The sequence below is a fragment of the Lysinibacillus sp. EB271-A1-10B genome (assembly GCF_058791335.1).
This window is the reverse complement of the sequence record NZ_JBYTDL010000032.1, coordinates 1-44,456: the sequence shown is the minus strand read 5'-3', so window position 1 is coordinate 44,456 and position 44,456 is coordinate 1. Positions and strand designations below refer to the sequence as shown.

26 protein-coding genes, 2 pseudogenes and 1 riboswitch are annotated in these 44,456 nt (G+C 35.1%); of the genes and pseudogenes, 25 read left to right on the top strand and 3 right to left on the bottom strand.

Going from position 1 to position 44,456, the window contains the following annotated elements; translation table 11 throughout:
* The first annotated feature begins 164 nt into the window (after window positions 1-164).
* Both AC3WSK_RS24380 and AC3WSK_RS24375 read left to right on the top strand, forming a co-directional pair.
* Window positions 165-533 carry a phage holin family protein gene (locus AC3WSK_RS24380; protein ID WP_427484904.1) on the top strand — a complete coding sequence of 123 codons (369 nt, stop codon included), beginning with the start codon at window positions 165-167 and terminating at the stop codon, window positions 531-533.
* Window positions 530-1,247: pseudogene (locus AC3WSK_RS24375) on the top strand (peptidoglycan recognition protein family protein). The gene AC3WSK_RS24380 and the pseudogene AC3WSK_RS24375 overlap by 4 nt, the downstream one beginning before the upstream one ends.
* Window positions 1,248-1,295: 48 nt before the next feature.
* Here the strand turns inward: AC3WSK_RS24375 and AC3WSK_RS24370 are convergent.
* Window positions 1,296-1,547, bottom strand: coding sequence for a hypothetical protein (locus AC3WSK_RS24370; protein WP_492414869.1), 252 nt, complete (start codon window positions 1,545-1,547; stop codon window positions 1,296-1,298).
* Between the two features lie 195 nt (window positions 1,548-1,742).
* Here AC3WSK_RS24370 and AC3WSK_RS24365 point away from each other — a divergent pair, with 195 nt between their 5' ends.
* Window positions 1,743-2,099, top strand: coding sequence for a YhjD family protein (locus AC3WSK_RS24365; RefSeq protein WP_492414868.1), 357 nt, complete (start codon window positions 1,743-1,745; stop codon window positions 2,097-2,099).
* 25 nt (window positions 2,100-2,124) lie between these two features.
* On the opposite strand, the gene AC3WSK_RS24360 is transcribed toward AC3WSK_RS24365, so the two are convergent.
* Together AC3WSK_RS24360 and AC3WSK_RS24355 are read right to left on the bottom strand one after the other, a co-directional pair.
* Complete coding sequence (locus AC3WSK_RS24360; RefSeq protein WP_492414867.1) at window positions 2,125-3,168, bottom strand: Ig-like domain-containing protein; 1,044 nt, start codon at window positions 3,166-3,168, stop codon at window positions 2,125-2,127.
* 179 nt (window positions 3,169-3,347) lie between these two features.
* A pseudogene (locus AC3WSK_RS24355) lies at window positions 3,348-3,671 on the bottom strand (Ltp family lipoprotein); the annotation flags it as partial.
* 688 nt (window positions 3,672-4,359) lie between these two features.
* Here AC3WSK_RS24355 and comGA point away from each other — a divergent pair.
* The 22 genes from comGA (at window position 4,360) to AC3WSK_RS24245 (ending at window position 44,161) form a co-directional block, all read left to right on the top strand.
* On the top strand, window positions 4,360-5,379 hold the full coding sequence (comGA, locus tag AC3WSK_RS24350; RefSeq protein WP_079563905.1) for a competence type IV pilus ATPase ComGA: 1,020 nt from the start codon (window positions 4,360-4,362) through the stop codon (window positions 5,377-5,379).
* Complete coding sequence (gene comGB, locus AC3WSK_RS24345) at window positions 5,357-6,430, top strand: competence type IV pilus assembly protein ComGB (RefSeq protein WP_079563907.1); 1,074 nt, start codon at window positions 5,357-5,359, stop codon at window positions 6,428-6,430. The genes comGA and comGB overlap by 23 nt, the downstream gene beginning before the upstream one ends.
* A gap of 10 nt (window positions 6,431-6,440) precedes the next feature.
* Window positions 6,441-6,779 carry a competence type IV pilus major pilin ComGC gene (comGC, locus tag AC3WSK_RS24340; protein WP_492414866.1) on the top strand — a complete coding sequence of 113 codons (339 nt, stop codon included), beginning with the start codon at window positions 6,441-6,443 and terminating at the stop codon, window positions 6,777-6,779.
* Window positions 6,779-7,219, top strand: coding sequence for a competence type IV pilus minor pilin ComGD (gene comGD / locus AC3WSK_RS24335; RefSeq protein WP_492414865.1), 441 nt, complete (start codon window positions 6,779-6,781; stop codon window positions 7,217-7,219). Before comGC ends, comGD begins: the two co-directional genes overlap by 1 nt.
* On the top strand, window positions 7,212-7,529 hold the full coding sequence (locus AC3WSK_RS24330) for a hypothetical protein (protein WP_079563915.1): 318 nt from the start codon (window positions 7,212-7,214) through the stop codon (window positions 7,527-7,529). Before comGD ends, AC3WSK_RS24330 begins: the two co-directional genes overlap by 8 nt.
* Window positions 7,522-7,947 carry a competence type IV pilus minor pilin ComGF gene (gene comGF, locus AC3WSK_RS24325; RefSeq protein ID WP_079563918.1) on the top strand — a complete coding sequence of 142 codons (426 nt, stop codon included), beginning with the start codon at window positions 7,522-7,524 and terminating at the stop codon, window positions 7,945-7,947. Before AC3WSK_RS24330 ends, comGF begins: the two co-directional genes overlap by 8 nt.
* Window positions 7,925-8,125: a hypothetical protein gene (locus tag AC3WSK_RS24320; RefSeq protein WP_079563921.1), complete on the top strand. Its 201-nt coding sequence runs from the start codon at window positions 7,925-7,927 to the stop codon at window positions 8,123-8,125. The genes comGF and AC3WSK_RS24320 overlap by 23 nt, the downstream gene beginning before the upstream one ends.
* 19 nt (window positions 8,126-8,144) lie before the next feature.
* On the top strand, window positions 8,145-8,660 hold the full coding sequence (locus tag AC3WSK_RS24315) for a shikimate kinase (protein WP_079563924.1): 516 nt from the start codon (window positions 8,145-8,147) through the stop codon (window positions 8,658-8,660).
* A 142-nt stretch (window positions 8,661-8,802) separates the two neighbouring features.
* A riboswitch (glycine riboswitch) is annotated at window positions 8,803-8,895 on the top strand.
* 274 nt (window positions 8,896-9,169) lie between these two features.
* Window positions 9,170-10,270 (top strand): glycine cleavage system aminomethyltransferase GcvT, encoded by a 1,101-nt coding sequence (gene gcvT, locus AC3WSK_RS24310; protein WP_079563926.1) that lies wholly within the window; start codon window positions 9,170-9,172, stop codon window positions 10,268-10,270.
* 25 nt (window positions 10,271-10,295) lie between these two features.
* Window positions 10,296-11,642, top strand: coding sequence for an aminomethyl-transferring glycine dehydrogenase subunit GcvPA (gcvPA, locus tag AC3WSK_RS24305; protein WP_079563928.1), 1,347 nt, complete (start codon window positions 10,296-10,298; stop codon window positions 11,640-11,642).
* Entirely contained in the window at window positions 11,635-13,098 is a 1,464-nt protein-coding gene (gcvPB, locus tag AC3WSK_RS24300) for an aminomethyl-transferring glycine dehydrogenase subunit GcvPB (protein ID WP_427484894.1), read from the top strand. Before gcvPA ends, gcvPB begins: the two co-directional genes overlap by 8 nt.
* 972 nt (window positions 13,099-14,070) lie before the next feature.
* Window positions 14,071-14,778: a 4'-phosphopantetheinyl transferase family protein gene (locus tag AC3WSK_RS24295; protein WP_079563933.1), complete on the top strand. Its 708-nt coding sequence runs from the start codon at window positions 14,071-14,073 to the stop codon at window positions 14,776-14,778.
* Complete coding sequence (locus AC3WSK_RS24290; RefSeq protein WP_492414864.1) at window positions 14,775-15,479, top strand: thioesterase II family protein; 705 nt, start codon at window positions 14,775-14,777, stop codon at window positions 15,477-15,479. Before AC3WSK_RS24295 ends, AC3WSK_RS24290 begins: the two co-directional genes overlap by 4 nt.
* 316 nt (window positions 15,480-15,795) lie before the next feature.
* A complete protein-coding gene (locus tag AC3WSK_RS24285) occupies window positions 15,796-16,518 on the top strand; it encodes an ABC transporter ATP-binding protein (RefSeq protein WP_492414863.1) in 723 nt (240 codons plus the stop codon).
* An 87-nt stretch (window positions 16,519-16,605) separates the two neighbouring features.
* Window positions 16,606-17,187 (top strand): TetR/AcrR family transcriptional regulator, encoded by a 582-nt coding sequence (locus AC3WSK_RS24280; RefSeq protein WP_079563941.1) that lies wholly within the window; start codon window positions 16,606-16,608, stop codon window positions 17,185-17,187.
* A 24-nt stretch (window positions 17,188-17,211) separates the two neighbouring features.
* On the top strand, window positions 17,212-17,904 hold the full coding sequence (locus AC3WSK_RS24275; protein WP_492414862.1) for an ABC transporter permease: 693 nt from the start codon (window positions 17,212-17,214) through the stop codon (window positions 17,902-17,904).
* Window positions 17,905-17,942: 38 nt separating this feature from the next.
* The gene (locus AC3WSK_RS24270) at window positions 17,943-23,813 is read left to right on the top strand and encodes an amino acid adenylation domain-containing protein (protein ID WP_492414861.1); all 5,871 of its coding nucleotides are present in this window, start codon (window positions 17,943-17,945) and stop codon (window positions 23,811-23,813) included.
* Complete coding sequence (locus AC3WSK_RS24265) at window positions 23,791-30,561, top strand: amino acid adenylation domain-containing protein (RefSeq protein ID WP_492414860.1); 6,771 nt, start codon at window positions 23,791-23,793, stop codon at window positions 30,559-30,561. Before AC3WSK_RS24270 ends, AC3WSK_RS24265 begins: the two co-directional genes overlap by 23 nt.
* Window positions 30,562-41,313 (top strand): amino acid adenylation domain-containing protein, encoded by a 10,752-nt coding sequence (locus tag AC3WSK_RS24260; RefSeq protein ID WP_492414859.1) that lies wholly within the window; start codon window positions 30,562-30,564, stop codon window positions 41,311-41,313. It abuts the gene before it with no gap.
* Between the two features lie 81 nt (window positions 41,314-41,394).
* Window positions 41,395-43,095 carry an ABC transporter ATP-binding protein gene (locus tag AC3WSK_RS24255; protein ID WP_492414858.1) on the top strand — a complete coding sequence of 567 codons (1,701 nt, stop codon included), beginning with the start codon at window positions 41,395-41,397 and terminating at the stop codon, window positions 43,093-43,095.
* 2 nt (window positions 43,096-43,097) lie between these two features.
* Window positions 43,098-43,895, top strand: a complete 798-nt coding sequence (locus AC3WSK_RS24250) for a DUF4097 family beta strand repeat-containing protein (RefSeq protein ID WP_492414857.1) — start codon at window positions 43,098-43,100, stop codon at window positions 43,893-43,895.
* A 26-nt stretch (window positions 43,896-43,921) separates the two neighbouring features.
* Window positions 43,922-44,161 carry an LPXTG cell wall anchor domain-containing protein gene (locus AC3WSK_RS24245; RefSeq protein WP_079563958.1) on the top strand — a complete coding sequence of 80 codons (240 nt, stop codon included), beginning with the start codon at window positions 43,922-43,924 and terminating at the stop codon, window positions 44,159-44,161.
* Window positions 44,162-44,456: the final 295 nt, after the last annotated feature.

Here is a 44,456-nt window from a genome sequence, read left to right as displayed (position 1 = left end):
TTTTCTTTAAATTTAACCATACAAAAACTGCACCTCCAATTGTTAGATTGAGTGTCTAATAATTGGGGAGCAGTTCATTATCTGTGGAGGGCTTTTATTATGCAGAAAAGGAAGGTGTCAGATGAACAACAGACACATTATATACATCGTTTATTGGCGGTGCAATGGCATGGATAGGATACCTTATCGGAGGTATTGACCACTTAATTAAAGCGTTAGTTATATTCGTGACTATCGATTATGCACTAGGATTTATGGTTAGTTTAGTTTTCAAGAAAACTGAAAGTAAAAAGATGTTTAAGGGCTTAATCAAAAAGACGGCTATGGTATTGATGGTCATTGCAGCAGTACAACTCGATTCAGCAACAGCGAGTGGGAATTTTAATGCAATGATCTTGTTCTTAATCGGGATGGAAGGTATAAGTATGATTGAAAATCTAGGAAAGTTGGACATTAAAGTACCTAAATTCTTAGCAAATGCTTTTACACAATTACAAATGGATAACGTTGATAAAAAGGGTGATAAACAATGACTTATGCTATCGAAAAACGCTTAATGTCAGGATTGCCGAACATAGCTTTAACTGCTGTTAAATATGTTATAGCCCATGAATCAGGCAATCCAAACAATTGTAGCCCAAACGCTTTAGAAAATGAAATAGCATACATGAACCGCAATAAAGCCAATGCATTTACATCTCACTGGGTAGGCTGTGGCGGTAAAATTGTACAAGTTGCGCCAGTTAATCGTGTGCAATATGGTTGTGGCCCGAAAGGTAATCCACTTAGCTATGCACAAGTAGAGTTGGCTCGTATAAATGATATGGAGCAATTTAAGAAGGATTACGCTGCTTATATTTGAGTTGTTACGTGAACTTGCTAAAGAGGCTGGAATACCTGTTGTACTCGATGGCAGTGGTGACGGTATAAAATCACACCGTTGGATTACGGACAATTTAAAAGGTACAACACATAGAGATCCATTTTCGTATCTGCAGAGTATGGGGATTTCAGAGGAACAATTCAAATTAGACATTAAAAACGGCTTAGATAAACCAACGGAGAAGGATGATGATAAAATGCAATTCACAAACGCGACAACAAAAGCTGCAGTACGTGATTATATTAAACAAGCAGTAGATAAAAAGCTTATTGATAAAATGTGGTTAGATAAATTTGATAATGGAACTATGACAAATGGTGATTATGAAGGTTTAAAACTTATCATTGCACAGCGTAGTAACTAAAATGTAAAGACCAAGATAGCTCAAATTGCCGTCTTGGTCAATGTACATTTATAAGTATGGCAATAATGAAAATAAAACAAAAAACACTAGCAGAATACATGCGAATATAAAAATTTTAGTGATAAATGGATCTGAAGTAAATGGATCTGAATCATTTTTATTTTGTACTTGTTTTTTTGGATATTCCTCGCACTCTTCTTCCTTAATCGTATTACAATATTCACATATTTCAATCTCAGCCCCATCTCTATGTACTTTCTTAAATGGATTTATGGCTAAACAATTAGAGCAATTACTCAATTATATTCTCCTCACTAACCTTATCTACTAATTACCATTTTAGGAAATTTAGCATGAATTGTATATATAAAATTAGGCAATAGTAACGGAAATCACGCTATTTAAATTTTATTCCTGTAATTTTCACCTACCAAAAAGCGAACGTTCGTTCCGAAATGATACAAACGAATGTTCTTGTGTAGGGAGTGGAGTTGTATGTTGAATCCTGAACAACGGCGACTATTTCATAAATTTTTGATTCTTGGTATGGCTGTCCAATCATTGCAACGTGATTACTCTGTAATTGAAAATTTGAAAATGAGTAAAGTTTATTTACCAATCCTCGATAAGTTATTAAAAGACATAACCCAAGATTATTACAATAAGAAGAGGTTGTTGGCAAAAGAGAAAATAAGGTTATTTAAAGTAGAAAAGATAGATGAGTATTTTAGTGATGTGCATGTAGCAACGGCGGGGAATGATGTGGTTCTACGATATGCTAATATGGCACTAAAAACGCAGGTTGAAAATTTATTATTAAGTCACCAAAATAAAGACCAGGCGCTCAATTGAAAGTGAGTACCTGGTCATTTTTTGCTTAGTATTCTCTTACTTCGAATGAGGCGATTTTATCATGTACGATATATTCCGTTACTTTTTTATAAGGGGATATTGTTTTAGAAAATTTGAATGTTGATGTATCTTGTGCACTTTCAAACCATTTCAAATAGTCATTTAGTACTTTATTTGTAACGTCATACTCTTTTGTTATACCATTTACTAATGTAATGCTTAAAATAGCATTTGAAGATTCCTTGCTTGGTTTTTTAACAATTACTGCGCTAGTAGCCGCGATATCTGTGTTTTCTATCTTTGCTGTAATGATTGCTTCACCTTCACGAATGGCATTAACATTTCCATTCTGATCTACAGTAGCAATTGATTCATCGCTAGATGTCCATATTACTTTTGCAGTATCAGGAGTTACAGTTGCTATTAATTTATCTTGGTTACCTTCTAGAAGTTCTAATACATTTCTATTTAATGAGATTGATTCAGGTTTTGGTGATGTTGAAATTTTTTCCATCATTTGTAGTTCAGATATTGCTGTATTTACGGCATGATATGTGCTATTAGTAAGTGTAATGTTAACCCTGTACTTGTTATAATAACTAGAATTTTCAAAGGTGAAGCTTTGTTTTGGATTCTTTCTCCAATCGTCTACTGTAACGTTGCTATGAGAATCTAATACTATCCAATTTGAACCGTCCCACGCCTCAAATGTCCATGTATTTGGAAAAAGTTCTGGAAAACTTCCTTGATTATTCATTACATATTTACTAATTGCTTTTGGACTTGAGAATTCATATGCTAACCACCCTGTTTTTTCAGGCGTTCCCCAAGCATAGTTGGCGCCACCACTATCATAGTAGTCAATGCCATCAAAGGCTTTCCAGCTGGGTGTTTCAACATGGTTACTTGAAGAGGATGCTTTACCAAACTCTGATTCATTTGAAGTCATTTTAGGTATTAAATTTTCTGAATAGCCATCTTCAGCATGTGCATTTTCAACGTTATAGCTAATTAGTACTAGTAGTGATAATGCTAGATAAATAAAACTATTTTTAAATATCTTACTCACTTATGTATCCTCCTTTAAAGTATTTATAGGAAATTTCTTTAAATAACCTTTAAAGACAACTCTAACCAATACGAGGCTTATTTACCATAATAAAAATCGTTTATTTTTAATAATAAAAAGCCACTCATTTGAGTGACCTTCGATGTGCCTTCCACAATCATTTATGTTGATGATATTACTTATTTTAAATTATCAATCGCGTATTGAGCTTCTTCAGGAGTAAATTTTTCACCGTATTCAGAAGTTAATTGTTGGTAAATAGCTGAATCCGACATACTCATTTTTTCAGCGTATATTTGAGCTTTTTTCAATGCATTACCTTTCCAATCGAATACAATATTATCTACAGCATATTGAGCAGCTTCTGCTGGGAATTTCTCTCCATGTTCAGAAGTTAATTGATTATAAATACCAGCCTTTGACATGGACATAGATTTCGCATATACTTCTGCTTTTTTTAATGCCGATTTATTTTCTCTAGGAATGCTTTCTTCTTTCGCCTTCGCTTCCGCTATTGCTTTTGCTTCTGCCTCAGCATCCCACTCCGTGATGGGTGGTCTTAATTGTGTTTGTAATTATCTGTGATACAAAGTACACAAAGGATATCCAGTGCCCTATGACTGTCTGGGATGATAACAGATATAATAGAAGGAAATACATTTTTCAGAACTTGTACTTTCGTGACAGGTGCATCAGGCTCTGGTAAGTCAACATCCTTGTATTCTCTAATCATATTTAGAATGGAAGGTTAAAATTAAAGGGCAGGCATTAGAATTGGATGTGTCTTCTCGAACCTATAATTACTTTAAGTTGCTATTTAATAAATAAGAGATTTTATTAGGTGATATGAAGAATTAAATGGCCGCCATATTATTTCGGTAGCCTCTTTCATTTTATAGAAAACTAATCGTATTGGTAATCGTCTTAAAGGATGTTTTGATGTGTTTGGATTGATGAATATAAGGTAGTAATTAGAAAATTATTGACTTAGTATATATATTACTGAACGAATCGTTTATGGAAATTAGCAAGGTATCCACATTTTTATCGCAAAAAAACATGTTTGATAGGAAATTTTATAGCAAATTTTTAATTTAAGAAAAGAGCTTTTCTTCCGGCAAGTTCCTATCTATACTAGGACATAACGAATAGAGCGGTCATATTCGAAAAAACCAGAAGAGGGGTGCGAATATGCAGAACTTTGAAACGGTTGTTGAACGAAAATGTGAGCAACTTTTACTAAAAGCCTATCATTTCGGTGCATCAGATTTACTTTTAGTTCCGGAAAGTGAGCGGTATCGTATTTATTTTCGCAAATATGATAAGCTACTCCAAGCAGGTGAGTTACCAAATAATCTTGCGGAACGAATGATTTCCTTTTATAAATTTTCAGCGGCATTAGATATTAGCGAGCGGCGAAAACCCCAAAGCGGCTCTTTCCAAAAAGCTATGGAACAAGATCAATATGCCTTTCGTGTCTCGACACTTCCCTCCGTATTTTTAAAAGAAAGCCTAATTATCCGTCTACTTCTACAAAATCATGCATTCCCACTTACTTCTTTATCTTATTCCGAATATGCAGCAAACATGTTGATGGAACTAGTGAAACATCAACAGGGACTTTTATGTTTCACAGGTGCGACAGGCTCTGGTAAATCAACATCCTTGTATTCTCTAATCCATTACTGTTCGACAGAACTAAATCGTCATGTCATTTCTTTAGAAGACCCTGTAGAAAATAATCAAGCTAATCTTTTACAGATTCAAGTAAACGAACGAGCTGGCGTTACATATGCTACAGGCTTAAAGGCTATTTTACGCCACTCACCCGACGTTATTATGATTGGTGAAATACGTGATAAAGAGACTGCAAAAATCGCAATCGAAGCTTCTTTAACAGGTCATTTAGTAGTCTCAACCATTCATGCTAAGGATTCGGTAAACTGCCTTTATCGATTTTTGGACTTGGGTGTATCAATAGAAGAACTTCGCCAAACTGTGGTAGGTATAGTCGCTCAAACACTTTTCCAATCACCTATAATACAGGAAGAACGTCGTGCATTGTTTGAAATATTAAGCGATGTTCAACTTCAAATGGCCATTAAAGCAATTATGCAAAAAACTAGCTATGAATTGCCACATGAGTTAACACTTGCAGGTCAAAAAGAAATGATAGAGAGTCATCACTATGCGAATACGAACGTTTATTGAAAGAATTCAATTGGCTTACAATAAGGCAACAAAATGGCGCGTAAGGGAGCAAGCTCATTTTTTTAGTCGGTTAAGTGTGTTAATGCAGGAAGGTTATTTATTCCCGCAGGCTATTTCTATTTTATTACCTCATCATATTGAAGCACATGAAGACATGCAAAAGCTAATCAATGAAAAGCTGAGACAAGGAGTCGGTGTTTTAGGAGTTTTTGAAGCATTACAACTTCCAAAACAGCATTTAGTAGCCATTACAGTTGCAGAAAACAATGGGCATATGATTGAGACGTTAAAAGGCGTGGCAAAGCAAATGGCTTTGAGTGAAGCGACGAAGAAAAAATTAATGAAGCTACTCCTATATCCTGTAGTACTTATTTTATTTTTGTTGCTGTTGTTTTTAGTGTTTCGTACCATATTCTTTCCTAATATCGAAAAAATGGTGACTAGCCGAACTACCGGCACTGAGGAGACAAGCATTGCTTTGTCAAAGGCATTATTGCATCTTCCCGATACTTTAATGTTCATAGGCATTGCGGTATTTTGTTGTATTTTCATTTTTTACCTTACTCTCAAACGACGTCCGATTGCTCGCCAGTTAAATATTATTCTAAAAACTCCTTTGATTCGGATTTATACACGAATGTCTTTGACGAGACAATTTGCTGCTTATTTAGGGAGCCTGCTACAAAGTGGGTTTTCTTTACAGGCAAGTCTACAAATTTTAGAGGAGCAGCGACTTCAACCGTTTTTACAATATCTAGCGCTATGTATAAAGGATCGCGTTGTTTTGGGTGATACGCTAACGCAAGCAGTTAAGTTGATGACAGTTTGGCAGAAGGATTTTACAACATTTGTTGAACATGGAGAACAAAGTGGCTATTTAGGAAAAGAGCTAGTACTGTACAGCGAGTTAATGACGGAAAAGCAAGAGCAACTATTGCATAAAATCCTTGTGTTCGTGCAGCCCACCTTCTTTATCATTATAGCGATGTGCATAGTTGCCGCATATGTAAGTTTATTATTGCCAATATATCACATGATTGAACTAGTATAGGAGGTTAATAATGAAACGTATAAAGCAGCAAAAAGGTTTTACTTTAATTGAAATGTTAATAGTTCTCCTGATTATTTCCATATTAATTTTAATTACAATCCCAAATGTTACGAAACATTTTGCCACCGTCGATGAGAAGGGGTGCAAAGCGTATGTGAGCATGGTGCAAGGTCAGGTGGAGGCGTATCGAGTAGATTTTATGGATTATCCAACGATTCAAGATTTGGTAGCGAAAGGCTATTTAAAGAAGAATGAAACGACCTGCCCTAATAAAGAAGAGATTGTAATCACTAAGGATGGGGAGGTACGATTGGCGAAAACCTCTACCGATACTGGTTCTGGTAATTGATGGATACTAATAAGAGTGAGCGTGGCTATACATTTGTTGAAATGCTAATTGTATTGTTTATCCTTATGTGTTTGTCAGCGATTGTCGTCAAATATTCGTTAAAAGGAGTGGAGACTAGGGAGCTTGAGCAATTTTTTACACAAATTCAATTAGATATTCAATATATACAAACTTATAGTATGCATCAAAGGGAATATATCTCGATGAAGTTTGAAAGTTCATCAAAGAGATACATTATTAAAAAGGATATTTTTACAGAATTATATGAACGCCCTTTTCCGAAAGGGGTTGAGTTTATGCCTGCATCGAGTTCAATTTACACGATTATGTACAACTATAATGGAAACGTCATGACGCCAGGGACTGTTTATTTTAAAACGCCTCAAGGTGTGAAAAAAGTTGTGATTACATTAGGACGAGGGAGATCGAGGATTGAATGAATCTGGTTATTCATTTGTGGAAACGATATTATCAGTAGTCATTGTTATGTTAGTATGCACGACATTAATACCAATTAGCTATACGATGAAAACGACTCTTTATAACAAGAAGTTGGAGGTGTTCGCAGCTGAAACGGCCTATGAAGGCTTAAAGCATTACCGCAATCTACAACAAACAGAAGGCACTAAAACCATTGATAATATAGAATTTCAGTGGTTTATGAATGGACAAGGGGTATGCGTAAGTTTTCAAAATACGCGGGAATTACGTAAAAAATGTATACAACTGACAGGTGAAGTTGATGAATGAGCGAGGCTACACATTATTAGAAGCGATGTTTCAATTAGTTGTTTTTGTGCTTATTGCCCATCTTGTTGTGTTTATTATGCTTTGGTTTGCTGAAATGAAAACAACGATGCTAACTGATGAGCAATCAAAGTGGGAGCTTTTTGTTTATGATTTGAATATGTATGTAAGTGATATTTCATCTTTTACACTTCGAAAGGATCAAAAGAGAATAACCTTCCAGGCCGCAGATACCATTCATAATATTGATTGTTACAGCAATATAATTCGTGATCAAGTAAATGGTGGTCATGTACCAATGCTAGTTGGTATTACTAAATGCCAGTTCCGATATGAAAAAGATATGTTAACAGTAGCTGTTGAACTTCCAAGTGGTAGTAAAAAGGAGCGAACTTTCTATGTTCCAGTTTTTGAAAAATGACAGAGGGGCTATTTTTTTAATCGCAATTGGATTATTATTTTTTGTAACTACTTTTGTCCTTACGTTTTGTACGTCTTATGAGATTCAGTTTCGAACATATGATGGCCTAGAAAAGCTCAATGTTCGAGCTACGATAAATTTATTAGGACAAATTTTGTCAGACAGTGTAGAATCGTAGTTATAAGAAGGTGATTCGAATGCGAAAAATATATTTAGTTGGTTTTATGGGCTCCGGGAAAAGTGCGTTAGGAAGACGTTTAAGCTATTTGTTAAAGATGCCCTATTACGATATGGATCATGAGATTGTTCGACAGCAGGGTATGACAATTCCGCAAATATTTGAAAAATACGGAGAAGCACGTTTTCGGGAAATAGAAACAGAATTTTTGAAAAACTTCCGGGACGAAGCTTGTATTATTTCAACAGGTGGTGGAGTCGCAATTAATGCTGAAAATCGAAAAATAATGAGACGCAGTGGGCTCGTGTTTTTTTTAGATGCGACATTCGAAGATATATACAAACGAATACAGCATGATCCGAACAGACCGATTGTACAGAGCTCGACGAAAGAAGAGTTAGAGCAGCTGTATCATTACAGAAGAAAGTTCTATCGTGAAGTAGGACATATACAAGTGTTAACAGAGGGGCGAACAATCCGCCAAATTCTTGAGTATTTAGTATTCCAAGTTAAAAGGCTAAAAAGCGAACATTGATGTATCGTTAATACTTAAATGTTCGTTTTTTAACATAAAATAAAAAATGATTGCCTTTTCAATGCAATTAATGTTAGGATATAGACAAAAGTTACTTAATGTTCATTGAATACTAAATAGTACCAAGTTGAAACTTGGGCGGATGATTGTACGGGGAGAGCACGTATAGACGTCACCGAAGGAGCAAATAGCAAAATGTTATGAATCTCTCAGGTAAAAGGACTCGTATAAGACGCAACTCTGGAGAGTGCTGTAGTACTACAGCCACCAAAGGGGAAAGCCGGCTGATTGGCATTGTATGTATGCGAGTCAGTCTGGTGTAACTTTCAGGTGCAAGGACAGAGAATCCCGAAAAGGGGTTCGTCTGTCTTTTTTTATGTCTAAATGTTTTACCTAATGTTGTTCGTTTTTCTTTATTTGGATGAACAAACAAGGGAAGCATGACTGTACAAAAAAACAGACGAACTACTATAAGTAAATATGTAACGAACAATAAGGGGGCAAAAACAATGACAGAATTAAAACGCACACCTCTATTTGAAGAATATGCAAAACATGGTGGTAAAACAATTGACTTCGGTGGATGGGAATTACCAGTGCAGTTCTCTTCTATTAAAGAAGAGCATGATGCAGTACGTAATCGTGCTGGCTTATTTGATGTATCACATATGGGTGAGATTTTAGTAACTGGACCTAATTCACTAGAGTTTTTACAAAACCTTTTGACAAATGATATTTCTAAGATTGCAGTAGGTCAAGCGCAATATAATGCAATGTGCTATGAAGATGGTGGTGTTGTCGATGATTTATTAACGTATAAATTAGCAGACAATCATTATTTATTATGCGTGAACGCGGCAAATATTGAAAAAGATTATGATTGGATGATGGAAAATCAACATCAATATGATGTAACGATAGACAACCAATCAGAGGCTTATGCACAAATTGCCCTTCAAGGTCCATTAGCAGAAGAAGTTCTTCAAACATTAACAGATACTGATTTACAAACGATTAAATACTTCCGTTTCCAAGCAGATGTTGAAGTTGCTGGTCATAAAGCATTAGTATCTCGTAGCGGTTACACAGGAGAAGATGGCTTTGAACTATATGGCTCTCCAGAAGATATTAAAGCATTATGGGGTAAAATCTTAGAGGCTGGAAAAGACAAAGGTGTAGTTCCTGCAGGTTTAGGCTGCCGTGATACACTTCGTTTTGAAGCAGGTCTTCCATTATACGGGCAAGAGCTATCAGCGACAATTTCACCTCTTGAGGCTGGTATTGGTTTTGCTGTGAAGTTAAATAAAGAGGGCTTTAATGGTCATGAGGCATTAGTGGCACAAAAAGAAACTGGGCTGTCACGTAAAATTGTGGGTATTGAAATGATTGATAAAGGAATTCCTCGCCATGGCTACAAAGTGTTGAAGGATGGTAAGGAAATCGGTGAAGTGACAACAGGTACACAACTTCCTTCTTCTAAACGAAATGTTGGTCACGCATTAATTGACAGTCAATTCGCAACTATCGGAACTGAATTGGAAATTGAAATTCGTGGTAAGCACTTAAAAGTAGTAACAGTTGAAACACCGTTTTACAAGCGTTCAAAATAAAAGTTGAAAAGAGGGACCTACATTTATGAAACATCGTTATTTACCAATGACGGAGCAAGATAAACAAGAAATGTTAGACGTAATCGGTGTATCCTCAGTTGATGCGTTATTTGAGGATATTCCAGAAAAAGTACGTTTTAAAGGCCTATATGATATTAAAGAAGCGAAATCTGAATCAGCTTTATTAAAAGAATTAACAGCAATGGCTGCGAAAAATAAAGATACAAATGCTAACGTATCGTTTTTAGGTGCAGGCGTATACAACCACTATAAACCGGTTATCGTGGACCATGTTATTTCTCGTTCAGAGTTTTACACAGCGTATACTCCATATCAACCAGAAATTTCACAAGGGGAATTACAAGCAATTTTTGAATTCCAAACGATGATCGCAGAGCTTACAGGCATGGATCTTGCAAACTCTTCTATGTACGATGGAGGAACAGCGTTAGCTGAAGCAGGTATGCTTGCAGCTGGCCATACACGCCGTAAGAAAATTTTAGTATCTGAAGCAGTTCACCCTGAGTATCGTGATGTCGTTGCTACATATGCATATGGTCAATCCATTGAAATTGTTACTGTTCCACAAAATGATGGTGTGACAGATGTAGAAGCTTTAAAGGAATTAATAGATGATAATACGGCAGCTGTTATTGCACAATATCCTAACTTCTTTGGTCAAATAGAGGACTTGCAAGTAATTGGCGATATTGCGCATGAGGCAAAAAGTTTATTTGTTGTCTCTTCGAATCCACTTGCACTAGGAATTTTAACACCACCTGGTAAGCTAGGTGCTGATATTTGTGTAGGGGACGCACAGGTTTTCGGTATTTCTGAAGCATTCGGTGGTCCACACTGTGGTTTCTTTGCAGTAACTACGAAGTTAATGCGTAAAGTTCCTGGTCGTCTTGTAGGTGAAACAGTTGATGGTGAAGGTCGTCGTGGTTATGTTTTAACATTACAAGCACGTGAACAACATATCCGTCGTGATAAAGCAACGTCCAATATTTGTTCGAACCAAGCACTTCTTGCACTTGCTGCTTCTGTAGCAATGACTGCTCTAGGTAAAGAAGGCGTTCGTGAAATGGCAATGCAAAACATTGCGAAAACACGCTATGCTAAAAATGCCTTTGAAGCGACTGGTTTCACAGTAGCATTCCAAGGTGCACACTTTAACGAAATCGTTGTGAAGACAAATAAATGTGTGAAAGAAATTAATAAAGGCTTAATTGAAAAAGGTATCATCGGTGGCTATCCTTTAGGTCAAACATATGACTCTCTAAAAAATCACGTGCTAATCGCAGTAACAGAATTACGCACGAAGGAAGAAATTGATGCACTAGTTGCAGAAATGGGGGCTCTTAATGCATAACGAAAATCAATCACTCATTTTTGAAATTACCAAAGAAGGTCGCGTAGGTTACAGCTTAGAAGCACTTGATGTACCAGAGGTTGATCTTGCCGATTTACTTCCTGGAAACTTAGTACGCGCTGAGGCAGCAGAATTACCAGAAGTATCTGAGCTTGATATTATGCGTCACTATACAGCACTTTCTCGTCGTAACCACGGTGTAGACTCTGGCTTCTACCCGCTTGGTTCTTGTACGATGAAATATAATCCAAAAATTAACGAGGCCGTTGCACGAATTTCAGGCTTTGCTAATGTTCACCCATTACAGGACGAATCAACAACTCAAGGTGCGATGGAGCTTCTTTACGACCTACAAACTTCATTAGTTGAAATTACAGGTATGGATGAAGTGACATTACAACCTGCAGCAGGTGCTCATGGTGAATGGACAGCATTAATGATGATCCGCGCATTCCATGAAGCAAATGGTGAGGGTCACCGTAATAAAGTTATTGTTCCTGACTCTGCTCACGGTACAAACCCAGCATCTGCAACAGTTGCAGGCTTTGAAACTATTACTGTTAAATCAGATGAAAATGGCTTAGTAGATATTGAAGATTTGCGCAAAGTAGTTGGTTCTGATACAGCTGCATTAATGCTAACAAATCCAAATACACTTGGTCTATTTGAAGAAAACATTATCGAAATGGCAGAGCTTATTCACTCTGTTGGCGGTAAAGTATACTATGACGGTGCAAACTTAAACGCAGTTATGAGTAAAGCACGTCCTGGTGATATGGGCTTTGACTGCGTACACTTAAACTTACACAAAACATTTACAGGTCCTCACGGTGGCGGTGGCCCAGGTTCAGGTCCAGTAGGAGTGAAAGCTGATTTAATTCCATTCCTTCCAAAACCAGTTTTAGTAAGAACAGAAGAAGGAACATATCACTTCGATTACGAGCGCCCACAATCAATCGGACGTGTTAAACCTTACTATGGTAACTTTGGTATCAACGTACGTGCATATACTTATATTCGTACAATGGGTCCAGATGGCTTAAAAGCTGTAACAGAATACGCTGTACTAAACGCAAACTATATGATGCGTCGTTTAGAGCCATTCTACGATCTACCATATAACCGTCATTGTAAACATGAATTTGTATTATCAGGTCGTCGTCAAAAGAAACTTGGCGTTCGTACTTTAGACATTGCAAAACGTCTGTTAGACTTTGGCTATCATCCACCAACAACTTACTTCCCATTAAATGTGGAAGAGGCATTAATGATCGAGCCAACAGAAACAGAATCTAAAGAAACATTAGATGCATTCTGCGATGTGATGATTCAAATTGCAAAAGAAACTGAAGAAAACCCATCAATCGTACAAGAAGCACCACATACAACAGTCGTAACTCGTCTAGACGAAACACGCGCTGCTCGTACACCAGTACTTCGTTATCAAAAAGCATAAAATATGTTAGCGGGTGCGACTCCCGCTATCTCTATAAATAAAGTGGCTGTAAATACAGAGTCATTTGTGATTTTAAGTATATTTTTGCCGCAAGGGCAAGGATATACTTAATTTTATTTTAGGCAATGTTATACTTACCATTTTTGAAAATGTTTAACCTACTATAAAAAAGAAAAACCGGAATTTCTTAAGAGAGAATTCGGTTTTTCTTTTGGATTAAGAATCTGTAAAGCGATAATAAGATACTTCCATTAAAGGGCGAGGTCCTATGCTACGATTAGAAAGTTCCGGATGAATGTTGATTAATAGGCGCAAGATATAAAGCGAATAAATCCAAAGAAAAATCTAAACAACTAAGAAAAATAAAACAGCAAATTATTGAATGTGTTTTTTCAGCTTTTGAAGAAGGGAAAGTACATAATAAAAGTTACATTCAAAGTAAAGTTAAAATAGGGAAGCAATTTGTAGAACCTGAAATTCCTGATTACATAAATGAAGTTTTAGAACTTAGTCGTAAAGGCTTTTACTGAAAGTGTTGCAGAATTGCTAATTATACTAGGGAAGTGAATACTAATCTTGATCTTTTTTTGATATTAAAGATGTTTGTTGTAGGTGAAAAACTAAGAGTTTTAGTAAAGAATGGTTATTAATATTAATAAATTAAGTAAAATAATACGATTAACCAATTGGAGAATGAAGAAGATAGAGAGTAAAAAAATGTATGAAATTAATGGAAATTAAGTGAAATTTTCCTTAAAATACTGTTATGTGTAGTATATAATTAACTTTGTGGATTGACTTTTATTTACTATGATGAATGTTTTAAAATGAAACTTCTTAAGCAAGTTTTTAGTAACGAAAGTGAAACGCCAGCTACAAATATTTTTTTGTAGCGACAGCGGCAATTACGCCTCGGCATAATTGCCTATTATTAAATGTACGTTATAACAAACTTATTATTGCGGGGGAAATATGTTAAAGCTGTATTATTTGAAAATAGAAGAGCTTACAGATAAAAAATTGAAAACTGAATTAAAAAAATATTTATCTGAAGAAAGAAGAGCTGCAATCGATTTACTTAAATTTGAAGATGATCAGACACGGTCGATTCTGGGAGAGCTATTGATTAGATATGGTATATGTCAAAACTCTTTGTTGAAAAATTCAGATATAAAATTTATTAAGAATGAATACGGAAAGCCGTTTCTGAATAATGTTGCAGATGTATATTTCAGTCTGTCGCATTCTGAGGAATATGTGCTGTGTGGTATCAGTGATAAGGAATTAGGTGTTGATATAGAAAAAATTAATGAAATTGAATTGGACATAGCGGAAGATTTCTTCCACGAGAGAGAATATAAAGCTATTCTAAAGCAGCTGAATGAACAACGTCTGCAGTATTTTTACAGAATATGGTGCTTAAAGGAGAGTTATTTAAAATATAGAGGAACGGGACTATCGACACCATTAAATTCATTTTATGTGAACGAGTCTGATGGTGAAATATGTATTTATACTGCAGAGGGTCAATTAGAAAACATAGAGCTTGAAATTTTGTTTATTGATGAAAAATACTCTTCTGCAGTTTGCTATAAAAATAAGCTGAAATATGATTTAAAAAGAGTTTCCTTAAACGAAATAGTAAGAGTATTAATGGAAAAGGAGAAGTATGGAATATGAAAAAAGTGGTTATTTTCCCTCATGCAGGTGGAGCAAGCTTGTTTTATAGTGCTATCATAAAAGAACCTGTAAGAATATTACCCATTTATCTTGATTATCCTGGACATTTACTGAAATTAACAGAAACGCTTGCTGAAACAATGGATGAACTGGTAGATTACCTGCTGGAAGAACTACTTGAAATAAATGATTTGGTTTTAGAAGAATTAATATTTTTTGGTCATAGCATGGGTGGTTCTGTTGCTTATGAAGTAGCAAAGAGAATATATGAAAAATATAATATAAGTATTGAAAAACTGATAATATCAGCTAAATTGCCTCCTGGAGAGATGAATCTAAACATAAAAATAGAAACAATTGAAGATATGTGGGAATATATTCAGTCACTGCATAAACAACCGGATGAGATTCATACAAATCAAGAATTAGGAAAGCTTCTATTTCCTATAATGCAACAGGATATTTCTTTATTGAAGCAATATGAGACTGAATTGAGATATCCGAAATATCCATTGGGAAATATACAGCCGCATATTTTTATAGGAGCCCAAGACAAAGGGGTTTTAAAGCAGTATCAAAATTGGCAGAAATTTTTTCAAGAAAAATGTCAGTATGAATTTTTTAACGGTGGTCACTTTTATTTGCAAGAAGATAAAAATTCTTTTTTAAAGATTCTTCATAAAACGATTTTGGAGACCTAAAGATATTTAACATCTGTAGCTGCCGCGTTGCTTTCGCTACAAAAAAACATCTGTAGCTGTCGCTTTGTTTCCCTACTAGAAACTTGCTGAAAGAAGTTAAATGTACTTATAAAGCGTAAAAGCTTTGAGAAGTGCTTTAGCCTTGAATTACGACTTTAGTCGTGGGCAATTAGAAATCCACCTGCTTTTGTAGATGGGTGTTTTATGTTACAAATGTATTAAAATGTAAAAGTTTCGGGATATATTAATGGGGGTTTTGTTTTTTATTGACAGATTATAGTGTGAAATATATACTTTTTAACTAAGGAGGGATTTTTTGGATACAGTTATTGAAGTTACAAACCTTTGTAAGACAATCAATGGAAAGAGGTTGTTAAATAATATTTCTTTGGAAGTAAGGCGGGGATCAATATTCGGTTTGCTTGGAGCAAATGGAGCAGGTAAAACAACGTTGATGAAAACAATCTTGGGTATATTAAAATCTGATTCAGGTACTGTCAAACTGTTTGGCGAAACTATAGACAGAAGAAATCAGAATGTATTGACAAGTATTGGCTGTATTATTGAAACTCCTGTTTTTTACTCTGGTTTATCAGCCAGAAAAAATTTAGAAATCCATTGTAAATATATGAATGAAGAATATTTAAGCAATATTGATAATGTTTTATCTATTGTAGGTTTATCAGAGAATGCTGAGGATATATTAGATACTTTTTCTTTAGGGATGAAACAAAGATTGGGGATTGCCAGAGCCTTAGTAACCTCTCCCAAGTTGTTGATTTTAGACGAACCAATCAATGGGCTTGATCCAATGGGAATTATTGATATTCGAGAAATACTGAAGGAAATTAATCAAAAGATGGGGACCACTATATTAATATCTAGTCATATTATCCCTGAAGTCGATAAAATTGTAACTGATGTGGCAATTATGAGTCAGGGCGAAATGATTGAACATGTGGAACTGGAACAGCTGAAAAAAGAAAATATTGAATTGGAAGAATACTTTGTCTCGATTTTACATAAGCAGCAAAGTTAATTTTTTTGAATACGTATGACTAAAAAAATGAATTTAGTCATATGGTTATCGTGGGATGCAGTCCTATGAAGAGAGGGAGCATTAGTTATGGCAAGAGGTTTTTCACAAGAAGAAAAAGAAAAAATCAAAGAGAATCTATGTATTGAATGTGAAAAAAGTTGGGTGAGTATTGGGTATAAAAAAACTAATATTGATTTGCTTTGTAATACAGTTGGTATTTCTAAAGGAGCTTTCTATCTTTTTTTTGATAGTAAAGAGGCCCTGTTTGCCGATGTCATGGATCAAGTACAAAATCGAATGGTTAATCATATGAATGATGCTGTAACGAAATCTCCCAATAAAGAAGGATTTATTGAAGGATTCAAATTATTGTATCAGGAATATGATCGAGGAAACTGGATCAAAACACTGTCCAGCAATGATTTCAAGGCATTATTAAATCGATTACCTGAAAGTAGACTGATTACTCATAGCTCGGAACATACATTGGTAAAATTAAGTGAAACGATAGAGAGAAGTAATTTGGTTTGTAAGGAACCACTCTCTAAAGTTATCGGGATTTTATCTGCATTACTGACATTGTCATCAGAAAAGGATGCTATTGCTTACAATCATCAGATAGTATTTGAATTTTTACTTGAGCATGTTATTGATGAGCTATTTGAATAAGTCCTACATGAAGAGGAGGAAAATATGAAGTATGTCAGTATTGAATTAGGAAAAATAAATATGAAGCAGCAGTTGATTTCTTTAGCAGCATGCAATTTTCTTATCACTACTTTAGTCATTATGATGAAGTTTCTTATTCCTGATCAGATTAGCGGATTGGATTCTGGGATGCCAACAATCGAGTTGAGTACAACTATAATTATCGATACATTAATCAAAGCCGTATTTATCGTATGGCAGGCAGTGTTGATTGCTTCACTGATTGTAAGTGAATTTCAAAATAAAACGGCGTTAATGCTTTACACATATCCAATCAAAATGACAAAAATCATCATTAGTAAACTAGTAGTAGTATTTATAATTACATTTATATTTATGTCAATAAGTGGAATCTTTCAAAATGTAGTGATGTATGTATTGAATCAGAACTTACCGATGTTCTCATACAATATTACTACGGAAATAATTCTGACTGTTTTAATTACAAATATTTCAGCTATTTTTATGGGGTTGATCACCTTTGCAGTCGGGATGTTAAATCGTTCGACTATTGCAACGATTGTCGCGGCTATTTTGATTATGTGTATTGTCACATCAGCTGCAGCAGGACCAGGAGGAATCATCTCTAAGTTATCAGTTGCAGTAACATTAGGGCTGATTGGACTTATGGCAGGTTTGTTTACAGTATGGAAAATCGAGACTGAAGATTACTGTTAAAATATTCATTTAACTAGAAGGAGGCTTAGGAAAAGAATATGGCAAAAGCATACAGAATGAGTGATTCACAAAAAAGGATTTTTGTGTTGGAGCAGCTATTGGAGAACAGTACAGTTTATAACATACCTATGATGTTAGAAATCGAGGGGAATATTGATAGTTTACAACTAGAAAGGGCTTTAAATGAACTTACTATCAGACAAGAACTACTAAGAACTTATTTTGTTAACCACAACGAAAACTTCCTACAAATCATAGAGGAACGCTGTGAAGCTAATTTTAGTTATCTTGAAGCAAAAGAAGAACAAGTTACCAGATTATATGAAAAATTCGTTCGACCTTTTGATATGAATAAGGCACCGCTATTCAGAGTCCAATTGATAAAGATAAATCCTGAAAAGAGCATGATGTTTTTTGATATCCACCATTCTATTTGTGATGGCGGCTCTGTCGATGTATTGATTAAAGAATTGGAATGTTTGTACAACGGAAACACATTGCCAGAACTAACTATTCAGTATAAAAATTATAGTGCATGGAAGCACAAGCAGAATTTGAACGTAGAAAAAGAATATTGGTTTAATGAATTGGAAGGACGAGAAACAACGCTTGATTTAAATCATGATTATCTACGACCGGCCAATAGAAATTTTGTTGGAAATAATTTGAAAAGCATTTTTGGAATAGAACAGACAGAGGCAATAAGAAAGATTGCAGATGAAACGAATGCTACAGAATTTATGGTTTTGTTATCAGCGTTTATGTTCTTTTTAAGTAAAGTTTCCATGGGGAAAAATGTGACTGTTGGGTTTCCTGTAAGCGGAAGAACACATCCAGATACATTGAATATGTTAGGTATGTTTGTGAATACATTAGTTATTCATCATGAAATTCCATACGAAGAGACTTTTCAAACGCTTATTCAAGAGATTCGTCAAAAATGCTTAAATGCTTATTCTTATCAAGAGTACCCTTTTGATGAGTTGGTTGATGAATTGAATGTACCGAGGGATCCATCCAGAAATCCTCTGTTTGATGTGCTGTTTTCAGTATCAGAAGATAATCTGTCATTATATCAGCTAGGTGAAGCAAAGATGAAACCAGTTGAAACTGAGTATAAAAATGCAAAGTTTGATTTAACCGTTAATCTTTGTCTGATTGATGGCGCCTATCATATTTATTGGGAATATGCTGCGGAATTATTTAAACCTGAAACAATTGAGTGTCTGAATCAGCGATTTCAATTTATATTAAAGGAACTGCTTACGAATAAGGAAACGATACTGAATGATATAAGACTGTGTAGTACAGAGGATTTGGAACAAATAGAATCGTTGAACAGTTTTAGTGATCTAGCAAAATATCATAATTTGAATGCTCTGTTCGATCAGCAGGTGAGGGAAAATCCGGATAAGACCGCTTTAGTTTTTAGAAAAAATGAGCTTTCATATAAAGAACTTGATCAGCGAGTAATGAAAGCTTCCGTGGCTTTAAAAAATAAGGGGATTGAGCCGGGACAGTATGTAAGTTTTATCTCAACAAAGGATATCGAATCAATCATAATAATGTTAGCTGTAGTAAGAATCGGTGCTGCTTATGTACCAATTGATCCAAAATATCCAGAAAAACGTGTTCAGACGATTGTTACAGACAGCGGTTCAGATTATTTGATTGTAATCGATCATAAAGTTTCTGAGTTTTCCTTTATACAGGGAGCAGAAATAATCGCTGCTTCTGATCTAGAAACTGAGCCAACGGAATTATCAGATTTGGAAATAGAAACGACGCTTGATTCAATGGCTTATATGATCTATACCTCGGGAACAACCGGGACCCCAAAAGGTGTAATGATAACACATCGTAACATCATTCGTTTAGTCAAAGATACTGATTACGTTGATTTCAAGGATGTTCGTTTACTTCAAACTGGCTCATTAGCTTTTGATGCAGCAACCTTCGAAGTTTGGGGAACACTCTTAAATGGTATGACACTGTTTTTAGCAGAAGAAGATGCATTGTTGGATGTGGATAAATTCCATCAAATTATTGATGAATATCAAATTAATACACTATGGTTAACCTCTAGTTTATTCAATGAATTTGTATCTCTCAAGAGTTCTTTCGGAGAGTCTGTAAAGCAGTTGTTGATTGGTGGAGAAAATCTATCTGTTAGACATGTTAAAAAGTTTATCAGCCATAACCCGACAATAAAACTGATTAATGGTTATGGACCTACAGAAACAACAACGTTTGCTCTGACAAATGAAATTACAAAAGCGGAAGGATTACGGATTCCAATAGGAAAACCAATCGGCAATACAGAAGTTTATATCATGCAGGATGAGCAAATTTGCCCTGTTGGTATAAAAGGTGAGATTTGTATTGGAGGTCAAGGTGTCAGTCGAGGATACTGGAACCGCCCTGAAATGACAGCAAACAGCTTTGTTTCACATCCATTCAAATCTAATGAACAGCTATATAGAACGGGTGATTTGGGATTCATCAACAGTGATGGGAAAATTGAATGTATCGGCAGAAAAGATAAGCAGATTAAATTAAGAGGTTTCCGAATTGAGTTGGCTGAAATTGAAAAGGAATTACTTCAAATTTCCAACGTAAGAGAAGCAGCTGTTATTTTATCAGAAATCGAGAATACTCCGATTCTTTGTGCTTATATTGTCTGTGAGGAAACCGTAACTGAGAATATAATCAAGGCAGAACTTCATAAAAGATTACCTGATTATATGATCCCATCTCAAATGATTATGTTGGAAACTTTGCCGAAGACAATCAATGGAAAATTAGATTCGATAAAATTACCTAAACCTTCACTATCGATGACAGAAGCGTTTGTAGCTCCACGAAATGAGCAAGAGGTCTTAATAGCTGATGTGTTTAAAGAAATTTTCAGTTTAGAAAAAGTCAGTATAAATGATAGTTTTATTGATTTAGGTGGAGATTCAATCAAAGCAATTAAGGTAGTATCAAAAGTTAGAGAACAGGGATATAAGATTTTGGTCAGTGATATTCTGAGTCTGAAAAGAGTAGAAGGAATTGCTCAAGCTTTGATGATAGAGCAAGAGGTAAAATACGCTCAAGGAACTGTTTCAGGTAAAGTTAATCTGACGCCGATTCAGAAAACATTTTTCAAGAGAAAAATGACTAAGCAGCATTATTTCAATCAGTCGCTGCTGATTGAAGCGGATGAAAAAGTTGACTGCAATATATTAAGAGCTGTATTGAATAGTTTGGTCAAACATCATGATAATTTAAGATCAACTTTCAAAAACGAAGAACAGGTAATACACGATTTTACTGAAGAAGGATTTTTTGATTTGCAAGTCATTGATTTACGTAAGAATGATGCATGGAAAGAAGAGCTGATTTACCAGGCTGAACGTATCAAGAGCAGTATCAATCTTGAATCTGGTCCTTTATTTAAAATTGGTTTGATTTATACAGACGACAAGACATTTTTACTATTTTCGTTCCATCATTTGGTGATGGATGCAGTGTCCTTAAGGATTTTATTTGAAGATTTCCAAAATGCTTACGCAACACAGAAAAAAGGAGCATCAATTGTTTTACCTAAAAAGACAGCTTCCTTTATTGACTGGTCCAATTATCTAGAGAATGAAAAGAATGAAACAGCAATTCTGAAAACAAAAGATTATTGGACGCAAGTAGAAAGTCAATTAATACATGCTGAGCTTCCTGTTGCACAGGAAATAGACGCTGATACTTCTTTTGACTGTTCAATTGTTTTAAATAAAGAGGATACCAAAAAGTTGCTTACTGAAATTTGTCATAAAACTGGAGCTGAAATGCAGCATTTATTGATGACAGCTGTTGCTAAAGCTGTAGGAGATGCAGGTAAACAAAAGAAAGTGGCACTGAATTTAGAAGGACATGGAAGAGAAATATTATCCAAACCGATTGAAACAGATCGAACAGTTGGTTGGTTTACAAGTGTTTATCCAATCATTTTTGATTTTTCAAAACAAGAGGTTTTACAGAAGCAAATAGGTTATGTGAAGGACGTATTTGAACAAGTTCCTCATGGAGGAGTTAGCTACGGGCTGACTGTCAATGGTGAAGTAGAGGAACCGTTCGCGGATATTACATTTAATTATTTAGGAGAAATGGAACGATCAGAGACGAAACAGATGGCATTTGTTTTATCTGATTTAGAGCATGGGCGGGATATAAGTGAAGAGAACAGTATTGGGGGGGCATTAGATATTACAGCTGTGCTTTTTGAAGGAAAAATGCATATTAATTTTTACCCGAATAAAGACAGATGGAAAAATATATCACTTTTGAAGAGGATCATTCAGGCAGCCTCAGAGAATCTACAAGAAATGCTAACGTCTAATTATTCAAATGCTTTTGTTGAGCAGAAGAGATCTATTCCAGAGAAAGACTCCATAATATTGGCTTTATCCAAGTATAAGAGGAAAACAGTCCTTTATACCCTGTGTACAGAAGAGAAAGAATATACATTGTTATTTATAGAAAATCTGACCTATGAATTGAAGCAGGAAATCCAGCAGTATCTTTTCCGAAATGTTGAAATATCGAAAATCCCAGATTTTATTTTGCAATCGAAAGATATGACTTGGTTATCCCCTCAGATGAATGAGAAAGAGTTCAGACAGTTTATTTATGAACATTTGTTTGAGGCGGAAAAGGAATCGGATAGTATAACTGATCAAGTAACAAAGCTGTTGAGAGTAGAAGAGACATTTAAACCAACAGTCCTTCAAAGATATTATTTAGAAGATGTGAGAAAGAATATCAAGGAAACCATTCATGTAGTAGGTGCTTATACTAAAGAACAGATTATTGAAGCTATTCAACTCATCTGTTCTCATGAGAATATTTTGCGTTCAGCTTATGATGGAGAACAGTTGATTGTTTATCCATCTCTATCTAATATAGATTTTATTTCCCGTACGAGTTATCAGGGAGATGTGGAAGATTATTTGAATCAAGTAGTAGAGAACTATCCAATCGGTGCTAAATCTATCAATAAGATTCCATTATTATGTAAATTTGTGATTATACAACATACCGAAAAACACTATGATATTCATTTTATCGGCTGTCACTCAGTATGGGATAAAACAAGTACTGTTCTATTCCATAGAAAAATACTAAATATACTAGAGATGAATGAACCTCAGCAATCAGGTATTGCTGGCTTTAGGGATTACGCAGAAGAAATAAGAGATAAGCAGCCTCTGTCCTATCAAAAGGAAATTGAGGGCAGAATTCAGTTCGTGGAGGAATATTTATCTAAATTTGGTAAAATACCGGAATTCGATTACTGTACAGTTTTCACGATAAAAATGGGCGCAGAAGTTGAAAGGCAGTATCAGAAGAGTCCGTGGTTAATTATTCAGAGGATTATCGGTGAAATTATAAAAATTAATTTTTCATCGGATGATATTCCAGTGTTTTTATTACAAGAAGACAGACAGCAGTTATCTGGAGACTATCAAGGAAGAATAGGTCCATTTTTAGATCTTTTACCGCTGACTATCAATCAGTCAAAAGAGCTTGAAGAAGAAATCAGTCTTCTTCAATCGATAAAAAAAGAAGAAAAAATAAACTATTTAGAGTTGATGGCTTCAAGAAAACTTCATCAAACAGACCTGATCGAAAAAGTGCCTACTGTTAATTTCCAAGGAGTTTTCGAATTAGATTATGACAGTTTTCTTCTCTTTTCACAGATGACGACAAATCTAGTATCGATGGAAATATATATAAACAATTATGCAGATAATTTGTTAGTATCCTTACCGGTGAGAAAAAATGAAGAAAGTCTTGTGAAAAATTGTTTAGACAATTTAATGGATGATCTGGAAAAGAGGTTTATAGCAAATGACAAAAAAATATATGTTTAGCATAAATGCAGACTATCACAGTCAAAGTGTTGATGAATGCGAATTGCAGAAAGACCTCATCACTGCATGGTCTGTTTATAAAGAGGTTGATCGTTTTTTACTGAATAAATCAGTTTATTTAGTGAAGAAGACAGGGGTATATGTGCTGAATGAAGGAGAAATAGAAAAAACCGACAGAATAACAGACGGTATTTTTCTATATCAAGCTGACATCATAGAGAAAGAAGTTTTACAAGGGAAAGAAAATATAGGTGTAGCTTACCAGAAACATAAAGATGAGAAAACTATATCATTTTCCATCACAGCTGACTCAGTGACAGAAGAGCAAGTAGGTTTATGGTGTGAACGAATTGAATTGCTTTTAGAAAAAATAAAGAAGGCTGTTTCTGCGGACCAGATGACTACACAAATGATTTCAGATTCAGAAAAAAATAAAATTCTAAGTAACTTCGTAATAGCTGATGAGCCATTTGAACTAAAGGATTATTTAATTGATTATCTAGAAGAATATGCAGAGTTACACGGAGAAAGGAAAGCTATTTCTTTTGGTACATCATACTTGACTTACCGAGAACTAAATGAGCGTGCCAATCAAATAGCTTATGAACTGGTGGCAAAAGGTGTTAAACCTAATGAAGTTATTGCGTTAATGTCAGAGCGGTCCTTGGACATGATTATTGGCATTTATGGAATATTAAAAGCTGGAGCGGCATATTTGCCGATTGACTTAAGCCATCCGAAGGAACGTATTTCATTTATGTTGAAAGATGCGGGAGTCAATGTAATTTTAACAGGATTACTACCAGCTGATATGGAGCTGAATAGTCAATTTGATATGATCAACGTTGTTTCCATAGCAGAAACAAAGAATCAACCTTGTTCAAGTCCAAAAGCACCTCGGGGAGATTTGGCTTATGTCATTTATACATCGGGGACTACTGGACAGCCAAAGGGTGTACTTTTGAAACAACGCGGTGTGATCAATTTGGCTGCTTGGCTTACAAAGTATGGAGACTATACCGAAGATACGAAAGTTTTACAAAATTTCAACTTTATTTTCGACGGATCCGTTCCTGAAATTTTTTCTTGTCTTGTTTCAGGATGTGAGCTTCATATTTTATCTGATGAAGAAAGAAAAGATCCTGAAAAGTTATTATCTTTGCTACCATACGCCCAAATCACAATGGTACCCTCCATGTTCAGGGAACTTTTAGACTATGCACAGAAGCATCAGAAAGTCGAACAGCTGAACAGCTTTGATCATTTATTTTTAGCTGCTGAACCAGTAACACAAGAGTTGATAGAAATATACAGCCGCTTACCAGGAGCAAAATTGGGGAAACTTCATAATAATTACGGTCCTACAGAGGCAACAGTTTGTGCCAGCTCATTTACTTTTGATGAATCTATAGATGGTCAGATCGTTCCTATCGGCAAACCAATTTCAAATGTCCATATTTTTATTTTGAATGGTGATGCTCTTTGCGGAATAGATATGATTGGTGAGATTTGTATAGGAGGTGCTGGTGTAAGTGAAGGATATCTGAACAAAGCTGAAATGACCGCAAGGAAATTCGTTAGGATCCCTGAATTAGGAAATCAACGTTTATATAGAACGGGTGATCTGGCATATTGGGATAAAGACGGTCAAATTATTTTACTTGGACGTAGTGATGATCAAATAAAAATTAACGGATATCGAGTGGAAACAAATGAAATAGAGTATTATTTACGGAAATATACTGGTGTAGTTGATGCTTTAGTAATGATTCAGTCTGTTCAAGGACAGTTAGAAATATGTGCATATTACGTGAGTGAGAAGGAAATTGAAGAAGGACATTTTTATCAAAAGCTGAGTCACTATCTCCCTGATTATTTGATGCCGAAACATTATATCAGGGTGTCCGAATTTCCTAAGACACTGAACGGAAAAATCGCCAAGCAAGAACTACCGATTCCGAGGAGAAAGAAAAAGATTAACAATGATAGAAAACTGACAGTAAAAGAGATGCTTGTTATTGAAGTAATGGAAGAAGTGCTTGGGCATGAGGGAATTTCTATAGAGGATAATTTTATTGCTTTAGGTGGAGATTCAATCAAGGCGATTCGAGTAGTATCTCGTATTCGTCAGAAGAACTACGACATCTCGATTAAGGTAATCATGAAAAACAAAATATTGAAGGATATTGCAAAAGAGATGGCAGAGCGTACAAAGATGGCTCCAGAAAAAGATGATTCAATCGGTCTTGTTCCATTGACTGCTATTCAAAAAGAATTTTTTGCTAGTGATTTACCGTTTCCGAATCATTTCAATCAGTCGATCCTGTTATCCACAAAAGAGCAATTGGATATTTCTATTTTAAAACAATCATTGGAGAAGTTAACTGAGCACCATTGTGTTTTACGAACTGTTTATGAAAAAGGGGAAGATCATTCAATTCAGCAAATAGTTAAGCAGATTGGAGAGCATGACTACTATGAATTGTTTGAATTTGACTATTCGCTGGATAATGAAGGGATGACTGAGGAAGAATATTTAACCAAAAAAAATAATGATATTCAGGAAAGTATAACGATGTTTAAACCGCCTTTATTCAAGGCCTCGCTGATAAAAGGAAAGAAAGAAAATTACCTGATGCTGACGGCACATCATTTAATTGTCGATGGTGTCTCTTGGCGGTTGATTATTGAAGATTTGAACACCTTGTATAAGAGTTTAGTAAAAGGAAACGATGTTCAGCTATTAGATAAAACAATCTCTTTTAAAACGTGGAGTAACAAAATTCAGAAATATCTATCAAATAAAGGGCTGACTAAAGAAATTGATTATTGGCTAGATGTTGAAGAGAAGATTAGAAAAATAGCACCCCCTTCCAAACCAATGACTGGAAAAGTACAGCAAATGGTGCATCAAACAGTCACTTTCTCTCAAACATTTACTGAAGATTTGCTCCTGAATTCTAATCAGGCATACGCAACGGAGATGAATGACCTTTTGTTGACCAGCCTATTTAGAGCAATGGTAACCGTACAGCCATCTTCTATTTTGGGGGTATGCCTAGAAGGACATGGTAGAGAAATCTTAGATGAACTGATAGAAGTAGATAGAACAGTCGGCTGGTTTACTAGTGTCTATCCGGTAGCTGTTGAAAACTTAGCAGAAGAGTTACCGGTAGCGATTAAACAGGTCAAAGAACATCTGCGAAGAGTCCCTAAAAACGGTATTGGTTATGGAGTGTTAAGTCAGCTAGGTGATGTTGGTCTTAACAATATAAAGCCAAGTATTACATTCAATTATCTAGGTGAATTTGCTGATGATTCTTCAAATAAAATGTTTCAGCTGAGTAATAGTTTTTTTGGTAAAGAGGTCCATGATGAAAATATCTTTGGTACTAAAATTTCTATTAATACTGTAGTGATAGAAAAGAAATTCTCATGTACATTCAGTTTTGATCAAGCATACTTCTCAGAAGAATATATTAATAATTTAAGCGAAAATTTCCAAAGAGAGCTGAAGAACACTGTCCAACATTGTGTAGAACATATTGACCGAGTCAACTGTACCCCGTCTGATTTTGGTGAATACGTTTGGAAGATATCAGAATTTGAAGCAGTTCAAGAGACACTGGAGCAAAAAGGATTGACTGTTGCATCGATTTATCCCCTGACAAGTACTCAAGGCGGAATGTTATATGAAACATTGAAAAATCCTTTTCCAGGGAAATACATCGTGCAGAATGTATTACGGATTGTTGAGGATGTAGATACTATACAGTTAGAAAAAGCTATAGAATTACTGGCAAAAAAATATGGTGTTTTAAGATCGAAAATTATCTATCAGGAAGTCGCAATACCTAGACAGATAAAACTTGACAAGACGGACCAGTTATTCGTTTTTATAGATGCCTCGAATAAATCAGAAGTTGAAATACAGGAAATTATCGATAATGATGTACAGAAAGAAATAACTTTTGAAATGGAAAAACTGGTTCAGTTTACCTTGATCAAAACAAAGAAAGATTACCTGTTGCTATTTACTTTCCATCATATATTAATGGACGGCTGGTGCGGTCAACTTATTTATAGAGATCTGATTGCCTTTTATGATAAGCTCGAAGAATTTGATTTTGAAAGTCTTTACAGTACTCAAACTGAAAATAAAGTTTTTGAAGAATTCACAAGACAGGATGCTCCGGAGTCTTTAGATAAGCAATACGAATATTGGAACAATGTTTTATCTGCATTGGAACCGGCCAGAGAATTTCTGACAGGACCGGAGAAAATAACTTCAGAAACGACACCAGTTAAACTGCTATTAACTGAAAAGGAAACAGAAAAGATAGAGCAATTCTGTCATAAAAATGCATTGACAGTCAGTTCATTTTTTGAAATTGCTTGGGGAGTACTTCTTCAAAAATATACATTTACTAAAGATATTGTTTTTGGAAAAGTCGTTTCAGGCAGAGAGATAGCGATAGAAGGAATTGAAGAAAGTGTAGGCTTGTTTATTAATACGGTTCCTGTTCGAGTAACAGATAAAAATGGGAAAAGAATATCTGATTTATTTGAAGAACAAACGAATCAGAATATGGTCAGTATTGAGAACAGCCGCTGTTCCCTGAGTGAGATTCAACGGCAAAATAACATAGAGCTGAAAAGTCTGTATGAGTTTTCGACCTTTGGTGATAAGGAGTTCGGTCTTCCGAACAGTACTATAACATTGCAACTAGAGCAGGTGAATGAGCGTGCTGTATATCCGCTGACATTAAGCATCAAGCATATGGATGTACTGACAGTTGAGCTACTCTATGATCATCAAAAATACAATAGAGATTCTATTTTACGCATGAGTCATCGATTATATGTACTATTGATGAACTTGATGAAAAATGAAAATGATTTGGTAGCTGACCTATTGTTATTAGATGAAAATGAACAGCAGCAAATATATACAATCTTTAATCAAGAAACCTCTCCACCTGAAAATAAAACTAGTCTGAGTCAATTATTTATAGAACAAGTAGAAATGTATGCTGATAAACCAGCTGTTCGAAATCTAACTCGAACTTGGACGTATAAAGAATTAGATAACTGGTCAGATCATTATGCGGCGAGACTGAAGGAACTTAAGCTATCACCTGGCACAGTAATTGGAATTGAAGCTAATCATAATGTAGAAACGATTATAGGGATTTTGGCGATCATAAAGATTGGTTGCGTATATCTTCCTATTGACGAGACGGTTCCTCCTCTACGAGCCCGCTTTATGTTGGAAGATGGGAATGCAAAAGGTTTAATTAAAACAAGTTCTAAAAAGTACAGCTATGAAGATAATTATCAACAAATAAGAATTGAATCAGTTGAAAGTGCAATTCCTTGTAATTCGGAGAAAATATCTGACTTTTATCCAGGGAGCCATGCCTATGTGATGTATACTTCTGGAACTACTGGACAGCCAAAAGGAGTTCTTATCGGGCAATCATCTGTCATTAATTTGGTGAAAAATTCCAACTACGTGCAATTGGATCAGAAAAAAATTATTCAAATGGGCTCTCTTTCTTTTGATGCGTCAACTTTTGAAATATGGGGCAGCTTATTAAATGGTGGTTGTTTGACCCTTTGTAAGAAAGAAGAATATATAGACGACGCTATATTGGCTGATATTATTGACAACCATCAGATTGATACGATGTTTATCACTACAGCATTATTCAATAAGTTGATCGAATTAAATCCAACAATATTCAAAAATATTGAACAACTCTATGTTGGAGGGGAACAAATATCAAGATCTCATGTTGAAAAATATTTACAAACAGGATTGGGTCGGATTCACAACATATATGGACCAACTGAGAATACAACGTTCTCGCTATTCCATCTAATTGATCCAAAAGATGATTTACAGTGTATACCTATTGGTAAACCGCTTAAAAATACTAAAGTCTTTTTGTTGAATGGAAAATCTGTTTGTGGTGTGGGAATGATTGGCGAAATATGTTTAGCAGGAAATGGTCTTGCTATTGGATATTTAAATAATCCGGAATTGAATGCAAAATCTTTTACACAATGTGAATTAGGAACAAAAGAACGAATCTATCGAACAGGAGATCTTGGACAATTGCTACCTAATGGTGAAATTGTATATGTGGGTCGAATCGATAAACAAATTAAAATTCGAGGTTATCGCATTGAATTAAATGAAATTACAAATAAACTGAAAGGAATTCCCGGAATCCAAAATAGTTTTGTTACTGTTGTAGAAAATGCAGGGAAAAAGCATATTGTAGCATATCTTATCGGGGAACAAATGTTGGAGGTAGTCAAAGAAAATCTGTCTGAGGCATTACCGGGATATATGATTCCATCAAAATTTATTCGGGTCGACGAGCTGAAGTTGAATTCTAATGGAAAAGTAGATGAGAAATTATTGCCAGAAGTGGACTTTAATGAAGAACAAGAGATTGTTCTGCCAAGTACGAGAGAAGAAGAAGTTGTTGCAGGTATTTTCTGTCAGGTTTTAAAACTGGAGCATGTTTCAGTAGAAACTTCTTTCTTTGAATTAGGTGGACACTCTTTACAGACTATGGAAGTTATTCGTGGAATCAAAGAGCAATTGAATGTTTCGCTACCATTAGAAGTTATCTATACAAGCGAGACAGTTCGTAATATATGTTTAAAAATAAATAAAAATCAAGAAATCGGCTGTGACTTTGAAATAGAAGCAGCAGAAGAGCTGGAGGTTTGAATGAAAAAAAGTTATAGAATGTCAGGAGCGCAGAAAAGGATTTTTGCTTTAGAAGAAATACAAGAGATGAAAAATGCTTATAATGTACCTATGATATTTCGTATAAATGGCTTGATTGATACACAGCAAATGTATGCAGCTTTGGAAAAATTACACGAGCATAACGAAGTACTACGTACAAGTTTCATTCATACAAAAGAATTATTTGTTCAGCAAATAAGTGAGAAAGTTCAGCCGATTTATCATTATAACGAACAAGAAACAGTTGATTTAAGGAAAGAACAGAAAAAATTTGTTCAAGCATTCGATCTAGGCGAAGCGCCGCTTATGAGGACAAAAGTCTTGTATGACAAACAATTAAATATCAGCTATCTGTTTATGGACCTTCATCATATCATTTATGATGGGGGGTCTTATGAGACTTTACTGACACAGTTGACCCGCTTCTATAATGGAGAAGAGGTTTTAAAGGCTGAACTGCAGTTTAAAGACTTTGCTGCTTGGCAGGAAAAGCAAAATTTACAGGCTGATGAGACGTATTGGCTAACAGAATTCATGGACGAGGTAGATTCTGCTGAGCTGAAAACTGATTTTCAAAGAACTCAGGAGCGAAACAATACAGGAAGCTATCTTGAAATACCCTTAAGTGACGAAATCATTAGGCAGACGAATGATCTAAGCAAAAAAATGGGTGTTTCTAATTACGTAATTTTTATGAGCGCATATATGCTACTAATCAGCCATTATTCAAGAAACGAAGAAATTATTTTAGGAACACCGATGTCAGGCAGGGTTCTGGCTCCGACAAAAGATATGATTGGGATGTTTGTAAATACCGTAGCAATTAAAGCGGAAATTGAAAATAATGCTACATTTAATGATTTGGTTCAGCAAGTCAATAAAAAAGTTACAGGAGCTATTCAACATCAAGCGTATCCTTTTGAAAAGTTGGTTGAAAAGATTCCACATCAAAAAGATCGTTCGCGCAACCCTATTTTTGATTTGTTTTTTGCTTATCAAGTCAATCCTGCCTCCACTTTTTACTTTGATAAACAACGTTTAGAATCAATAAAATATGAAAATGAGACAAGTAAATTTGATATTAGTACGGTTATCATAGAAGAAGATGGGAAGGTATTTGTTGAATGGACCTACATGGAGGCCTTGTATAAGAGATCGACAATTCAGCGATTAGCCCATCACTATCAAACATTACTTGCTGATGTTCTTGATAATCCAATGAAAAAAGTTGGAGAAAGCTCTATGGTTGACGCTAATGAACAAAATTTGATGTTAAAGGAGTTTAGTATAAATTCCTCCTTGTCATCAGATCGTAGGCTTGATAAAAAAGGCGAATCAATTAACTCTATGTTTGAAGAAATAGTAAACAAATGCCCAGATAAAATAGCTTTGATGATGGGGACAGAGCAACTTACCTATGCACAGCTGGATGAAAAAGCAAATAGAGTTGCTCATATAATACAGCAAAATCATAAAACAGAAGATTTTTTAGTTGGAGTTTATCTAAAGCCTTCGTTGGATACAATTATTTCTATTTTCGGTATATTAAAATCTGGAAGGGCGTATATTCCTTTGGATACTGAATATCCACCGGAACGGTTGCGATATATCTGTGATGACAGTCGGATAAATACAGTTATCACGAATAATCAAAGTTTAAGCAAAGAATTAGAAGAATTAAAGTTAACAGTCATTAATATGGATCAGCTGCAGGAAACTAAATCGAAAGTTATCGTGGAAACAGTTAGTCCTGAAGACCTAGCATATATCATTTATACCTCAGGTACGACCGGAAATCCTAAAGGAGTAATGATTGAGCATCATTCAGTAGTTAATTTGGCCAAATGGAAAAGCAAGTTTGGTGAATATAATGAAGAGGCAATTATTCTACAAAATTTTAACTATATTTTTGATGGTTCTGTTTGGGAGATATTCCCTCCGCTATTAAGTGGTAATACTTTAGAAATTGTTCCAGAGGAGTGTCGAAAAGAACCAGATCGGTTATTGAAATTATTGCCGAATAGACATATTACAATCGTACCGACTTTGTTCAACTCACTTCTCGACTATGCAAAGGAAAATGACATGGTTCATTTATTGTCTCAGATGAAACGTGTTTATTTAGCAGCAGAACCTGTTACTAAAGATATTCTCGATAAATATAAGAATATCTGTAAGGCTGATTTAAGTAAAATATCCAATTGTTATGGTCCAACTGAAGGAACTGTCTGTTGCTCAGCTAATGATTTTGGAGAAAACAATATCGTGGGCTCCAATCAAATTGGCGGGCCAATAGCCAACGTATCGATATATATTATGAGAGACGATCAGCTTTGCGGAATTGGTGTACCTGGTGAGCTTTGTATTGCAGGCAGTGGTGTTGCTAGAGGCTATTTAAATAAATCTGAGTTGACTAAGGAGAAGTTTCTACCTGATCCATTTGTGATTGATCAGCGATTATATCGCACAGGAGATTTAGCTCGTTGGGACGAAAAAGGAAATATTGAATATTTAGGTCGAATCGATGAGCAAGTCAAAATTCGAGGTTTTAGAGTTGAACTTTCAGAAGTGGAAGAGCATATTCGTAGGTTGTCTGGAGTAAAGGATGCTGTTTGTATAAAAAGTGTATTAAATCAGACAGAAGCTTTAGTAGGATATGTAATCGGTACTGCTGAAATGGATATGGAACAACTAAAAAAAGATCTTCAGCAAACTTTACCAGATTATATGGTTCCACAAGTTATTATGCAGGTAGACTATTTCCCGATGACGAGAAATGGAAAAATAGCTAAGCGACTTTTACCTGAGCCGAAAATCAGCCTAAATAAACAAATCATGATGCCTAGAACCGAAGAAGAAAGAGAAATTGTTGCTGTTTTTAAATCAGTTCTGGGTGTAGAAGATATGGGAATCGATGATAGTTTCTTCATGCTGGGAGGGGACTCGATTAAAGCGATTCGAATTGTTTCTAAGCTTCGTGAGTTAGGGATTCACTTTGATGTAAAAACAATCATGGAGCAAAAAACGATTATCAATATTCAAAATGCTTTAGGCGATTCTGAAGTAACTAAGATAGACCAGAGTGAAGTATCTGGTGTTTTCATTCCGACACCTGTTCAGCAAAGATTTCTCCAAAGCAATTTAGAAGAGCCTGATCATTTCAATCAAGCTATGATGTTTGAATACTCCGATAAAATCGATATTGATATATTAGAAAAAATGATGTTTGAATTACTGAAGCATCATGACCTTCTACGTACAATCGTAAAAGAACAGGAGCTGTATATTCGGAAAAGTGAAGAAATCACTGAGCAGTTGATTCAAATCAATGATTTGAGCCATATTTCAGATTCAAAGGAAAAAGAGCAGCTAATTGCTGAGCATGTTGATCAAATTCATCATGAAATAGACAGAACAGTGTCTATGGTTAAAGCAGCGGTATTTGAAACTGGCACAAAGAATTATTTATTCCTTTGTGTACATCATTTAGTGATCGATGGCATATCGTGGAGAATATTGTTGGAAGATTTGAATCATCTGTACGAAAAAATAAGAAAGAATTCTCCAGTTAGATTAGGACAAAAAACAGAATCCTATAAATCTTGGAGTGAACAGTTGAAACAGTTTGCCGGTACAGTACAGGCCCAGTCAGAATTACCTTATTGGAAAGCTGTTACTAATCGAGTGATAGAAAGCAAGTTTTTAAATTCTGATGCTGAAGGATATGAACAGGGGTATATTGAAGCTTCATTATCTCAAGAGCAGACTGAGCAATTACTTTATCAAATAGGTAAAGCTTTTAATACTTCTGTGTTTGAAAGTATTACGGCTGCATTAATTCGGTCGTTAGGTCAGTACCATCAGAAAAAACAGGTATCTGTATTGATTGAAGGTCATGGACGTGAAGACTTATATGAACGTATTCATATAGACAGAACAGTTGGCTGGTTTACCTCTACGTATCCTATTGTTGTGGAACATGGAGAGAAAAGCATTCGGGAAAGCTTTGGACAAATCAAACGAGCTTTACAAGGAGTTCCTAATAAAGGGATCGGCTATAATTTACTAACTGCTTATCAAGAGGAAACGACATTTGCTGAGCCAGAAGTTACATTGAATTATTTAGGACAATTTAGAAATGAAACACTTTCAAATGAAGATCAATTTAAAATCAGTGATCTTCCTGTAGGAGAGGAATTCAGCTCTAAGAATAATTTTAGTACACCTATTTCCTTCAATATAGTTATCATCAATAATCAGATGGACATAAAAATACTGTTTAATGCTAAAAAAATTACTAAACTAGAAATGGAAGATCTACTGAAACTATTTAAGAAGTCTGTTCTTGAACTTATTGAATACTGTCAGAAAGAACTTGAAAAACCACAGACTTACCAAGAACTGATTCTGCCTGAGTTGGAATTGGAACGTCTTGTTGCTTCAGTTGATGGAAGCGGTAGAAAAATTGAGAAACTGATTCCTTTAACTGCAATGCAGGAAGGAATTCTATATCATTATTTATCTGAGCCTCAATCAACGAATTATATTGTGCAATCAGTATACAGTAATCCGAAAAAATTTGATGTAAAAGTAATTCAAGAAGTTCTTGATCTATTGAGTAAAAAGTATGAAATCATCAGAAGTCGTGTTGCATGCAGTCAATATTCTGAGCCGAGACTAGTTATTTTGAAACAAGATGATTTATTGCTTGATGCCTATACTTTGGATGAAAACGAGAAAATTGAAGAAGTTGCACAAAGGAAAATACTTCAGGGCTTTGATTTAGAAAATGAGAGTCCATTTAAATTAACTATTGTAGAGGGGCAGGAAATTGATCAAAATTATCTGATATTCACTTTCCACCATATTGCGATGGACGGCTGGTGTATGTCGATCTTATTGAATGATTTCACTAAGTTTTACGGAGAATTGACTACTGGTAAGATTGTCAAGGATTTAGAAGAAGAAGTGGCACAAAATAAACAGGCAAGTTTGAGTGATATCGTCAAGGCAAATGAAAGCCAAAATAAAACAGAAGCTAGAGAGTATTGGCGAGAGCTTTTGAAAGATTATAATGCAGTCAATCACATTTCTCCTTTATATAAACAAGGTGAAATAAAAGAAGAAAGAATCCGTAAGGTAAGTAAGATAGATAAAAAAGTTCCTGCTGAAGTCAATCAAAAAATTAACCAACTAGTTAAGGGGTATGGGGTAACTAAAAATACTATTTTTGAGGCAGTCTGGGGCTTAGTTCTGCATAAATTCAATTATACAAATGATACAGTATTTGGGAAAATCGTATCAGGTAGAGATATTGCAATTTCTGGAGCAGAAGAAATGTTAGGGCTGTTTATTAACATGATTCCAGTTCGAATCAGAACTGAAGAAGGAATGACTGTAGCTGAGCTATTGAAAAAAGTACAGGATCAGGCAATAAACTCTAGTGAATACGATAAATATCCATTGGCTGAAATTAACTTATTGACAGCTAGTCAGGAAAATTTAATACAAACAATGATCGCTTTTGAAAATTACTATAAAATGGAAGAAAATGCATCGGATTTGAATTTAGATTTGATTGATGCAAGTGAAGAAACTCATTATCCACTTTCATTAAGTGTTTATGAAAAAGACGGCTTGAATCTTTCGTTTTTATACAAGTATGATTTATATACTCAAAGTGAAATAGAGCGACTTTCCGGTTATTTTATGACTATATTAACGAAAATAGTCATAAATCCAGATGGTCTAATTGCTGATGTGGCACACACGGAGTCTCAACGAGTAGAAGAATTACTTCTATTAAATAATCAGCCAGTACCTTATCCAAGTGAACTTTCAATCGTTGAATTATTTAAAAAACAGGTATCCCTTTATTCGGATAAAGTTGTTTTAGAAGATGAATCGGACAGATTTACGTATGAAGAAGTAGATAGAATTTCTGATCAGATTGCTTCTGGTCTGGCAGAACAGGGAATTAAAGAAAAGGATATCGTTGGATTTATCTCAGATAAGCGTGCGGCTACTATTATTTTAATGGTCGGTATATTGAAAAGCGGTGCAACCTATCTACCTTTAGATCCTAACTATCCTGTAGAGCGAATGAATATGATTTTGACAGACAGCCAATGTAAACTATGTGTTGTTATGGAGGATGAAGCTAATCTGTTAGCAGTCCCAGTAATAAATTATAGTGAATTAATAAAGTCAGCAACTCAGGTCAGTCTGCCGTCGATTACGGCTTCTACTCCGGCGTACTTAATTTATACTTCCGGTACTACAGGAAAGCCTAAAGGGGTATTAATTAATCAAAGAAGTATCATTCGTTTAGTTATAAATACAAACTATTGTGATTTTTTGAATATCCGTTTACTTCAAGCTGGATCTATGGCTTTTGATGCGGCAACCTTTGAAATTTGGGGAGCCCTTCTAAATGGCGGCTATTTGTACGTTGCATCTGAAAACGGACTCAGCAATGTAGAGATATTTAAAGCAATGATTAAAAATCATGACATTTCAACAATGTTTATAACTACTGCTTTATTTAATTCATTGATTGACTTAGACAATAAAGCTTTTGAAGGTCTGACTCAATTGTATGTTGGCGGAGAAAAAGCTTCAGAGCAGCATATGAACAAGTGTTTAGTAGAAACACCGTCTGTAAAATTAAATAATATTTATGGACCTACAGAAAATACAACTTTTACTACCTATTATCCTGTAAAAGATATTGAAAAATCTCCATCTTTGCCTATTGGGAAGCCGATTTCCAATACACAAGTTTATCTATTTGATGTCTATGGACAGTTATGTGATGTGGGGATGCCTGGAGAGCTGATTATCGGAGGAGACGGGTTGGCTGAAGGCTATTTAAATCGTCCAGAACTGACGGAAGAAAAGTTTATTACCCATCCTTTAATCCCTAATCAAATATTATATAGAACAGGCGATATTGTTCGAATGAATGAAATGGGAGATATTGAATATCTTGATCGATCAGATGAACAGATCAAGATTCGTGGTTTCAGGATCGAATTGGGGGAGATTGTCAGTCGTCTTGTTGAGCTGAATGAAGTTCAGGAAGCTTATGTTACGGTCGAAAAAGAGACTGGAGATCCTCACCTGATTGCGTATCTTGTTGGAAAAGAAACGATTTCTATTGAAACTGTGAAGCAGAAGCTTCGGGAGGTATTACCGGAGTATATGATTCCAATATCGTGGATTCAATTACCTAATTTGCCGCTAAATAGCAATGGTAAAGTGGATAAGTTGAAGCTGCCTAAAATTGAACGAAAGTTGAATCGACCTGATGCTTGGGAAGCACGATCAGAAACTGAGAAGCTTGTGGGAACTATTTTTGAGGAAGTGCTTGAAGTCAGCGGAATTGGTTTGGAGGAAGATTTCTATAAACTGGGTGGTCACTCCTTAAGAACTATGCGCGTAATTAGTAAAATCGATGCAGTATTCAATGTGACTTTGACGATCAAGGAAATTAAAGAGTTAGCTACGATTTCAGCAGTTTCAAAAACTATTGATTCGAAAAAAATTCATAAAGAACAACCGATTATGCAGATAAAACCAGTTACCAATGAAACAGCTGAATATCTGTTGAGCCCTGCACAAAACCGTATGTATCTCTTAAGTGAGTTGCATAAAGAATCGACACTCTATAACATTCCTACAGCTCTTTCTGTTGAAGGTTTTGTTAATACGGTGCAATTGGATAAAGCGTTTGTTCAGCTGATTGAGCGTCATGAATCTTTGCGAACAAACTTCTATTTGAAGGATGGCCATCCTGTTCAAGCGGTAAAGGATAAGATAACTTTCAAATTAGAGAGTAAAAAAGGGACAAAAGAGCAACTAAAAGATATGTATGACGATTTTGTCCAGCCATTTGATCTGGCAGAGGACTGTTTGATTCGAGCACTCTTTATAGAAATAACAGGTGAAGACAATATTTTATTGGTAGACATTCACCATATCATTTCCGATGGAGCTTCAACAACAATTTGGATTGAAGAACTGCTTTCTCTGTATATAGGAGAAGAGCTTACCCCAATAGAGCTGCACTATAAAGATTTTGCTGCCTGGCAGAATCAGGTCGATTTATCTGAACAGGAGAAATATTGGTTAGAAGAATTTTCAGGAGAAATTCCTACTTTGAATATTCGAACAGACTATCCAAGACCGAATATTCCAACGAATAAAGGGGAAAGTTTTATTAGTATAATGCCTGACGAGTTGAGGAACCATTTAAGAGCGTTTTGTCAGGAGCATAAATATACAGAATATACAGTGTTGATGACTGCTTTCACACTGTTGCTGAGTAAATATAGCAGGCAGGATGAAATTGTTGTGGGAACACCTTTCAGTGGAAGAAACCATGAGGTTACTCAGAATATGCTTGGAATGTTCGTCAATACATTACCGATTCGTAACCAGATTGATGAAAAGCAAACATTTATTGACTTGGCAGACAGGGTTCAAGATAAATGTTTAGATGCTTTCCAAAATCACGCATATCCGCTTGAGGAATTGGTAAACAAGGTCACTGTTGTAAGAGACATATCCCGTAATCCACTGTTCAGTGTTATGTTTGCACTTCAAAATGACAATGATATAAAAATGCAGACTGCAGATTTTTCAATGTCATTCTTGGAAATTAAAAGTAAGGTTTCGAAATTTGACCTAACATTGAGCATGAGTGAACTTAGTGGTCAATACCATTTATATTGGGAGTATGCGACAGATTTATTCAAAGAAGAAACAATATCCCGTTTATCTGAACATTTTCTATATCTTTTAGGTTCTGTTTTGAATGATCCGTTGGGAGTAGTGGGCACGGTACAGATGCTGCCAGAAAAAGAGCAGCAATTCTTACTGGAGAAAAATTATCAAAACTATGAACAATATAGCTCCATAACATTTTTGGATTATTTTAGAGAAGCAGTAGCTCGTTTTCCTGAGAAAAATGCTGTTAGATTCGAAGATAAAGTGATTACCTATAGAGAACTAGATGAGAAATCAACGATTTTGGCTAGTCAGCTACGACGGAAGGGAATTCAATCAGAAGATATCTCTGCATTGGTGATGGATAAATCAATTGAAATGTTTATAGCGATGTTAGGGATAATTAAAGCAGGCGGTGCCTATTTACCTTTAGATCCTAAGCACCCAATCGACCGCTTGATGTTTATCTTGACAGACAGTCAGACTAAATTTGTTCTATTCAATAATGAAGAAGGTAAGCTTCTTAGTGAGCAGGCAGATGAAAACGTAATATTCATAAACATGAATGAAATGAATCTGACAGCTTCTGAGGATATTTTTCTACCAACGGTTGCACCTAATCAGTTGATGTATGTCATCTACACATCTGGTACAACTGGAAATCCTAAGGGCGTTATGCTGGAGCACAGAGGAGTAGTAAACCTAATTCAATCATTGAACTCAATTTTGAAGGTAAATGAACAGTCTCTTGTTTTGCAATGTTTCAACTATATATTTGACGGATCGGTCTTTGAAATTTTCCCTTCTTTAGCGCTAGGGGCTACTTTAGATATAGTTTTAGAAAATGAATTGACTAATCCTAAAATAATGCTTCAAAAAATGGCTAACCATTTTGTTGTATTGACACCGAGTTTATTCAATATGATTTTAGATTATGCAATTGAAAGCGGACAAACTGAAAAATTAGTCGAGATTGAGACTTTATGTTTCGGTGGTGAGGCTGTTTCAATAGAGATGATCGATAAATATCGCAGTATAGCTGGAAGTGATCTTACTAAGCTGTATAACTGCTATGGTCCTAGTGAGGTAACAGTATGGGGTACAGTTCAGCAGTATTCAGAAGCGGAAGAGTATAAACAAAATTCGATCGGTTATCCAATTAACCAGACAAGTGTTGTATGTATGAATAACCATTTACTAAGTGGAATAGGTGTCCCAGGTGAAATATATATTGCAGGATGCGGTCTTGCACGGGGCTACTTAAATAATAGTGAATTGACAGAACAGACATTTACATTTAATGACCAACTAGGACAACGTGTCTACCGTACCGGAGATTTGGGATATGTGAATGAGAAGGGTCAAGTAATCTATATTGGTCGAGTGGATGAGCAAGTAAAAATTCGTGGATTTAGGATTGAACTGGAAGAAATCGAACGTTGTCTGAAAGCTATTCCAACTGTCAATAATGCAGCAGTAACTGTTTACACTAATGAAAACGGAGAAAAGACATTATGTGCTTATCTTATTGGTTCAGAGGAGCTTCAAGATTCTGAAATCAAGTATGAACTGGCTAAACATTTACCAGGGTATATGCTTCCGGAATTTTATCAATATATTGAACAATTTAGTTTCGGTAGAACCGGAAAGCTGGATAAGAAGAGCTTACCTGCTCCAACGATGAAAAAAAGAACGGGGAATGAAGTATTACCAACAAATGAAACGGAAGAAAAAATCGTTCATCTATTTGAAAAAGTGCTACAGCAATCAATAATCAGTATTGAAGACGACTTTTTTGCAATGGGTGGGAATTCACTAAATGCTTCTGTTCTATCTTATAGTATAGAAAAAGAATTTAATAAGAAAATCCCTTTAATTGAAATATTCAAATTGAAAACTCCGGAAAAAATTGCAAGAATGCTAAATGATTTGGCAGACGTGCGGGAAGTATACGAAGAATTGCCAATGAATGGCGAATTGGAAGAGTTCGAAATTTTTTAACTAGTAAAAGCATGCGAGGTAAAACATTCTACTCAAACAATGTTTTGCCTCTGCATGATAAATAATTTGAGGAGATGAAATATGAAGAAATACCTTAAGCAGAATAAAGGGCTTGTGCTTATTACGACTATACTGGGAGGTTTAAGTGGAGCTTCTACTGCATTGATTGCATTGCTGCTGCAAAAGATTATTGATGCAGCAACAAATGGTGATTATTCGACGTTCGAAAATATGATGTATCTTTCGATCATATTTTTCCTAGGAATGGGTTTAGTAAAATATCTGTATTCATTATGCGGAAAACAATTGATAAAGAAAATTGTCTACTCTATGAGAAGTGATGTTTTTCTCGGAGTGATGAGGAAAAATCATCAGGAGTTCGCTGAAAAAAATACAGCTAGCTACTTATCGATCGTTACAAATGATGTTAAAGCAATTGAGGAAAACTTTTTACAACCATTACTTTTATGTCTGCAGAATGCATTTGTATTTGTATTCGCCTTAGTTATTCTACTGACGTTAAGTCCGATAATCACGCTTAGTTTATTCGGCTGCCTAATCATCATGTCTGTAGTACCAGCGCTGTTCGGTAAACCATTGCAGACGAAACAGGAGAAAACTTCCGTTCAAGCATCTTTATTCACAGAAAAATCGAAAGATCTATTTTCGGGCTTTGAAGTAATCAAAGATTATGAAATGGAATCTGATAGTACCAATGAATTTGAAAAGTCTAACACGAGTCTTGTAAAAACAAAGTTTTCATTTGATAAATTATTAGCTGTTAATGAAGCACTATCTGAAGTGATTGCTATGGGAACTATTTTTTTGGTTATTTTCATTGGTTCCTATCAAGTACTACATCAAGAAATGACATTAGGATCTTTAGTAGCTATTGTTCAGTTGACTAGCATCTTTATTAGTCCAGTGATCATGATTATGCAAAATACTACAAAAATGAAGAGTGTTGGCCCATTGATCTCAAAGGTAGAAGAATTGACGGTGAAAAAAATAGAGGAAACAGTGGCATTACCTCAGCCAACATTTTCGGATAAAATTGTCTGTAAAAACCTTACATTCTCTTATAAAGAAAATCAGCCTGTATTATCGAATATAAATCTGATTTTTGAAAAAGGAAAAAAATATGCTGTAGTCGGACCAAGCGGCAGTGGAAAATCTACAATGATCAATCTACTAACGTCAACTTTAACCAATTATGATGGAGAAATTTTGTATGATAATCAAGAAATTAGAAAGATAGATAAGAAGGGGATAAAGAATTTATGTTCTATTATTCATCAGAACGTTTATCTATTCAATACAACGATTGCCCATAATATTTGTTTGAGCAAGACTTATACCGAAAAAGAGCAAAAGCTTGCAATGGCAGCTAGCGGTGTTTCTCAATTTATTGATATAGATGAAACCGGATTGGACATACCAGTAAAAGAAAATGGCTCTAATTTTTCGGGCGGACAAAAACAAAGAATTGTAATGGCACGGGCATTGATTCGTAAATCACCTTTGCTAGTTCTGGATGAAGGAACCTCTGCATTGGATATGCAGACGGCCTATCAGGTAGAAAAAGATCTACTAGATATTCCTGAACAGACATTGATTACAATTACGCATAAATTGGATCAAAACTTACTATCTCAGTATGATTCAATAATCTTTATGGAAGATGGAAAAGTCGTTGATGCAGGATCATTTAATAAAATATATCAACCAACATCCAGATTCTATCAATTTATGAATATAGAGAATGAACTAAAAGAGGTGTGAATATGAAACCTATAAAATTAATTTCTCTGGTGTCGTCAGTTACAATTTCTAGTTTATTAGCTAAAAAAGTTTATGCCAATTATCAATCTAAAGGGATTGAGTCAGAAAAAAAAACGTGTAAATTTGATTTATCTAAGATTGACCAATTGAATATATTTTTTGAGAGAGGTCAAGGAAAGATTGAACACATTCCCGGTAATCATCTTGAAATTGAATATTATTTTACGAATAGGGAACAGGCAAAATCATTTGTCTTTACAGAGAATTTGAAAGGTAGCCAGCTTTCTCTTCAATTGAAAAGAGAAAATCCTTTAATGCCTTTAAATTTCTTCAATGGAATTTATGTTCAAATTAAACTGCCAGAATCTTATATGGGGCAAGTCGGTATCAAATCGACAACAGGTTCAATCATAGCGGATGATCTTATTGTTCCAAATGCCTCTTTTAAAACCGATACAGGAAATATAACTGTTCGATCTTTAGTTGGAAAAGATGTATCCATCAAATCAACAACTGGAGATATCACAATGGGTAGCTTAGATAGTGAAGATGACAACAGCCAAGCTCTTATTTCAAGCACTACAGGGAAAATAACAGTTATTCATAATAAGCTGTTCCGTAGGGAATTCATCAAAACAACCACAGGAGCTATTGAGTTGGCCATCAATCCAAGCTTAAGTGATTACTGTATTAAGATAGAAAGTTTCGTGAAAAATGGAAGATGTAGCTCAGAAATCGTGGGTGACCCGACCAATGAAATTAATATTAAAACAACAACCGGAAACGTTAATAGATTATAAAATTAAAAGTTGAATGGAGAAAAAATATGTATTTATCTGGCTTGCCAATTCCGTCATTTTTACCAAGAGTGGATGAAAGTGTTGTTCAAATGGGGAATGTCGTTTTTATTATTTTCGGCATTGTCTGTGTCTTGATTGGATTACTTATCTTGTTGTTAAATAGAAAGAGAAAAAATAAAACTCAAAAAATTGTCGGTTCAGGATTTTTGATTGTAGGACTACTATCTTTGATTAATAATGTGTTTCAATATCTGTTCTGGAGTTAAAACATGTGATTGACATCAAGAAAAGTAAACAAACAATCTAGCTAAAGAAAAAAATGTGTGAGTATATGAAATGAAAGATTACAAGACTGTGAAAAGCTCATATTGAGAAAATTGAAAGTATAAACTTTATCAAGTCTTACCGTAAAGTGAAGTGACACCTAAAAGTTAGATATGGTATTTCATTTGGCAGTGGTTTGGGCATGAGTTCGATAATATATGAGGGCACTGAAAAACTTCAATTGGTTCCACTTAGCGAGGTATTCGACGATTCAATCGTCGAATACCTCGCCTTTTT

What these genes read in the sequence shown, in the direction of transcription:
- AC3WSK_RS24380 (WP_427484904.1), top strand. Translation starts at nt 165, where the DNA reads ATGGCATGGATAGGATACCTTATCGGAGGTATTGACCACTTAATTAAA.
- AC3WSK_RS24365 (WP_492414868.1), top strand. Translation starts at nt 1,743, where the DNA reads ATGTTGAATCCTGAACAACGGCGACTATTTCATAAATTTTTGATTCTT.
- comGA (WP_079563905.1), top strand. Translation starts at nt 4,360, where the DNA reads ATGCAGAACTTTGAAACGGTTGTTGAACGAAAATGTGAGCAACTTTTA.
- comGB (WP_079563907.1), top strand. Translation starts at nt 5,357, where the DNA reads ATGCGAATACGAACGTTTATTGAAAGAATTCAATTGGCTTACAATAAG.
- comGC (WP_492414866.1), top strand. Translation starts at nt 6,441, where the DNA reads ATGAAACGTATAAAGCAGCAAAAAGGTTTTACTTTAATTGAAATGTTA.
- comGD (WP_492414865.1), top strand. Translation starts at nt 6,779, where the DNA reads ATGGATACTAATAAGAGTGAGCGTGGCTATACATTTGTTGAAATGCTA.
- comGF (WP_079563918.1), top strand. Translation starts at nt 7,522, where the DNA reads ATGAATGAGCGAGGCTACACATTATTAGAAGCGATGTTTCAATTAGTT.
- AC3WSK_RS24320 (WP_079563921.1), top strand. Translation starts at nt 7,925, where the DNA reads ATGTTCCAGTTTTTGAAAAATGACAGAGGGGCTATTTTTTTAATCGCA.
- AC3WSK_RS24315 (WP_079563924.1), top strand. Translation starts at nt 8,145, where the DNA reads ATGCGAAAAATATATTTAGTTGGTTTTATGGGCTCCGGGAAAAGTGCG.
- gcvT (WP_079563926.1), top strand. Translation starts at nt 9,170, where the DNA reads ATGACAGAATTAAAACGCACACCTCTATTTGAAGAATATGCAAAACAT.
- gcvPA (WP_079563928.1), top strand. Translation starts at nt 10,296, where the DNA reads ATGAAACATCGTTATTTACCAATGACGGAGCAAGATAAACAAGAAATG.
- gcvPB (WP_427484894.1), top strand. Translation starts at nt 11,635, where the DNA reads ATGCATAACGAAAATCAATCACTCATTTTTGAAATTACCAAAGAAGGT.
- AC3WSK_RS24295 (WP_079563933.1), top strand. Translation starts at nt 14,071, where the DNA reads ATGTTAAAGCTGTATTATTTGAAAATAGAAGAGCTTACAGATAAAAAA.
- AC3WSK_RS24290 (WP_492414864.1), top strand. Translation starts at nt 14,775, where the DNA reads ATGAAAAAAGTGGTTATTTTCCCTCATGCAGGTGGAGCAAGCTTGTTT.
- AC3WSK_RS24280 (WP_079563941.1), top strand. Translation starts at nt 16,606, where the DNA reads ATGGCAAGAGGTTTTTCACAAGAAGAAAAAGAAAAAATCAAAGAGAAT.
- AC3WSK_RS24275 (WP_492414862.1), top strand. Translation starts at nt 17,212, where the DNA reads ATGAAGTATGTCAGTATTGAATTAGGAAAAATAAATATGAAGCAGCAG.
- AC3WSK_RS24270 (WP_492414861.1), top strand. Translation starts at nt 17,943, where the DNA reads ATGGCAAAAGCATACAGAATGAGTGATTCACAAAAAAGGATTTTTGTG.
- AC3WSK_RS24265 (WP_492414860.1), top strand. Translation starts at nt 23,791, where the DNA reads ATGACAAAAAAATATATGTTTAGCATAAATGCAGACTATCACAGTCAA.
- AC3WSK_RS24260 (WP_492414859.1), top strand. Translation starts at nt 30,562, where the DNA reads ATGAAAAAAAGTTATAGAATGTCAGGAGCGCAGAAAAGGATTTTTGCT.
- AC3WSK_RS24255 (WP_492414858.1), top strand. Translation starts at nt 41,395, where the DNA reads ATGAAGAAATACCTTAAGCAGAATAAAGGGCTTGTGCTTATTACGACT.
- AC3WSK_RS24250 (WP_492414857.1), top strand. Translation starts at nt 43,098, where the DNA reads ATGAAACCTATAAAATTAATTTCTCTGGTGTCGTCAGTTACAATTTCT.
- AC3WSK_RS24245 (WP_079563958.1), top strand. Translation starts at nt 43,922, where the DNA reads ATGTATTTATCTGGCTTGCCAATTCCGTCATTTTTACCAAGAGTGGAT.